This window comes from Vibrio sp. 10N.222.52.C3 (genome assembly GCF_041474195.1).
GTDB classification, from domain to species: Bacteria; Pseudomonadota; Gammaproteobacteria; order Enterobacterales; family Vibrionaceae; genus Vibrio; species Vibrio crassostreae_C.
Map to the genome: position 1 here is coordinate 1 of NZ_JBFRTQ010000006.1, position 41415 is coordinate 41415.

Below are 41415 nucleotides of genomic sequence, written 5' to 3' on the forward strand. Positions count from 1 at the left end.
TTTACTTTAATTGGTATAACTTCCTTTTTAAATGGTCCCGAATGAAACTGAAGTACTGCAGTTTTAGGCTGGTGAAGTACTTTGATACAATGGAATGATTAACTCATTTATGTTGATGCAGGGCCTGAACTGCTTGATTGTTTTCGTTGGCAACCGCTGCTTAAGGCGTACCGCCATACTCGATTGCGTTTGGCAACTGCGTCCTCGGTTTGATGCTCCTAGCTATGCCGAGCGATTAGAAAGCTTTGAATGGTGGCATTGGGATGATGAAACACTAGCAGAAATATTGCCACCATTCCAAAAAGATTGCGGTGAGTTTTTGGCTTACTTTGAGCAAGTCTAACCCCAATATATTTTAAGTCTGAAACTAAAAAAGCAGCCTAAGTGGCTGCTTTTTCGTTTAATAACTTTATAGCGGTTTAGCTGGCAAGCCGTTTAGTTCGCTAACTGATTAATTAGAAAGCTTAGCCTCGACTTGCCCAAGCGCTCGCTGGTACATAAACCATGCGCAAGTGCCGGCAAGTACATTACCTACCATGGCTCCCCAGAATAGACCTTCAATGCCAGCAAACTGCGAGCCAACCCATAGGCAAGGTAAGAAGAAAGCGAACAGGCGCAGTGCTGATATCGTTAAGGCAGTATAAGACTTACCAAGCGCATTCGAGATAGAAACCATCAGCATACAGATACCCAACGGCCCTAAACTGATAGGAACGATAAGTAAGTGGTAGTTCAAAATGGTCGAGACTTCGTCTTCGCTGGTCATGAGATTTGCCAACCCGCCAGAGAACACCCAAGTTACCAGTGCGATCACCAATTGGAATCCTAATACAAACATCACGGCAATCTTCACAAGACTACGTATGTTCCCTAGGTTCTTTTCTCCCAACATTCGGCCAATCATAGGTGGCATCGACATAGTCAGAGCAAGCACTGCAACAATCGAAAAGAACTCAAAACGTGAACCTAGCGCCCAAGCTGCAACGGCTGCTGTGCCGTAGCCTGCAAGCAGTTTGGTGGCGAGCATCGAAGAGACTGGTGGCAGTAGCTGACTGATCATCGCAGGCCCCATGATGTTTCCTATAGAACGAATACTCTTGCCGATATCAAGATCGTGCCAGTCGAATGTCATCCAATGCTTCTTAGTTACCTTAGGAGCAACGATAAAGATACCCGCACCGAACGCCAAGATGGTCGCAATCGCGGCTCCGTTGATGCCCATGTCGAGCGTGAATATGAAAATCGGGTCCAATATCAAGTTGATGATGCTGGTCGCGATCATCATCGAACCGGGCAGCATGGTATTACCATTGGCACGACACACACTGTAGAAAAAGTAGAGCAGTGCGCCTGTCCAAGAGCTTACCAGCCAATAGATCCAGTAATAATCAATGATCGGCAGTACCGTCGGTGGTGCATCGAGGAGTTGTAAAATAGGACCACGCAACAGATAGATGATGACCGAGAACAGCGCGACACTCACACTGCCCATCGCAACGACTAATCCGCCGAGCTGTTTGGCATAGCGTATCTCGTTAGCCCCAATAGCTCTCGCGATCACAGCCGTTGTCGCGATGCCTAGTCCGACTTGAATCCCGATAATGATCATCTGAATTGGTAGCGTGAAGCCTTGAACCGCGAGCGGCAGTACGCCTAACTGGCCAATAAAAGCACTGTCTACAAGTTGGAAGCTCATCAGGGAGAGCACCCCAAACAGCATTGGCCATGTCATTGTATAGAGTTGTCGGCCAAGAGAAGGCGAGGGAGTTGCGGTCGTAGAATTCATAACACTCTTATCAGTCTTGAAGGTAGGTTTGTCGTAGTGACAATCCACTCAATGAAGAATTGCGTAAAGGATAACGTAACGTTAGCTCGATACCAATAAATGTCATTAAATCTATCGATATTACCTTTGCACAGTTTCATCGGTATGTGAGCATTGTGCAATGCAACTTTATGCGTTCGCTTATTGAAATTTAAGGTGTCGTATCTTGTTTCTGAGTTTTATATTAGCGGATTGGGTCTAAAGGTTTTCCATTCGACTATTTCTAATGTTTCGCTTTATCCCGATAACTTGGTGGCGTGACTCCAACCCAACCTTTGAATGCACGATTGAAATTACTCAAGTCGCTGTAACCCACTTGCCAACTGATGTCTTGAACAGAAAGGTTGGTCTCTTCAAGTAGCTGTTTTGCTTTAGCTTCCCGAACTTGTTCTTTGGCTTGTTTAAAGAGAATGTTTTTGCTCTTCAGGTTTCTCTGCAGCGTTCGTTTTGTCATGCCGAGCATGGTCGCAAACCACTCAATATTGAACCAAGGTAGAGTCGCATAGGTGTCTATTAATATCTCGACAGCGTGATGCCAATCTTGGGTACTATTTCGTTCTGAAATGGCACGATAATCATCGGGCAGCGGAATCGAGAACGCACCGTATTGCTCTTCAAACTGAATATCAGAATCAAAGAAATGCTTAGGTAATTTACGTGCGCTGTTGTTCTTAGAGACCAACTTGGCGTGTGATGGTTGCCAGCGACTGTCAATGAACTTACGGCATAGGCTAATCACGGTCAGGGCGCGAAACCATTCTGCTTGTTCAAAACCTGAGGTCGATGGGTGATAGCAACTTCGATGACACAGCCACCACAATCCATCGCTTTTTTCCGTCCATATGGTGACGTGATTACTTAAGGTCGATATTTCAGTAATCAAGCAGCGTACCGCTTGCTCGAGAGAAGTGCATTGTTCAATTTTTCGGTCTAGCTCAGGTGACAATTGCTCTAGAGAGGCCTTACGTCCAACCTCAATCCCTATCGAATAGCCAAACTTACGCTCAAGGCCATGAATGAAGCGAATCACGTCTTGTGTAGGAAGCCATTGATTGGATTGTGTCAGTTCAATGGGTAGACCGCACGCAACGGCGACGGTGCGCCAATCCAGTCTATGTTTGTCACAATACTGAATATATGGAGCAATGTTACTGGTCGAAGTGAGCAGTATGCTGGTGGTGTTCGATGATGCTTTCATTGTTTTGTGCCTACCATTAAATGTCATCAAGTGACCTAATTAAGTGTAGCGCATCTCCCTATACTTTTCCTAACCCAAACAGGAGAACAATTATGAAACTTAAACACATTGCCGTTCTAGTATCGTTAGCGACCCCATCATCATTTGCTCTTGCAGCAAACCCAGTTGAAGAAGCTCTGAAAGTTGAAGGTGCTCAAGTTACCTTGACCGTGAAAGAGGCGAGCACAGCATTTACCCCAAGTTTTACTGACTCAGCTCGTGAGTTATTCAATAACTTTCATTGGCAGATGGGCGGCGACCACAGCGTTTACTACAACATGCACATGAGTGAGTTTCTACCAACGGCACTGGCGGCTCCAAACGAAGAGTACAAGCCTTTAGTCAAAAATATCGACCCACGACTCGCTGCACTGAAAGTTGATACTGAAAGCAAAGGTCAGTTGACAATGGATGAGTACTTGGCGGATGAACAGTTCCGTACCCAAGGCTTTATGTTGATTCACAAAGGGGAGATCGTTTACGAAGCTTACCCAGGTATGAAGCCGACAGATACGCACGTTTGGGCATCTACAGCAAAAACGACGGTTGGCACAGTGATCGCAATGTTAGTGGAAGAGGGCAAAGTCGACCCTGAAAAAGAGATCGCTGAGTATGTTTCTGAATTGAAAGGAACGAACTGGGATGGCATCACAGTACACCAAGTTCTGAACATGTCGACCGCGCTAGACAATGAAGAGACATTAGAGTCTATCTTGAACCCAGACTCTGATGTGGTGCGTTTCTTTGCGGCATCGTTTAACTCACCTCGTGCAAAAACGGGTGAAATGGAAACTTGGATGGAAGTGGCTCAAGGTGCACAGAAACTGGAAGGTGAAAAAGCCGGTGACCATTTCCGTTACGCATCTATCAACACCATGGTGCTGACTAAGTTAGTTGAAAACGTTGAGAACAAAACTTGGACTCAAGTATTCGAAGATCGTGTTTGGTCAAAAGTGCACGCACGTCAACCAATGCAATTCAACTTGACGCCAGATGGCATGGCGATCGCGGTTGGCTTGGTTTCATCAACGGTAGAAGACATGGCTCGCTGGGGAACACTATTTACACCTAGCTGGAAAGCGGTGGCTGATGAGCCAGTGGTGTCACAAGCTGTGATTGATCGTATCCGCAACGGCGGTGATCCAAAAGCATTCGTAGGTACTAGCAAAGAGAGCAGTTCACTGCACGCATACAACGAAAAAGCAGACTACAACGCATACCAATTTGATTTCATTTTCAATGACGGTGCGATGTCGAAAAGCGGCAACCTAGGCCAATTTATTTACATCGATCCTGCACGTGACTTTGTGGGTGTGATGTTCTCAACCAACCCATACCACTCAGGTTTTGGTGAGAATAAAGGCCCTGCACTAATGCGTTCGGCAGCAAAACTACTTGCTGACAAGTAATCTATTTATTACCTAACAGGATGTTCCAGGCTTCAAGGAGGAAGCAAACGACTTTCGAGAGATATAATGAAAAAGTTTGCTCTATTAATCCCGTTGAGTTTAGGTCTAGCCCTTCCTGCACATGCCGATTCAGATTCCGAACGTGTTATCGATCCTGCTGATGTCACTAAAGTTTATACTCAAGCTGCATTGATGCTGAATGGTAGTTCAGATATCCAATTTCAAGGGCAAGTTTCTGGCGGTTTAGAAAACGGTCAGCAGTTTGCCCTACTGGCCGAAGGGACGTTTGTCGATGAAAGCAACACAGCGCTTCGCGATCCAGACAAATTCGGTACAGAGTACAGCAACTCTAGAATTCAGTACTTCCACGTCTTTGAAACGGGGACGAAAGCTACGCCTAAAGTGGGTCTTTCATTAGATTATATTAATACGCGCAACAGTATTAAAAATGACTTATTGTCGGTTGGCGGTGTTGTTGCGATTAATCCAGCTTATACCGGTGGATTCCTGGTATTTCCAAGAGCAGGACTGATGACTGGTAGTATGGAGATCCCTGGCGTCACTTCATCTAAAGATGATTTAACGGGATACTCGCTTGGTTTGATTACCGCGAAGCATCTCGGTGACTCTGGCGCTTATGTGTCTTTGGTTCCTGAGTGGCAAGATCTTTCTGGTGATGATATCGACATGCAAAACTTCTCATTTAAAACATCGTTAAATGTGCCGATGAACACTGCAAGAACTTGGTGGTTGAATACGCGCTATGACATTACCAAAGCGGATGTTGATGTGAAAGGTGTGCCAATGCCGAATGGTTGGCAAACCGAAGCTTGGGTTGGTGTGAGATACTACTTCTAGCGCTCTAGCCAGCTAATTTGGAAAGAACCTAAAAAAGCCAGTCAACGTGACTGGCTTTTGTCGTTAAGGTACCGCGTGAAGCGTTACTTATTTACTTATTTACTTATTTACTTATTTATTAGCAACGTTACCTAGCTTCAACCACGTATCGATAACCGTATCCGGGTTTAGTGAAACAGAGCTGATGCCTTGCTCCATTAACCACTCTGCTAGGTCGTCATGGTCAGATGGGCCTTGGCCACAAATACCCACGTATTTACCCGCTTTGGTTGCCGCATCGATCGCCATTTTCAGCATTGCTTTCACGGCTGGGTTACGCTCATCGAAGAGGTGTGCCACATCGCCTGAATCTCGGTCGAGGCCAAGTGTCAGTTGCGTCATGTCGTTTGAGCCGATAGAGAAGCCATCGAAGTACTTCAAGAACTCATCAGCCAAGATTGCGTTCGATGGTAGTTCACACATCATGATCACTTTCAGACCTTGGTCGCCACGGCGAAGGTCGAATTTAGCCAGAATGTCGATAACCGATGCCGCTTCGCTTGGAGTACGAACGAATGGGATCATGATTTCAACGTTCTTAAGGCCCATTTCGTTGCGAACGCGTTTGATCGCTTGAGTTTCTAGCTCGAAACAGTCTTCGAATACTGGTGAGATGTAACGAGATGCACCACGGAAGCCCAGCATTGGGTTCTCTTCATGCGGTTCAAACGTTTTACCGCCGACTAGGTTGCTGTACTCGTTCGACTTAAAGTCAGACATACGTACGATCACACGCTTAGGCCAGAATGCAGAAGCGATAGTCGCGATGCCTTCTGTTAATTTGCTTACGTAGAAATCGATAGGATCTTTGTAGCCACGAATACGTTCGTTGATTTCCGCTTTTAGCTCATCCGTTTGTGCATCGAAGTTAAGCAGCGCTTTAGGGTGAATACCGATCATCTTGTTGATGATGAATTCTAGACGAGCAAGGCCAACACCTTCGTTCGGGATTTGTGCAAAGTCGAAGGCACGATCTGGGTTACCCACGTTCATCATTACTTTGGTTGGTAGCATTGGTAGCTCATCAACCTCAGAACGTTTGATTTCAAAATCGAGTTCGCCGTTGTAAACGTAGCCTGTTTCGCCTTCTGAACATGACACTGTCACGGTATCGCCATCGTTTAGGCTGCTTGTTGCTGTACCACAACCAACAATCGCTGGGATACCAAGCTCGCGAGCAATGATCGCAGCGTGACAAGTACGGCCACCACGGTTAGTCACAATCGCAGACGCTTTCTTCATCACAGGTTCCCAGTCTGGGTCTGTCATGTCAGTTACCAGCACGTCGCCTTCTTGAACCAGTGACATTTGGTCTAGAGAATCAACCAAGCGAACAGGGCCAGAGCCGATACGCTGACCGATAGCGCGGCCTTCAACCAAGACATCCGCCTTATTGTTTAGCTCGTAACGCTCGATAACGTTTTGATCGCTTTGAGAACATACGGTTTCTGGGCGAGCCTGAACGATGTAAAGCTTGCCGTCGATGCCATCTTTCGCCCACTCAATGTCCATTGGACGTTGGTAGTGCTTCTCGATGATCATCGCTTGTTTTGCTAGCTCTTTGATCTCTTCATCGTTGAGTGAGAACTCGTTACGCTCTTGAGTGTCGGTGTCGATGATATCGACTTGCTTGCCGATTTCTTGATTGGTCGAGTAGATCATCTTGATCAACTTAGAACCAAACGTCTTTTTAACGATTGGGTAGTGACCCGCTTCTAACATTGGCTTGTGAACGTAGAACTCGTCTGGGTTCACTGCGCCCTGTACAACCATTTCACCCAAGCCCCAAGAAGAGGTGATGAATACCACTTGGTCGAAGCCAGACTCAGTATCAAGCGTGAACATCACACCTGAAGAGGCTTTGTCTGAGCGAACCATGCGCTGGATACCCGCAGACAATGAAATGCCACGGTGGTCAAAGCCTTGGTGTACACGGTAAGAGATAGCGCGGTCGTTAAACAGTGACGCGTAAACGTGCTTGGTTGCTTCGAGTACCGCGTCGATGCCTTTCACGTTAAGGAAGGTTTCTTGCTGGCCTGCGAATGAAGCATCTGGAAGGTCTTCTGCGGTTGCAGATGAACGCACAGCTACAGACAATTCTTCGTTGTCTTCGATTAGCTCGCGGTAGTTATCACGGATGTCTTGCTCTAGTGATTCTGGGAAGGGTGCATCTAGAACCCATTGTCGAATCGTTGCACCTGTCTTACGCAGGGCGTCAACGTCTTCAACATCAAGTTCATCAAGTAGTTGGTGAATGCGCTCATCAAGACCTTTGTAATCAAGAAAGTCGTTAAACGCATAAGAGGTGGTAGCAAAACCATTAGGTACAGAAACACCAGCATTGGACAGGTTAGAAACCATCTCGCCCAGTGAGGCGTTCTTACCGCCGACTTTGTCGACATCTTCCATGGATAGGCCATTGAACCATAGGGTATTATTTTGCATTTATTTCTCCAGAAACATAGCAAGCATTGTAGGGATTTAAAGGCAAACGATTACGTATCAGTTTAAAAAAATGTAAATTATTTTCTAAAGCTGTGGGGGACGTAATAGTCAGCAGGGTTTTATTATCTATATTATGGTTACCATCCTACTCAAAATAATTTTAAACATTAAATAAAAAATGCAAATTGATATTCAAAGTCGTGATGTATTCTATGTTTCTGATGGAACGGCCATAACATGTGAGACTTTAGGGCATGTTGTTCTAGGTCAATTCCCTTTTAAAGCCAATGAAAAAACCTTTCCGTTTGTGGAAAGTGAGGACAAACTTTCTGATTTATTAAAAGAGATTGAAATTTCGTATCGTGATACCGGATTAGAACCGCTAGTGTTCTTTTCGATTGTGATACCTGATATCAAAACCAAATTGCTAGAAGCGCCCGCGCACTGTTATGACGTGTTAGAGAGCATCGTGCAGAAAGTACAGGATGACATTCAGATGGCGCCTGTTCCTAAGTTGCAGCGCTCACGCAGTGTAAACAAGGACTCGGTGAAGTATTTCGACCGTATTGCTGCGATTGAGTACACGCTCGCGCATGATGATGGCATCACGCTAAAAGGGCTGGAAGAAGCCGACATCATCTTGTTGGGTGTTTCTCGAAGTGGCAAAACACCAACAAGTTTGTATATGGCGATGCAGTTTGGCTTACGCGTAGCAAACTACCCATTTATCCACGATGACTTGGCACGCTTAAAGCTGTTGCCAGAGTTTGAGATTTACCGACATAAGCTGTTTGGTTTGACCATTGATGCAGAAAGGCTCACTGAAATTCGTGAGAACCGCTTAGCAGGCAGCGAATACGCCAGTGACTCACAATGTTTGTATGAATTGCAAACGGTAGAGGCGATGTTCCGTCGAGAAGCGATACCTTACATCAACACCTCTTCACTATCGGTTGAAGAAATTTCGACACGAATCTTGGAGCGAACAGGTTTGAGAAGGCGTCTGCTGTAAGACAAAGCCTTAGAGAAATAGAATGGCCAGATAAAAGAAAATCGAAGCTCGCAGTTTACACCTGAGAGCTTCGATTTTTTGTTTGTGCTCGTTGTAGTCGCTTACGAGTCAGAGCTTGTTTTCTTAATCAGAGCTTGCTTTCTTAATCGAGATAGCTTTCTAGCGAAGTAAAGACAGCTTTAGCGTTTCACTTTTCTTTTCTAACCAGCGTTCAAGTGCTGGTGGCCATGTGATGCTTGGTTCTACGCAAAAGCCACGAAGCATCGAGAAATACACCGCTTGATCGACTAGAGGCAGTGATGACTCACCATTCTCTAGATCCAGTAAGAGTTCGGCATCTTTCAGTAATGGGTTAATCAGTTGAACGAACTGAGGCGTCTTTTCTAACAGTTCTTCAAAGTTAAAACCTTCGGTCTCTTTACTGGCACGCCAAGCTTCTTTGGCTCCAGCAGAGCGATATTCAGCCAAGTCGAGGTTCCACCAACGTGGGCGTCCAATCTGTTGAGTAAGAGGGAATGCGCGAGTTTGGAACACAGTCACTTGCTCAGATGGCACACGCTGCTCATCGCTTGATTTCAAGTCCATGAAGTACGCGATGATATCTAGGCTCTCTGCCATGATAGAGCCATCGTCTTTTTGTAAGACGGGTACCATCTTTTTACCGATCAGATCGATAAGGGTTTGGGCATCATCATAATCGACAGAAACAAGCTCAATGTTCAAGCCTAGCGATTGAGCAATGTAGGAGACTCTTGCACAGAAAGGGCAGTGATCGTAAATGTAAAGCTTCATAGCTTCCCTCATTCGGGTCTTTCTTACTATAAGATGATGCTAATGTACCAGAAACTTTCGCAGACAATAAGCCTTTGTTAACAAGAACTATTCACTGCGATTAAGTGCACGGGAATATCAAGAGAACGATGAGAATAAGCACCTAGTGTAGAAACTCGTTGCCTAATTCTATTGTCAGTTGAGTGCGGTTTTATTGTAACGAGTAAGCTAATGAGAAAGCTGGTGGGTAAATGACGGGCATAAAAAAGGCTCTGGCTGCTTACTCTAATGCAGAAGAGTGAAGTCAGCCAAAGCCTCAATTTTGTTACCTTTAGTAGAGTGACTACTAAAAGGGCAGAGTGGTTAAACTATGCTTTTTTAAGATCTTGCGCTGGGTAAGTAAGCGTCATTGCGCCTTCTACCGTTGTAACGTGAACGTAGCCGCCACCAGCACTTAGGCCAGTTACTACCATTTCACCTAGTTCAACACCTTTTGTTGCTACAACGCGATCATCAACTGAAAACACTTTACACACCTTCAATAAATTAAATAAATACGATAGATATCGAACGCGGATTTAAACAGATGGGACCTCAATCAACTAATCCGGTTATTTGTCGTAAAGATTAAATTCAGTTATGTATAAATAATTATGTATTAAAAATCAGTTTGTTAACTTACGCTGTGACGTTATTTATCCGCTGGATACACTACACCAACTTGTTGGCGCATCTCTGTAATTAACTTCGCAACCGTTAAAGCGCGCAGTTGGGCCTGCGCTTGTGTTGCGTTGTCGCCAGCAATGCAGCTAGCAAAGGCCTGCGCTTCGTAACTCATGGAGTTTTCGCTTTGTGCTTGAGTAAGGTTTTCTACCGTGCCATCGCGGTAGCGGATCTTAACGTCAGTACATTCAGCGATGTGATCGATGATGATCGCCCCTAATTCACCTTGGATCTCGCTTGGCGCATAAGAGTCGCTGACTTTGGAGTGCGCAAGGGTCACATCAAACTCAGGGTATTGGAAGATCGCACAGCCATGAGCATCGACACCTGAATCAAGTAGCTTTGCAGAAGCCTGTGCGTTTTCAGGTTTGCCAAATAGCGCGACTGTCGCGGCAACACAGTAAAAGCCAATATCGACCAATGAGCCGTTAGAAAAAGCTGGGTTGAAGGTATTTGGGTTCTCGCCGTTTAGGTATTTTTGGTAGCGCGATGAATACTGGCAGTAGTTGATGTGTGCTTTATGTACCTTGCCAATCTTTTCTAACCCAAGTTGAACTTGCTTAAAGTTCGGTAGGAATTGAGATTTATACGCCTCAAACAGCACCACACCGTTTTTCTCAGCGACTTCGAACATGCGTGTTGCTTCATCAATATTTGATGCAACCGGCTTTTCACAGATAACATGCTTGCCGTGTTCCATCATGAAGATAGATTGCTCGCAATGCAGTGAGTTAGGGGAAGCGATGTACACGGCTTCTACAGTGTTGTCATTGGCCAATGCGTCGAGTGAGTCATACGTGGTTTCAACGTCAAATTCTTGGGCGAACTGTGCCGCGCTGTCTAGATTTCGAGAGTAAACCGCAGCAAGTTGCATCGATTGAGATTCGTGCGCAGCTTGAACAAACTTTTGTGTAATCCAATTGGTTCCAATTACAGCAAACTTAATCATATAGGTATCCAGTCGTTAGTCGTCGTTAGTATATTGATTCTGCAGAGATAGTAGCACTCAACGGCTGGTAATGTGCCTGAGATTTACGGAACAATTTCCCTAAACATAGTGCCTAATATTAATGTTCAGCCTTCACAGAGCGTCTGAGTTGACCAGTGTAACGGTGCACAACTAAGCCATTTTTGCTAAGGTGTTATTGAATTCAAACAAGGTGATGATATGCAAATCCGGACGGCCAAGGTAACTGATATTAACGCGATCTTAGCGCTCTCTAAGCAGATAAACCGTCAACATCATCTTGGTGCGCCTATGGTATTTGCACCAGCGTCACAAGGCTTGGCCGACAGTGAAGAGTATTGGTTAGGTTTGATGCTTGACCCACTTGGCGCTTTCTTGGTTGCAGTAGACGACAAGCAAGTCGTTGGCTTTTTAGCGGGTAAGGTAACGCAGAACAAAGGCGTCAGTTTTATTCAGCCGCACAAGGTGGCAAGGGTCAATACGATTGTGGTGAACGATCAGGTTCAGAGCAAAGGTGCTGGTCGAGCGTTAATGAAGTCTTTTAATCAATGGGCGCAGGCGAGAGGAGCGATAGAACTTAGGTTGGAGGTAATGGAGTTTAACCAACAAGCTCAGGGTTTCTATGAGTCGTTAGGAATGGAAACTCAGTCACGAACCATGTCCATGCGTTTTGAGGAGATCTAAAGGTGCGTCTGTTTCTGCCTTTATCACTGTGTTTACTGTTTGTGGCTTCGAACGCGAATGCTGAGCAAGTCGTGGTCGAGAAAATAGTCTCTGACGCGACCGCTATCGAAACCATCGTATTCGAGTCTGCACCGGCTCATTCTCAACGTGTCTCAACGTCTTCATCTAACTCAACCTCTTCCACGAGCTCAAACTCCGAGCATGTGATTATTGTGGATGATGTTCTTAACAGTAGCCCTGATGAAAAGGTAGCTCAGTTTTCTCAAGGGTCATCGAAACGTCCACCTCAAAGTTCCTCTCGACAGTTTTACAACGTACCGGATAGCGCATCTGAGATAGATTCGCTGTCGCAAGTGGTTACGTTAGTTAAAGTCGATAAATCGAAACGTAGGATGTATCTGCTAAAAGGTGAAGAGGTGATTCAGGAGTTTCGTATTGCGCTAGGCAAACAACCGAAAGGGCATAAACGCTTTGAAGGGGACAACCGAACGCCGGAAGGGGAATACCAGCTCGATTATGTGATGGAAGAGTCGGACTTTTATCGCTCAGTACATATTAACTATCCGCAACCTTCGGATATGCAATGGGCAGAGCAAAATGATGTAGATCCTGGAGGAAACATCAAAATCCATGGCATCAAAAACGGCGAGCGTCGTTCGCCGAGCTTTATTCAAAGTTTTGATTGGACGGATGGCTGTATCGCGTTAACCAATCAAGATATGGATGAGTTTCTCCAACTTGTAAAAATGGGTACCCCTATCCATATCGAATGGTAGTCATTGGTACCCAGTTTTCTTAATCACTTTCCGCAGTCAATTAGCGCAGTCAATTAGCGCAATCAATTCGCGAAACCAATTCGTAAAAGCAACGTCCAAAATTAAACGCTAAAGCCGTTACAGTAAGACTCGACCTGCACTGAATATTGCAATCACAATCAGCAATGCAATGGTGACTGGCTTAAACTTCGCTCCACCAAATCTTTCGAACAGTTTAGAACCCACATAACCGCCAAACATGCTGCTTGGTAGAAGCGCGAGAGTCAGCCAAACTACATCGCGGTCGACTAACCCAGCGATAGATGCCGAAACAAACGCAGTGGAATCAGCCAATACAAAGAAGGCTATCAGGCCTGCTCTGGCAATGTGCGGACCGACTGGGCTTGCTAATGCATGAGTGCCAATTGGAGGCCCTGACATCGAAGCCGCGCCGTTCATTACACCCGCAAGGCTTCCTAGAATATAGGGAGTAAATCTAGGTTCGCTTTTGTACTGGAAACCTTTGTAGATCATAAGTGCAGACGCAAAAATGAAGGCACTGATGATCAAGATGATCGTGTCTTGGCTAACGGATTTAAGCAGAAGTAAGCCGACTGGTGTGAAGGCAAAACAAGGGATAAATACCTTTAAAACCCAGCGCCAGTTAACGTGTTTTCGAACTTTAGGCAGTAATTGAACATTGCCTAGGAGATCGATCAACATGAAGACAGGAACCAGTTCGATAACAGGCACGAATAACGCACTTAATGGCAATGCCACTAAGGTGAAACCGAAACCTGAGAAGCCACGAACAATAGCGGCGAAAATGAAGATTGCACCCAAAATTGGGAAGGTTGGACTAAAAATGAGATCCATAAATTAAGTAACCAATGAAGCTGTCTAAATAGAGCGAGCTAATGAAACCAAGTGAGTAGCGGAATGTACTCCTACTCACTTGTGTTTGCTACCTAATTTTAAGGTTTCCCGAGAGTTAATTTTAAAGTATCTCGGGGTTGTTTTTGCAGTATTCGCTTGGTCAATCTATAGAGGTGAATTGATTCGGAAAATCAGTAAATACAGCATCTACTTTTGAGATGAATTTGAAGTGAGACGGATCGTTTACTGTGTAGCACCATGTTTGAATCTTTGCTTCGGCAAGCGTATCAAGATCATCCTGATTGACGTTTTCGTAATTCATATGACAACTGAACGCTTTCACCTGATCAATAAGCAAAAGATCGTCTTGAGAGAGCTGCTCTGTGATCACGCCAACGCGGTATCTTGGTAAGTGGTGAGCCATTTCTGCAACAACTTCATGGCTGAAACTTGAAAGCAGCACTCTGTCCGTGTCTATGTTTGAGCGGATCAGCTCACTGTGTAGAAGATCAACCACATGAGGGGCTTGGTGTCGGCTATCGACTTTTATCTCTAGGTTAACGCTGAGGTTATGTTCTTCAACAAGTTCAAGTAACTCGCTAAGTGTGAGTATTCTTTCTCCTTCGAACTGTTCTGACTTCCAGCTACCAAAATCAAGCTGACGCAGCTCTGCCAATGTGTGTTCATCAACACGGCCCTTGCCATCACTACAGCGCTCGAGAGTGTGGTCGTGGCAAACGACAAGCTCATCATCCTGAGTTTGCTGAATATCGACTTCAATCCATTTCAAGCCAAGTTTAGCGGCTTGTTCAATACTTGCTTTGGTGTTTTCTGGGTGAGTACCCGCTACACCACGGTGACCTACGATGATAGATGACATAATTAATCCTTCTTAAAGACGCACCGTAAAAACGCATTAAATATCAGTGTACTCGATTAAGCGAGGGCCGTCGTTATGCTTGTCGTCTCTTCGCGTGACTCTTGTGAAGTAAAGTTATTCGGCTGAATACGCTTCCCACGACTGTCAAAAATATGCAGGTTGGATTTATTAATGCTTACTCCGAGCGGCAGTACTTGGCATAGTGTCGTTTCTGGCGTGACGGCGATAAAGGGTTGGTCGTTCACCAGGCCATGAACCAATTGATTTGGCCCTAAAGGCTCAACCACGCTGATGCGTAATTCAAGCGGCAGCGCGTTCATGACTAAATCGGCACAAACCTCAGAGTGTTCTGGCCGAATACCAAGTGTGATGGATGTGTTTTTTACGTGGGCGTATTCGGGCAAGTACATTTGCTGGTCGCCAATTTCAAGGTAGCCGTCGTCGAGTGTTGCTGGTAAGAAATTCATCGCGGGGCTGCCAATAAAGCTTGCCACAAAGGTGCTGGCAGGCTGGTGGTAGACTTCTCTTGGTGTGCCGACTTGTTCTATTTGGCCTTTGTTGAGAACCACAATTCTATCTGCCAGTGTCATGGCTTCGACTTGGTCATGAGTCACGTAAATACTGGTTACGCCTAGCTCGCGTTGTAGCTTTTTGATTTCTAACCTCATGTGAGCGCGCAATGAGGCATCTAGGTTAGACAAAGGCTCGTCAAACAGGAACAGTTGAGGGTCGCGTACAATCGCTCGTCCCATAGCAACGCGCTGGCGCTGACCACCCGAAAGCTTGGCTGGCTTGCGGTCTAGGTACTCTTCGATCTTTAGTGTCTTGGCGACTTTCTCAATCTTCTCTTCAATTACGTGTTGGCTGACACCTCGGTTCTTTAAACCATAAGCGAGGTTTTTGTATACCGTCATGTGAGGGTAGAGTGCGTAATTTTGAAAGACCATTGCGATATCTCGTTGAGCTGGCTTTTCGTTATCAACACGGCGGCCACCTAAGTGAATCTCTCCGCCAGAGATGCTTTCCAACCCCGCAATTGAACGTAGGATAGAAGACTTGCCGCAGCCCGATGGGCCAACCAATACAAGAAATTCACCCTTTTCGATCTCAAGCGAGACATCTTTCACTGCACGATGACCATTCTCATAAGTCTTTACCAAGTTTTTGATGCCTAACATGGTAGGTGCTTTGTGCGTATGGTTGTGAGTGGCTTGGGTGTGCCCTAACGTTTGTTTTAACTTTGGCATCGGGGTGTCCTCTGTATTTTTGTGGATGGCTTGGTGAGAAGGCAGGTGAGATATCTTGTACTCAGCGAGTGATTGAATGCGGTTATCGTTCATTTGAGTTGTGTCGTTATTATTTTTCACTTTCTACTAGCCCTTTTACAAACCAACGCTGAAATACAACCACTACTAAAACGGGTGGCAACATAGCTAAAATCACCATGGCAAAAACATAGTCGTAGCGCGGTAAACTGGTTTCATTGATGTTGTTGAGTACTTGTTTGATGCCCATCACGATGGTGTTGTAGCCTTCGTCCGTGGTCATCATGATTGGCCACAGATATTGGTTCCAACCCACCACAAACATGATGATGAAGATTGCGGCAATCATGGTTTTAGACAGTGGCAATAAGATGTCGACAAAGAATCGAAACGGACCTGCGTTATCTAGCTGAGCGGCTTCTAACAATTCATCGGGGATGGTTTTGAAGAACTGCCTAAAAAAGAACGTCGCGGTGGCTGAGGCGATCAAAGGCAGAATTAAACCTGTGTAGCTATTAAGCAGCCCAAGCCTTGCGACAACTTCATAGGAAGGGATAATGCGCACTTCTAATGGCAGCAAAAGCGTCACGAAGATCAACCAGAACCAAGCTGTAGCATAAGGCAGTCTGAAGTAGACCAAAGCATACGCGGCCATCATCGAAATGATGATCTTACCGATCGCAAAACCTAGCCCCATGATCATCGAGTTGGCGATCATTTTGCTGGCGGTGACTTCGCCACTGAAGCCCATGCTTTTGTTCCAAGCTTCGCTATAAATGGCCGTAAAGTTATCGCCTGGCAGCCATTGCAGGCCCTCGCTGACAATGGTGTTCGGGTTATGCGTCGAGCTGGCGAAGATTAGCCAGATAGGGACCAACATAAACAGCATCCCAGTAATTAAAATTAGGTGGTCAGAGACCTTATTACTTTTCATAAATAACTCCTGTCGCGTTAAAACCTAACTGTGATGGGCTAGTAGTGAACACGCTTTTCAACAACGCGAAACTGGATAAATGTAAGAGTGAGGACCAGCAGTAACAGCACAACAGATTGTGCGGAGCTGCCGCCTAAATCTGCGCCAACAAACCCGTCTCGATACACCTTGTACACCAACGACGTTGTGCCGCCACCCGGGCCGCCATTGGTCATGGTGTCGATCACGCCAAAGGTTTCAAAGAACGAGTAGGTGAGGTTGATGACCAGTAGGAAAAATCCGGTTGGCGCGAGTAGCGGAAAAGTAATGGTCCAGAAACGTTTCGAGTCGCTGACACAATCGAGCATCGCCGCTTCTTTTACGGCGTAAGAGATCGATTGAAGCCCAGCCAGAAAGTAGATGAAATTCACCGAAACCTGTTTCCAAACCGAAACCAAAATCAGAGCAAACGTGGCATCCAAAGGGTCGGTCTGGAAGCTAAAGTCCCAACCTATAACCGCAAATATCTCGGCAAACACGCCAATATGTGGGTTAAACAAGAAAGCACCGATTACGCCTGCAATCGCAGGGGCAACCGCGTAAACCCAAGTGAGAGTGACCTTGTAAGCGCCTTGTCCGTGAATGATGTTGTCGGCTTTAACCGCGAGCAGTAGCGCTAAGGCAAGCGATAAGAAAGAGACCACGATTGCGAACATTAATGTGAAGCCAATCGAGTTCAGATACTCGCTCGATTCGAATAGCATCTGATAGTTTTCGAACCATACGAATATCGATGAGGTGCCCCAAGGGTCTTCTAGCATGAAGGACAGGTAAACTGCCTTTGCCGCAGGGTAGATAAAGAAAACCGCAATGATGAGTATCTGAGGCGCCAAAAATAGGTAAGGCAGCGGAGAGTGAAAGAATTGCTGACGTCGTTCCACAGGGTAATCCCCAAAAATTAGTGACTGTTATCACTGTTAGTTACGGTGAGCTCTAGCGCTATAGCAAAGGAATGCATCCAGTTGAGTTGTAGTTTTTGGAGCAAGAAATGGCGCTAGTGAAGAATCTCCTCACTCCTTGCCATTACGTTTTTAATGACGCAGTGACAAGTGGTGAGGAGCAATGAACGGCTTTGGTTTGTTAAGCCTTTAGCTCAGTAATCTGCTTTGGTTAAAAAGCCAAATTAGTTCATCGTACGAGCGAAGCGTTTCAGCAGTTTGCTGCTCTCATCTTCGACTTTATCTAGGCTATTCTCGACGCTAGAGCGGTCAGCGAAGATATTGTCGAACTCACGATGCATCACTTCACGAATTTGAGGGTAGTAACCTAAGCGGTAGCCCTTAGTCCATTCGCCCGATTTTAGGCTTAGCTGCTTAACGCCCACTTCTGCATCTGGTTGTTCGTTGTAGTAGCCAGACTCTTTCGCTAGCTCATAGGCAGCCGTTGTTACAGGTACATAACCAGTGGTTTTGTGCCAGTAGACTTGAGTTTCAGGCTTAGTCAGGTAATCAAAGAACGCTGCGACACCTTTGTCTTGTTGTTGGTCATGGCCATTGAGTGCAAACAGAGCTGCGCCGCCAATGAAGGTTAAGCCTGCGTCTGGGTTAACCGATTTCCAGTATGGAAGGTATGTGGTGCCGAGTTCGAAAGGTACGCGGTTACGTAAGCCACCGAATGAGCCTGAAGAACCCATCCACATCGCCACTTCTTGGCGCTCGAAAGGGGTTTGGTTTGCATCCCAGTCGCTGCCGTAATACTTGTAGTAACCTAGATCTGACCACTCTTTCATCTTGCTAACGTGCATCATCATGTCTTTGGTGTTGAACATGATCTTAGTGGACAAGCCATCGTAGCCGTTGTTTTGATCTGCGACTGGCAGGTTGTGGCGAGACTTTAAGTTCTCGAACATGATCCACGGCGTCAGAGATTGAGAAAACGCGATGTGTCCTTCAGCCTTCAGTTTCTTAGCGACCACTTCTAGTTCTTCATAAGTTTTAGGCGCGTCTGCACCCACTTCCGCGAGAAGATCTTTGTTGTAGTAAAGAACCGGTGTCGAACTGTTGAAAGGCATACCAACCATCTTGCCTTGGTTGTCGGCATAGAAGTTACGAACGCCCGCTAGGTAGTCGTTTGAATTAAAGTTGTAACCCGACTCAACCAGAATATCCTGTACCGGTTTCGCGACGTCTTTCGCGTTCATGATGGTTGCTGCGCCTGCATCGAAGACTTGCAGAATATTGGGTGCTTCACCTGCTCGGTATGCCGCGATACCGGCTGTTAAGGTCTCTGTGTATGAACCTTTGTAGATTGGCGTGATCTCGTAATCATCTTGTGACGCATTAAAGTCGGTCGCAATTTTGTTTACTGTTTCTCCAAGCTGGCCGCCCATTGCGTGCCACCAAGTGACTTGAGTCGTTGCGAACGCTGGCATTGCCGCTGTCGCAGAAAGAACGCCTGCCAAAATTAGCTTATTCATCTTCGTTTCCTTTTGGATGAAATCGATGTCGAGGTATTGGATTAGAGTGTTAACGAGACGGTAGGGGTGTCGTTTGAAGCTATCTTGAACAGGGCGTATTTCACTTAAGTGGCTAAACCGTTTCACTGATATGAAAGATTCATTTCGATTTCATTTAAGAGAAAGTTATTGATGGTTTTAATATTTATTGCGTGCGGTTTTTAAGAGGTATGTTGTTCAATACTCGCTCAATATTTGTTCCATAAAAAAGCCTCTCGAAGGAGAGGCTTTGAATAAGCTAGAGCTTGTTATAATCGGCTTTGTTCTAGTGTGCGATATCGAGTTGGTTGTCTTTCACGCCGTTAATACGGAACCAACCTGCAATACTGAATCGCTCTGTGTTTGTCGGCAGTACCTCGTGTGGGAACTGTTCAGATAAGAACACAAATAAGCGGCCTGACTTTGGTGGAATGGTCGCGATGTGGTTGTCTTTTAGGTCGTAAACCACAAGTTCACCAGCGTCTTCTTCTGTCCACTCATCATTCATATAGAACACAGTGGTCAGGCGGCGGTTTTCATTGCCCTTGAAACAGTCTAAGTGCTTCTGGTAGAAGTCGCCTTTTTCGTATTTAGCAAAGTGCGCTTCGTACTCGAACAGACCCAAAAAGAACGCTTGGTTTGCCGCTAAACGAATTTGTTCCATTTTGTCTAGGAACAGAGATGCTGGCTGACCCATATCGCGGCGCACCCATTGAATCTTGTCACTACGAATGGTCGACTCTCGCGTTACTTCATCGTTACGGCCAATCCTAGCCTTTTTCCAGTTCTCTGGAATGCAATCCCTCAATGCCACCACTTCTTCTTGAGTTAAGAAGTCATCCCAAACGAAATAACCTTGGGTAGAAAGAGCATCGATTAATTGGTTCATGTATAGCACTCAGACAATAAATTAGAGGCGCATATATAGTCCTAATAACTCAGGCCAACAAATCACATGTTTTGTCGTCACGATAAAACATGTGGAGGCTAGAGTAGCAAGGCCTATAGAGTAAGGTTTACGGCAATGCGGGCATTCGATAATGCTGAAAAATATCGGATGAAATTGATGGCAATCTTTGGAATCTGTTCCCGTTGCATTGAGTTGAATTGGCTTTGAGTAACATTGAATTTGAGTGATTTAGTGGATTCCAATAGAAATCTTGATTCGAGTTCTCTATCCGTTTTTAGATTGTTGCTTTTAACAAAATGATCACAATTTAAGTCGAATTTGCTATTGTGTAGGTCTGACCAGTTGTTTTATCACAAGGAGCGGTTTTGCAACTCCATACCATCAAAGGTTATATCCAAGACATGTATCTCGTAGAGTACCCAGACAGGTTGCTGTTACTTGATGGCGCGTGCCGTGCGGATATACCCCATCTTAAAGCTTTCATTGAAGATGAGCTTGGCCGTGAATTTAGCGACCTACACACTGTAGTTGTGACGCACATGCATCCCGATCATGCAGGCGCTGCGCATACGCTCAGAAAGCTGACGAACTGTAACTTGGTGGCAGCAAACAGAGACAAGGATTGGTATCACGGCATCGATGGCATTTTGATGCACCTGACCGACTTAGCGCTTGCTAGGTGGATGGCGAACCGCTTAGGCAAGCCTAAAGCAAACCTATGGTATTCAAGAAAGTTAAAGCCGGATTACAAGCTGTCTGATGGGGATAGCATTCCGGGATTTGATGATTGGTTGGTTCTAGAAACCCCGGGCCATACCGACCGTGATCTTTCTGTCTATTGCCCATCACACAGCGTGGCTTATGTAGCCGATTTAATGGTCGAGGTTAAGAAGAAGCTGATTCCGCCATTTCCTATCTTTCACCCTAATAAGTATCGAGCGTCTGTATCGCGTATTTACGACATGCAGCTTGATACCTTGCTGGTGGCACATGGCGGGCGAGTCGATTTCAGTCAGAAGGCTTTTGAACATCTGCTGATGAGTGCCCCAAGAAGGCCTGTTACACATTGGCGAGTGACGAAAATCAAAACCAAGAAATTACTGTTATCGATTGGGCGATTTGGTTTTCAATCTCATGGTAAATCGAAGAAATAGATCAGAAGTCTGAATGCAAAGTCGTGTATTCAGAGCTGAAAGTAGAAATAGAAAAATAGATAGCAATAAGGCCAGTCATGAGACTGGCCTTATATCGTTGTGAGTAGCTTTAGTTATAACCTGTGGAGCGGTTACGATGACTCGGATTAGTGAGTCAGCAGGAATTCACCCGCAGGGTCAACAATCACTTTGTCACTCATGCCTTGACGTCCAAGCAACATCATGTAAGTCATGTCTTGACGGTTGCTTAGCGTGATATCGATCGGCCATTGTTGGCCACCGATTCTTAGCATGGTTTCAATCACGCAACGGTGTTCAACTTCGCCGTTAGATGATTTAATTTTCTTACTTGTTTTCAGTTTCGCCTTGCAGCGCACCGTCTCTTCTAGGTGATAAACGTCTGGGTGAAGGTCGAACTCTACGAATTTCTCACCATTTGATTTAACACATAGTAGATTGTCTACGTGTAGAGAAGAGGTTTTAGCCCCTGTATCAACACGTGTATGTAGTCCAGTTATCCCTAACTCTGGTAAGCAAAGTGCTTCGGTATTCCCTATGATCATTTTATTGTTCATTTTCTTTCCAATCATGAGTTATCGGTATTCAATCAGCCCTTGCCACGAGTACGGTTAGCGTTTGGTTTTGCATTCTTCTCGATGAATTCGAAAATCATGTCTGCTACATCTTTACCCGTTGCTTTCTCGATGCCTTCTAGGCCTGGAGAAGAGTTTACTTCCATTACTACTGGGCCGTTCTTAGATTGTAGGATATCTACACCACATAGGTTTAATCCCATGATTTTCGCTGCATTGATTGCTGTTGCGCGCTCTTCTTTGGTTAGTTTAACCAGCTGAGCAGTGCCGCCACGGTGCAGGTTAGAGCGGAATTCACCTTCACCAGCTTGACGCTTCATTGCAGCAATTACTTTGTTGCCAACAACAAAACAACGGATGTCTGCGCCATTTGCTTCTTCAATGAACTCTTGAACCAAGATGTTCGCTTTTAGGCCCATGAACGCTTCGATAACGCTTTCTGCTGCTTTGTTTGTTTCTGCTAGTACAACGCCGATACCTTGAGTGCCTTCAAGAAGCTTGATCACAAGTGGCGCGCCGCCTACGTTTTTGATCAGGTCTTGAATCTTGTCTGGGCGGCTAGCGAAACCTGTTTTTGGTAAGCCAATACCTTTACGAGACAACAGTTGTAGTGAGCGCAGTTTGTCGCGAGAGCGACTGATTGCTACTGACTCATTGATACAAAAAGTGCCCATCATTTCAAATTGGCGAACAACCGCAGTTCCGTAAAAGGTAATGGAAGCGCCAATACGTGGAATAACAGCATCGTATTGAGGTAGCTCTTCACCCATGTAGCGAATCTTCGGATTGTTACTCGCGATATCTATATCACAGTGCAACGTGTCGATAACATCGACCTGATGACCACGTGCTTCTCCAGCCTGCTTTAGACGAGCGGTAGAGTATAGATTTTCGTTGCGAGAAAGAATTGCGATACGCATGGCGTTTCCTTAGTTAATACCTGATTGGTAACTGCAAATAAATTAGTTGTTAGCTGAGCTTTCAGTTTTTTCTGAGGCTCCTTGCTTGCTTCGGGGCGAACCTTAAGGCTTTTCGTTCAACTAAGAAAACGAATTAAATTTGTCGAGTCGACAACGGAAATTTATCGATTGTGTGAGCTATTGGTACAGCAGGCTTGAGAGGGGAATTGGAATGGAAAAGCGAGTTGAGACCTAACTCATATTGGGGGTAGGAGCATATTAGGTTGTACCCAACTCGCGTTTACTCGGTGCTAAAAAGTGTACTAATAACGCCAGTTACATAGATCTAAAAGTGTTCGTAGTGCTTCTCTTTCGAGCTTACTGCAGGTGCTTTTTAGCTTGTTAAGATAGTATTTTCTCATGGTCATTACTCTCTCTGGTTAGGCTTTATTTACAACCTATGGTTTGTTGCTGACCCGTTCATTATGGATAATTAAGAGGAACTAAAAAACAGATGTTATTTTTATTGGTTGTTCCTGTTTTGGTCGCATTACACTACTTTTTGATGAATGTGTTTTATAATGGGCTTAATTAGGAAGAGCTATCTTTAAAAGGTTCATTATTTGTCTGATCTAAACATGATGCGTTACTACACGCGGCTAGAGTCGTTCGAGCCAAACATTTCTCATTCAGTCACCCTAGCCGAAGTAGCGGATATGCTGTTTACAAGCTTGCGTCACGCTCGAACCTTACTTGGTAAGATGCATCAAGCTGAATGGGTGGTGTGGGAGCCAAAAGTTGGCAGGAATCAACGCTCTAACTTAACACTGCGTTTTAGCAATTCAGAGTTGGCGCAGCATGTTGCAAGTAAACTGATAGAGCAGGGCAAGTACGAAAAAGCACTTTCCATATTGGATAATGACCGCGCTGTGTTTGGTTCTTTACTGCAAGAAACTTCCGGCGCGACCATGCGTGAAGGGCTTCTGCACGTTCAATTAACCTATAAGCGTAAGTTTGAGGATTTGTTTCCGCACCATATACACCGCAGTAGCGAACGATTTTTGATCAGACAGGTTTTTAGCTGCCTAGTGACGTGTAATGGTAAAGGTGAGTTAAAGCCTGAATTAGCTCACCATTGGGAATATAACACTGAGCAACTGGTTTGGACTTTCTATCTGCGCCCGGGACTTACTTTCCATGACGGGCAACCTGTGGATGCTAAGCAATTAGTTTCGATGTTTTCTGCGTTGCAAACCTTACCTTTCTATCAGACAGAGCTAGCCCATGTCGCTTCAGTTTACAGTGAGCAGCCATTGAGGATCAGCTTTCAACTCACCAAAGCAGATACCGGCTTTGCTGGTTTACTTGCTGGCGTTAAATATTCGATTCAACCCGCAGCGCAAGTCACCCGTGAACCGTCGCCATTAAGTACCGTGTCCCATGCTGTTATTGGAACCGGCCCATTTAAAGTGGTTGATGCCAACAACGAACGAATCAAGCTCGCCGCATTTGAGCATTATTATGGTTGTCGCTCGTTAACCGATGAGGTGACCATCTGGCAGTTTGAGGAATCAATGACGGGCACTGCTCGTTTCGATGATAGCCAAATGCACGTATCGCCTTATGAAGATTCTTCTTGCTTCCATCAATTAGGGAAAAGCGATGCGGACCTTGTTTCAGCAGACACAGACGGCCTTCGTAGCCGAGTCGAGGATGGATGCTTGTTTATCCTGTTCAATCAGAACTCAGCGGCTAGCCCACTAAATAATGAGCAGCGCAAATACCTTTCACAACTGACCAACCCACAAGCGATTTTGTCTCAGCTGGAACACAACAAGGGTTTGTTTAGTGTCTCTTTAGCTCAAAATATACTGCCAAGTTGGCAGAAATTGTATCGAACGCCTTCGAAAGAGGCACAAATGCCGGAAAAGATGAGTATTGCGGTTTACGACTATTATGCGTTGTATCGATGTGCGATTTGCGTATCCGATATACTCAAACGATATGGTGTGGAAGTTGAGGTGAACACCTACAGTTTTCGAGAGTTGGCGCAGCTCTCTCAGAGTGGCGAGTTAAAGGAGGACTTGGTGCTGTGTAACTTGAACCTCGATGACAATGCCCCGTCTTCGCTGTTCTCGTGGATGATGAACGACCCTGTATTGCATTCCGCGCTCGGAGAGATGAACAGTGATTGGCTTAAACAGCGCTTAGATCATCACAAAGCCTCAGTTGAACTGCCGAATTACTTGGCAGAGTTGGAGCCTGTTGCATCGACGTTGATTTCTGATTATTGGCTAGTGCCTATGTTCCATCACCTACAAACCGTGCGTTTTCAAGGCATTTTGAAAAACGTGGCCATTACCAACTGGGGATGGCCAGATTTCAAGAATGTATGGTCTGCTGATTAACCTTTCTGACTAGCTAAATAACTAAGTTAACTCGTTGCCAAAGTTGGTTTTTCCAAAATCGACTTTGACACGCTTACGTCTAGATAAATTAAAAATTACACTCTGTGGTTTACTTTTTGGTTTTGGTATGTAAACTAGTCAGTGTAGTTTTTGAGTTGGGTCTTTCCCAACGGTTGAAGAGATACCAATGAAAAAATATCTATTACCGATTTTAGGAGTACTTGCCGTGGTCGCTATCGTAAGCACAGGTTCACAATCAAATGACAATCTAGATAAGCTTCCAAAGAAGTTTGCTAACAGTGAGTTAGAGTACAAATCGGGCATGTCTGATATTTTTTCAATCTTGAAAGCGTATGTAACCGTGGAAAGAAATGAGCCAGTGCCACGTGCTGCATTGCCTTTGATTCCGATGACAGCCGAGCAATTGATCGAAGAGACAGAAGACGTTGCGTACCGCTTAGGTCACTCAAGTGTGATGATGAAGCTAGATGGCAAGCTAGTGATGACTGACCCTGTGTTCAGTGATCGAGCATCACCAGTGCAATGGATGGGGCCAAAGCGCTTTCACCCAACCCCAATCTCACTGCAAGATCTACCTGACATCGATGTGGTAGTGATCAGCCATGATCACTACGACCATTTAGACAAAGGTGCCGTGAAGGTATTAGCCGACAAAGTAGGGACGTTCTTAGTGCCATTAAGAGTGGGCGCACTGTTGGAAAAGTGGGGCGTGGATAAAGAGAAGATCATCGAATTGAACTGGTGGGAATCGGCAACGGCCTCAGACATTGAGTTCACGTTGACACCGACACAGCATTTCTCTGGTCGTGGCTTGCTTGATCGTGACCAAACACTGTGGGGCAGTTGGGTTATTAACGCTTCAGACAAGAAAGTCTTCTTTAGCGGTGATTCTGGTTACTTCAATGGCTTTAAAGAGATTGGCGACCGTTTTGGGCCGTTTGATTTAACCATGGTTGAAACGGGTGCGTATAATTCACTTTGGGCGGATATTCATATGTTCCCAGAACAGAGTGTTCAGGCACACATTGATCTGCAAGGTAAGGTGATGATGCCAATCCACAACAGTACCTTCGACCTTTCTATGCATGATTGGCAAGACCCAATGGAACAAGCACTGGCGATAAGCAAAGAGCGAGATGTACAAATGGTAAGCCCGGTGATGGGTGAACGTTTGGTGATCTCAGAGCCTGTACCTGTTCAGGCATGGTGGAAACTAGCATCGAATTAGAGCTGTCATCCAAATAGACATAGCTAAACCACTAAGCTGTACAACCCAACTTATACACGAAACGCCACCGATCTTACGATTCGGTGGCGTTTTTTAGTTTTATTTTTAAGATCAGCTTTCTAAGTTCTGCGCCATTTTCTTCGCAATTTTTCTGAATTGTTCTAACTCGTCTTCGGCCATGCCTTTGGTCATTCTCTTCAGCATGTCTCGATCGATATCCGAGACCTTACTCATGATCTCTTGACCCTTATCAGTCAGAACCAATAACTGGCTGCGCTTGTCTTCCGGGTTCGGAGACTTCTTCACAAGTTCCTGATTGATCAAGGCATTAATGAGCCGAGTGACCTGTGCTTTATCACGATCTAGGAAGTGTGCGATATCGATAGCGGTACATGGAGACTTCTTAGTAATGATCTTCATGACACGAATGTTCATAGGTGCGATCTCTGAGTCTAAGCTCTCAATCTGTTCGCTCATTTGACGTTTCAAAGAGTGCACTAGACGAAAGATTGATTCTAGCGATGTGTTATCAGACATAAACTATCCTTAGAAATGTAGTTGACATTATCAACTACTGTATTTATAGTTGACATTATCAACTTAATTGTTCATAAATTCAAGACAGGAAATAGATATGACGATTCAAGTAACTCTAACGCCAACTCTTCCTGAGCAAAAAGGCACACCGGTTTTATACAAAGTTTTGGTCATGATGAGCTTAATGCTGACGATTGGCGGCAGTTTAACGGCTGTGATGACTTACATGAATGTCGGATTCGGCGAGGAATTTATTGGCAACTGGCTTTCTTCGTTAGCCCTTGTTGTCGTGATCATGATACCAATGGGCACGGTGATGATGGCTTTAGTCACCAAAGCCGTTGCTAGAGTGTTCACAACTTATAGCGAGGAAGTTCGCAACCTGATCGTAGGACTGATCATGGCATTCATAATGGAGTCCATGATGGCATTTGTAACAGCGGCAAATAACATTGGATTTTCGGATACATCGGAGTTTACCAGTGGATGGTTTAATGGATTTATTGCCGCACTTCCCATTGGCCTTGCGATCATGGTCGTGATGTCGATGACGGTTAAACCTAAGCTCGAACGATTCATGAAGAGCTAGCCAAAACATTTCACAGCATTGTAGGAGATCCACATGAAAGCATTTACAGGCAAACACAATAACTACCGCATCACTATTGAAGAAGTGAGCGTTAAAGAAGACCGCGAACTTCAAACCATGCAGTTTGAAATTGAAGACAGAGAAAACATGTTCGCGGTTGTTGAGAAGATCAAACAAGACAGCGGCTTAGATGAGCAATCAGCAGCACGACTGGGTGTGGGTATCCGCTTACTTGGTCCATTGATGATGCAAGATAGAAAACATCCTCTGTTTGTTAATTTTATGCCTCACTTCAGAGACTTCATGCAAAACCTTAAGAAGACCTTGAAAGGGCAGTAAAGCCTAATCATCAGTAACACATCGAAAAGCCAGTAACGAACTTACTGGCTTTTGTTGTCTTTAAATCAAAATAATTTCAGTTGTTTGCGTCTAGAATATGCGAAAATTTATAGCTGAATTCTCGGTGTAGCACCGTTGTTGAATTGTCTATTCAAGCTTTAAAAAATCCGATATTATACTGGTCATAAAACTAAAGGTGGTATTATATGACAAATGTATTTAAACAAGCAGCTGAAGAACTGTTGAGTCGTCGCGTTGCTGGCACCAAAGCACCAAGATTGGACGAGCAGTACCGTCCGAATAACTTGGAAGATGCGCTAAAGATCCAATCTTCAATGATCGATTTGAAAAACGATAAAGTCGGCGGTTGGAAGTGCTTACTTCCTCTGGCTGAAAACAAGTTTGTTGTTGCGCCAATCTTCTCGGGCAGCGTTCAACAAGGCGAAGTTTGTGAACTGTTTGCAGACAACGATGTAGTACGCGTTGAGCCTGAAATCGCATTTACGCTTGCTAAGAGCCTGCCTGCAAGCCAAGAAGGCTACAGCGAAGAGCAAATCAACGAAGCGATTGGTTCTTGCCACATGGCACTTGAGTTAATGCAGTCTCGTTTTGCGGATGACAGCGGCGCTGAGTTCTATGAAAAGCTGGCCGATGGCCTAGTAAACCAAGGTCTATTTATTGGCTCTGAGATTGATCGCGAAAAAGCGTTCACTTCTGCAGAGATCAGTATTGAAGTGACTCAAGGCGAGCAAGTTCAAGCATTCGACGGTAAGCACCCGAATACACTGCCACCAAGCCCAATTTACTGGCTGATTAACTACATGACACGTCGTGGTGTTGATTTCCAAGCGGGTGAAGCCATTATCACGGGCTCTTACTGCGGTATCGTGGAAATGGAATTCGATAAACCAACGACCTTCCACTACGAAGGCATTGGTGAATACCAAGTAACGTTCAAGCAGAAACGCTAACTTCTAGCGGCGCACTATCTGTTATCGAAAGGCTGTTTACTGATGAGTAAATAGCCTTTTTTATTACGTGATGCTCAATAGGGTTCTTATTACTTTGCATTAAATTAGGCGTTTAGACGTCTAGACGTTGACAAGTTCTAAGTGTGACATTAGTCTGCTCACCTTCCTGTTCTATTGTGTTGTCGTTCCATGTCCAATTCAAAAAATTCTAACGCGGTAATTGCCCCTTCTGCAGTGGCGCTTATCCCTCTGATCGTTTTCCTTGCGCTGTTTATTGGCGTGGGTACATACCTGTCGCTACAAGGCGTCGATTTTGCTTTCTATCAACTTCCAGCTCCGATTGCGGCTCTGCCTGCTGTGATGTTAGCGTTGCTATTGAGCAAAGATAAATTGAACCGTGCGATTGAGCAGTTCTTAGGTGGCGTGGGTCACAAAGACATTATCGCAATGTGTATGATCTACCTATTGGCGGGTGCTTTTGCTGCTGTGGCTAAAGCTTCTGGTGGCGTGGACGCGACGGTAAACCTTGGTCTATCGGCTATCCCAACGAGCATGATCCTACCGGGCATCTTCCTTATTTCGGCGTTCATTGCGACAGCAATGGGCACCTCTATGGGTACTATCGCTGCGGTTGCTCCTGTTGCACTAGGCATTGCTGACTCAGCTGGTATGAGTATTCCTCTAACCGCTGGCGTAGTGCTAAGTGGCGCTATGTTTGGTGACAACCTTTCTATCATCTCTGATACCACGATTGCCGCGACACGCTCGCAAGGCTGTGAGATGAGAGACAAGTTTAAAGAGAACATCCGTATCGCACTTCCTGCTGCACTAATCGCGATTGTTATCTTTGCTTTCAACAGCACAGCAACTCAAGTTCCTGAAACAGGCCCAATTGAATGGCTGAAAGTCCTTCCGTACATCACTATCCTAATCCTTGCGGTATCGGGCATGAATGTGTTCGTTGTGTTGACGATTGGTATCTTGCTAGCGGGTGGAGTGAGCCTAGGTTCTATTGAGAACTACGGTATGACGGATTACGCTCAAGATATCTACGCAGGCTTTGGCAACATGCAAGAGATCTTCTTACTGTCGATGCTGATTGGTGGTTTGAGTGAGCTGATGCGTCGCCAAGGTGGATTAGCATTTCTGACTAACTTAGTGAGCGGTTTGATTCGTGCATTTGGTTCTTCTCACTCTAAGCAAGCGAATGGCCGCGCAAGTGAGCTAGGCATTGCAGGCTTGGTATCAATGGTGAACCTATGTACGGCAAACAACACCGTAGCAATCATTGTTTCTGGTAGTGTGGCTCGCCAATTAGCTGAAGAGAACGATGTATCTCCACGCCGCTCTGCAAGCTTATTGGATATTTTCTCGTGTGTGATTCAAGGCGTATTGCCTTACGGTGCTCAGGTATTGCTGTTAGGTTCGGTATTTAACCTATCGCCTTTGGATATTGTAGCTAACTCTTACTACTGTTTTGCTCTTGCAATCGTGGCTGTGGTTGCTGTGTTTATTAAACACCCAGCACGTCAAGTGGCTCAAGCTTAGTAATAATTGACCAAACTGAGTGCTCACTGGCTCTGATAAGAAGGCTCCTTAATAGGAGCTTTTTTGTGCGTGAAACTCATGGCTTGAAAATTCAATGTACGTCTTCAAATACAAGAAAACCGCCTATGTAGACGGTTTCTAATTTCGTTATAGCGGTTTTCAAGTTTATTGTAGTGTGAATGACAATTAGGCTTGAGAGCTTTAATTCAGCTTATTAGTCACGAACTCTTTGTTTCTGACCATTAGCCACATCAGGCCGCCTAGCGTACCGATGGATAATTGGATAAAGCCTAGGTTTTCAATCAGTGACTCTGGGCGGATTGAAACTAATACCATGCCAAGCGAGCCACAAATCATGCTGAAGAACTGTATCAGTGCGACGGCAGAGCCCGTGTCATGATCTTGTTGATTCAACATCAAGTTGGTCCCCGGTACTCGCATGATGATCGCCATTAATGTCGCTGGTGCAGCGATGAACATGAAGAACCAAGGGGACAGGTCGCCAATGGTTAGGGTGAAGATTCCCGCAAGCGCTAATAAAGCAAAACATCCTGAGATGACCTGTTGAACCGGCATTCGGTAGGACAACTTCATGTAAATTGTTGGACCAAATGAGGCGCACAATGCATTGAATGCGAATGCGTAACTAAACTGTTGTTCGGTCAATCCAAAGTGATCGATGTAGATATAAGAACCCGCCGCAAGAAAGCCCATCAACGCCATCGGTATGATAGAGAAAATGACCAGTAGCTTGAGGAACGAGCTGTTTTTCATGACCACGCCCATTCTTCCCCATGAGCGGAACATAGAACCTTGGTATTTGGTTTCGAGCGTTTCTCGATAGCAGCAAGCTAATACTGACGCAAATGCACCAAAAATGGCGAGCGTGACAAACATCATTCGCCAAGACGCAATTTTCAGTAGAAAGGCACCAAATACAGGCGCAACCATTGGCGCGATGATCACCAGTGACATGATAGTCGCCATGATCTTTTCACGTTCTCGGCCATCATAAAGATCTTTGACAATGGCGGTAGCGATAACGGTGATAGCACTACCAGCAAAGGCTTGGAATACACGAGCACCAATTAACTGTTCGATGCTATTGGTCATCGCGCACAATATGCTCGCGACCATATAACCCGCTAATCCAATTAATAGGATCGGCTTACGACCGAATTTTTCGCTGAGCGGCCCCCAGAACAAAAGACCGATGGCGTAAGTAACGAAGTAGCTGCTCAGGGTTAGGTTGACCATGGATCGGTTAGTATTAAACACCTCGACCATCTGCGGAAGCGCAGGTAGGTAAAGGTCGATGGTCAATGGAGGGAAAGCACTTATTATGACGAGAAAAAATAGCATACCGGTCTTTCCCAGTACTGGTTGTGGTCTCTTCAAGGTGGCTCTCCGTTGTCCAAAATAGGTTTTTAATTGGTGTGATATTGCTATACAGAAGGCTAAGGCACGTCAGACAAGAAGGATAGAGTCGTTCAAGAATATGGTGAAAGTAACGATGAACTTATCTCTAATGAGTTCGAATCTACGAAGTCGGTCTGTGCACTGAATTGTATTACAAAACATTATTGCTTTTATAGCTAACGAGTTCAATCAGTTAGTAGCAGTGTAGCTTGTAATCGCCAGCGACACATTGTAATGATTATCGACTTGGCTTGTTATCTTTTCTTTGGGCGTTTTTCGACTAAACCGTTACGCTCTAAACCACGTCGAACGCTGCTGCATAGTTTACCAAAGCGGCGCAGTTCTTCGAAGTTAGGGCCTTGGCCAATGGAAATACTGTGCTCCCAATACATTAACTCGCTGTCGACCATCTCAAGTAGTTTCTTAGAGCAACCCGAGCAATTTCCTTTTGGACCATAGATAAACGTCTCTGACTCGTAAAGTGGGAGTTCGTTTTTAACTTCTTCAATTAAGTTAAGCATTGCCGAGTTTAAGTCTGGCTTTTTGGATGTAATTGGCTTCAAGCTTGGTGCTTGAGCTGCAATTAATGGGGAAGTCAGTTTGTTAGGTTGTAAATTCAAAGCAGCTGATGACATATCAAAGGCCTCAAGGAGAGAAGAAGGTGGGCATGCTACTCTTCACAACAAAGTGAATCTTGATGTAGTGCAATAAGCGTGGAGATATACCCAAAAGAGGTAGGAGCCACAAGCGGTTGTGACTCCTTATCAAAGCTCGCTACTAATGAGAGATTTTAGAATTCAGCGTCGAACTGGAATTCCATCCACTCTTTGGTGACTGGGTGGTGCAGCGCAAGTCTTTCTGCGTGTAAGTGCAATCGGTCGGCTTTATTGCCATACAAGCCGTCACCGACGATAGGCATGTTAAGGCCTTCTTGGTGTGAACAGTGAACACGCAACTGGTGTGTACGCCCTGTTTTAGGATGCAGGTAAACCTTAGTGGTTTGCCCGTTTCGCTCAATCACTTCCCATTTGGTTTCTGCTGGCTTGCCGTGTTCGAAGCAGACAATTTGACGAGGGCGGTCATACAAATCACCACGCAATGGCAGTCGAACATAGCCTTCATTTTCTGTTAGAACGCCTTCAATCATTGCCACGTAACGCTTTTCGACTTCACGAGTAATGAACTGCTTCTGTAAGCTCTTGTTCGCACGTCGTGTGAGAGCGAAGATTAGAATGCCAGAGGTCGCCATATCCAAACGGTGGATAACAAATGGCCCTTCAACATCTTGGTGCATTTCTTGAACACGAGTGTAAGCTGAATCTTTGATGGTTTTACCCGGTACGGATAGAAAACCTGCTGGTTTGTGTACCACAACGATGTGATCGTCTTGGAACAGGATATCGAGGTCTTTGCCTTCAGCTGGGTTTTCTAGCAATGGGTTGGGATCGACTTCTAAGCCTTTCATCATGTGACCTAAAATCGGTACACACTTACTTTGGCAAGACGCGTAGTATTTCTTGTGTTTACGGATTTCCGATTTCGGTGATCGACCCCACCAAAATTCGGCTAGTGCCAATGGTGTGTAACCGTTTAAATACGCGTATTGCAAAAGCTTGGGTGCGGCACACTCGCCAGAACCTGCTGGTGGTATCTTGTTTGGCGTGTCTTCAAAGATTTGGTTCAGATCCTCAATGTTTCCTTCCGCATTCTGGAAAGCGTATTGTGAAAACAACTTGTGTTGAAGCTGATGAGAGATGTGCGCTCTTTGATCTTTTAGCTCAGCCAGTTGAGTGGTGAAAACATCCACTTTAGCCTGCAACACTTGCAGAGTCTGTTCCCAGTTGAGCTTTAGGTACTTCTGCTGGTTCTTGTCGGCAACACTGGCTTTGTTTAGCTCGTTATTTAGCTGTTCGAAAGCTTGCTCATCAAGGTTTACTTTACCTTGTTCACGTTTTTCTTTACGCGTTTTTCGGCCTTCAATAATCAATAGTCGTTGAGCTTCAATCTCTTGCTCAGCTTGCGCTTTTTGCTGTGCCAGTTGCTCGCACAATTCAAGGTATTCAGTATTTGCTTGCAGCGCTTTAAACTCAGCATTTACTGCCATCATGTCGGCTGTGTCTTGATGGAAAAAGCTGTCGCTGCTCAGCATGTCGAACACGGGCGGTACAAAGTGAGGTAATAGGTTTTGGTCGGCGATTTTCCCTGAAAAAGCAGAGAAGTAACCCAATTCACCTTCTGGGCTTTTCACCAGTAACACACCAAACATTTTGCCGCGACCAGCGTCAGAATCCAGTCCGAAGTCATGCTGCCAGTCGGTTTGTGTTTCTAGATATTGTTGAAGCTGATGAGAGGCTATTTCACACAGTGGGTGCGGTTCGTAGTAGAACGGGAATGTGAAACGCTCAGGCAACGAATATGACTCGATCGGCTGTTGAAAACGAGTGAAGCAATGCTCAGGAGTATGGCTGTTTTCTGAGTCGTGCGTTGGTTTTGATGAGTGCATAGTCGTATTAATACTTATATCGTGGTGATAAATGGTTGTGAGTCTACTGTGTATGTTTAAAGGCTTTAAACACAGTACAAGGCGGCGATTCTACTCTTTATCGAAATACGCCTCAAATAAGAAATGGTTCTATTACAGGATAGCTAAGCTAGATGGTTAACACTGAACCCATGAGTTATGGCTTGAACGCCATTAATTGATGAGTAACTTCTCGTTTTTAATCATAGAAGACAATCTAACAAACCAAGGGTGGTAGCCTTGCCGCCCTCTTATTAAAACTAAGGTAACGTTATGATTCCACTCAATACTTCGATTGTTTCCGGTGTCGCTATTTCAGAGAGCGACGGACAAATGAAAATGCTATTAATGAAGCGTGTTAAAGGTGAGTTTTGGTGTCACGTCGCAGGCTCGATTGAAGCGGGTGAAACAGGCTGGCAGGCTATCGTGCGCGAGTTTGAAGAAGAGACCCAAATTAAAGTGGAAGCTTTGTATAACGCGCAGTTTCTGGAGCAGTTTTATGAGGCGCACGTGAATGTGATTCAGCTAATCCCTGTGTTTGCGGTGCTATGCCCACCCAACCAAGCGATTGAACTGAATGACCAACACACCGAGTACCGCTGGTGTAATTTAGAAGAAGCAAAAGCGTTAGCGCCGTTCCCCAACCAACATGCCGTCTACGATCATATTTGGTCGTATTTTGTCGATAAGCCAGTCAATCCGCTTTATCGAGTGAAATTGAACTAATACTGGCTGTTTAAGATCTAGGACTTACCAAGGTAAGGGGCTAAAAAGGTGCTCACTTGCGCTTGGCATAACCCCACATCTACCTTCACACCGTGCGATTCAAGGATCGCAACACCACGACCATTATTGCGAGGGTCTGGGTCTAGCATCGCCACGACTACGTGTTTTACACCTGCTTTAACCAATGTATTGGCGCAAGCGGGAGTTCTGCCAACAAAAGAGCATGGCTCTAAAGTTACGTAAGCGGTAACCCCCTCCATTGTTCCGTCCGTTTTGTCGTTATAACTATTCAGTGCTTCAACCTCGGCGTGGTTTCCGCCGACTTTTTGCGTGTACCCAACAGACACCACCTTATCGTTCTTCACCAAAACGCAGCCTACTGGCGGGTTTGGTTGGCAATCGGGTAGGGCTTGGCGCGAAGCTTCAAGTGCTTGCAGCATATATTGTGGGTTCATGATCGTTACTCAGTATGACGAGGGCGCAGCAGTTGGTGAAGTGCGCGTTTGGTTTGAGAAGTGGGGCATGTTCGATCTGATTGGGTTTTTAGTCAATGGTTTTAGCGTTTGAATTCGACAGCTGGTTAACTGTGACTCATCGTTAACTTGGGCCACTGGGTTAGCCAACCTTTGGATTGCACTCTTTGATCAAAGATATCTCGGCTACGCTTTGGATTGGGTGTGATTTGCAAATCAAACAAACTCTCTAAGCCAAAGGCAGAAATACACTCGATGTTTCCATGGAGGCTTTGTTTCACGGCGACGGCGGTTTCTTTCTCTGGCCAATAACTCATCGCATCCAATGAGCCTTGGTAAGGTTCATCCCCATTTCTAGTGTGCATGTAGGCTTGATTGCGAACTTGCCAATTCAGTTCGGGTAACCGTTGTTTAAGCTGAGCCTCGTATCTAAGATCCGATTCGTAAGAGGTATCAATGGGATCAAAGTAGATCACATCAATATCATTGAATGGAGTCGGGGAGGCATAACCATGCTGGTGATCCCAAACGAGGTTTCTCACAAAGCCCGCAGCGACATAACACTGCGGCAAATCCAACTGAGCGACACAGTCTAAAACCTTCATTCGTAAGGGATCTTGTTTGATCAACGTGACGATGCGTTTGGCTAGCGGATGTATCATTATGATGTCGGAACATCAGTGACTTGGTAATGACGTGTCACGTTCTGGGAGATTTCACCCCATTCAGACGCTTTTACTCGCTGTTGGTGGGCTTCGAATGCTTCTCGGCTAGTGAATTCTTCATAAACTTCAAAGCGATTAGGTTGAAGGGTGCTTTGACTGACTCGAAAAACAATACAACCAGGTTCTTCCAGTGTCAGTTCTTTGTGTACAACCAAGGCTTGTGTGACGGCTTCTAGATCGTTGTCTGGCACTAGAATATGCCCTTGCAGAATTACTTTACTCATAATTACGTCCATTTAATTACGTCTATTTAATTTGGTCCATTACGGCTTTTTTCTATCAAAAGCTCTATCCGTTACAAACATAATCCCATTTTGATGTTGTGACGTATAGGCTAATGTGGCGATTATTTGCTCACATTGAATGCATTTTTAGTTACACCGTAACTTTAGGGGCGATGTAATCAATAAATGATAAGACACTGGAACTAAATCCGCGTTGGTCCGGTCTATTAAATTAGTATCATTGAACTGTATTGATACTGAAATGAATTTGTCATCTGAGAGAACTAACCTTAATTTTGAACAGCGGCTCATAGGATTGAATTGAGCCATAGTTGATATCTAGTTCATACTTTGATGTAAATGGTACTCAAAACTCTATATATTTTGTGATTTGTATCATTGATCTGGGCATCAAACACCGTTAGATTCGAATGGTTGGCAATAAAAATAGCTCATGAAGAGCAGTTAAAGAAAAGGAAATATCCCTTATGAAAAAAATGAGAAGAGCACAGCTTCATCGCGTTCGTATCCAATACTGGAAAGACACGTCAAAAGAAGCATCAAAGAAATAAGCTTTAAATCGTAAAGCTTTAAAAGCTGAAAAGCTGAAAAGCTGAAAAGCTTAATAAAATGTAAAATGCAACAAACTGATTTCATTAGCACTCTCAACGACCTTCATCTGGTCGGCGACTAACGAAATCATCCCCAAAGAGCTGGCAGGCATTAACAACAATGCAATTCAATGTCAGCTCATTAATACCCCCTCTAAGTTTACCTTCGTTTGTTAAACCTGTTACCCCAAACTAAAGCTTGTTCCTTGTTCCTTGTTCCTTGTTCCTTGCTCCTTGTTCCTTGTTATCGCATCCCTGTACTCGTTAACGTCTTGATAATAAAAAAGCTCCCGATTTCTCAGAAGCTTTGATTTAGATTTTGATATCTGATGTGACTGCCCGATAAAGGCTCGTGCTTAGGATAGACTCTAACGTTGGAACAGCGTCTTTAAGCTCACATCGTCCGTTCTATTTAGCTTTAGGCTCAGTAGATAGCCACCAACACCGATTAGTGCGTAAATACCTAAAGATAAAATCGGCGCTTCTGCAATCGCACTTAATGGGTTGCTTGCTATGAGTACATTCATTGGTAATGACGCGATGAGAGATAGGAAGTCATTGATGCCATAGAACCCAAACACTGCGACAGAGAGGAACTTAATCGCATAGCTTGAGATGAAAATGACAAGCAATGGAGAGTTTACCAGCTGCGAAATCGCTAGAGTGACGGTTGCCAGTGGCAATAAAACCAGTGCAACTAACATCATTCGTCCAAAAAACACGACCCAGTTGCTCAGCACATAAAACAGAGATTGATGTTCAACCAATAGCGCCAGTTGTTGTTCACTTGAGACGTTCAATATCCAGAATAGAAAATCTGCGAACAGTACTAACAATGCACAGATAGCCGGAATCACCACTAAACCGAAGCCGAGTTTCACACCGTGAGTCATTGCGTTAGATACCGGCATACTTCTCCAAAACATCGAACTGCCTTCTTGGCGCTCTTTACGCAGCGTTTTAGGGATGTAAAGCGTTGATAGGATCAGTGAAATAAAGCCCGCGCCAAAGTAGATCACTGAGTTGAGGTCTTGTGCGAACTCTCTGTGGATGTCGCTCACGTCACCGTTCACTTGCATTTCGAAGAAAAACTCATGCTGCGCTGCGCCATTGAAGAACAGACTAACGAACAGTAAGAAACCACATAACGCGACAAACAGAGGCAATCGAGTGTTAATTTTGTGCTCGATGAGTTCTTTTTCTAGCATGTAAAAACTTGGATGCATTATGCCTTCTCCGTCTGTGTTGCAAGGAATAGATCTGCGAGACCAACGTTATAGATGTTACCCAGTGATTCAACCTGCGCTTTGTATTGACCTTCCAATAACCACTTAGTGGTGCCCAGGCCTGATTGCGAGGTCAGTGGGTTGAGTTTCTGTATCTCGCTTGAATGGTTATTTGCGACTTCGATAATGAAATAGTCATTTTCGATGTCTTCCATGCTCTTTTGCAGCACACAATGGCCTTGTTTTAAAATCAGAACATCCGTTAATAAATGTTCAATCTCTGAAACCTCATGGCTTGCAATGATCATGGCGCGTTCGCCGTCGTGGAACCACTCAAGTAGATGGCGATAAAAAGTATCGCGGTACAGTAAATCTAGGCCAAGTGTAGGCTCATCTAAGATCAACACTTGGGTGTCAGTCGCGATGATGATCGCAAGGTGAAGTTGTACCTTCATTCCCTTAGAAAGCTGCTTGATAGTCGAAGAGAGCTTGATGTTGGTGCTGCTTAGCGTCTGTTCTGCTTTTTGCTTGTTGAAGCTAGGGTGTACACCTTGGGTGTATCTAAGCAGTTGCTTAACGGTCATCCACTCGGGTAACACGTTAACATCTGAGATGTACGACAAGTGCAGCATGAGTTCTGCATGCTGGTGGATAGGGTGGTAGCCATTAACCTCTATCTCACCTTGATAGCTGTGTCCACCAAGCAGTGATTTGATCAGTGTCGATTTCCCTGCGCCATTATGGCCCAGCAATCCAAGCACTTGCCCTGGTTTTAACTCAAAGCTGATGTTCTCGACACCCACTTGATTTGAATAGGTTTTGGTTACGTTTTTCACGGAAAGTAAAGTACTCATGACTTGTCCTTTATATGTTGTGCTAGCTGTTTCACGAGTTCTTCGACACTCATATCAATGATGCTTAGCGTCTCAGCGATGGCTGGGATCTGTGTGTTGATGAATGATTGGTGTGCAGACTCTTTCAATTTTTGAAGTGCCCCTTCGGCCACATACATGCCTTGGCCGCGTTTTTTCTCTACCAAGCCTTCATCCACCAGTAACTGGTAGCTTTTCATGACAGTAAGGTGGTTGATCTTGAGATCGGCAGCAACCGCACGCACAGAGGGTAATGCTTGTTGCTCTAACCAAACACCTTGAAGAATTTGGTCACTGATCTTTGAGGCAAGCTGCCTAAAAATCGGTTGGTCGTCTTTCCATTCGGTCATAATTAAAACTGCATGGTGATATACATGTGTATAACACTAACCTTTTTATTCGAATTGGCAAGGGTTTTATGAAAATGGATCGGATATTTTTATAGTTGGATAAAGCATGTTTGGCGGGGAGGGTACTTGAAGCCCACATCCTTGTGGGCTTTCAAGCAGCTGTATGAGCGATGATTATTTGAATAGGCAATGGTTGCTCGTCAAGGTTTCTATTAGGGGGGCCTATTGCTCCTCTGAGTCATTGGGCCGGCTATACAGATAGCCTTGATGTAAGTTGTAGCCTAGCTGACACAAGATATATTGCTGCCTGCGCGTCTCGACACCTTCATAAATCATCGTGATATTTGATAAGCGTCCAATCTCAGAGATATTAAGCAATACACCCTGATGGTGCTCTCCTGACTCGATATCCTTAACAAAGCAACGATCCAGTTTTAGATAGGCCGGAGAGATAACATTGATGATTTCGATGTTGTTATTGCCCGTACCAAAGTCATCCAGAGCGATAGTGATACCAAGCTTTTTGATATCCTTAATGTTATCGATAACCTCACATCCATAGCCAATGTTCGAATATTCAGTAATCTCGACGACAAATTCATTCGCTTCCATCGCGGCCAAATGCTCTCTGAGCCTTGCGAAGTTCGACCCCACCAAAGCGCTCGGACACACGTTGACACCATAGATCTCATGGCTGTTGTGTAATTTGGCTTTTCTGACCGTCTCGATGAGCAAGATAGTGTGAAAGGTGAGTAAATTGGTGCGTCTCATGGTGTTGATGAAGCTTAAAACGCCAACGTTACGCACACGAGATAACAACTCGTAGTAGAGAACGCAGTTGTCTTCGGTGTTGATGATCGGCTCTTCTTCAAAGGAGATGTGTTTCCAACGAAACAGGTAGATCACGAAACCCAGAATATAGGAGCGATAAAGCAGGGTGGCGAGTATCAGAGAAAGCGCAATCCATAGTGCAACAATGTCGTCACTGTAGAAGGTGATGGTTGCACCCGTTGGTAGGGAGGTTTGATAGATAGATTTACTCTCTTCGCCAAGGTTTAAGATGTGGTAACCATTCTTCTGGATGGAAATCGAATCGACTAATAGAGGCAATAGTGAGTTCTTGTATCGAGCTTCGATAGATCGTTTAGATATTCGAGCAACCATCTCAATGTCGTGCTCGGTATCCATGAAGCGTGAATAGGCAAAGTCAGCACTATCGTAGAAGTCGTCTAATTGATTGAGCTCTATCATCTTAGAACGTGTTTTAGAGATATAGCAGGAGTCATAAGGTGTGGTCATGACGACAGAGTCAAGGTTGAGCGAGTGCCTTAGCGAGTGCACAGCCCCGTGGCTATCGCAACCGTAGTCCATGACTTCTGCGGCAATGTGTTTGGTGTTCTCACTGTATTCATTCGCAATCTTCGTCGTATAAAGGATTTGGGAAAAGTAGACAACGAATAGGAAAAAGGAAGATATGGTGAACACGGCTATCAGAGCCTTAATCAGTTCTCTATGATAGGTATTGAACATCATTTTCAACATTTCTATCTGACTGGGCTTGAATTGATTGATGTCGTACTTTGGTGCGATGCAGTTTGTAGAGCTCTTATCGAGATCGATGAAGTAACCCACCTTATAAAGGTTAGAGATAAGTTCGCTATTATTATCTATCTTTGCTTTTTTACATAAGTTTCGATACTTCTTTCTTATTGAGGCGATGATGTTTTTTAGTGCATACAAACTAAACTCTTCATCAAAATGTAATTTAAAAGACTCTTCAACATCTCGTGCAGATTGAGGGTTAGATATTGATGAGTGCTCAATAAGATATTTGAATACAAAACTCTCTTTACTATTAAGACTTTCCTCTGATATCTTATTACTGTCTCTTTTTATGTATATTTTTTCTTCATTGTAG

Annotated in this window: 40 protein-coding genes; 14 read left to right on the forward strand and 26 right to left on the reverse strand. The window is 44.8% G+C overall.

Going from position 1 to position 41415, the window contains the following annotated elements; all coding sequences use genetic code 11:
• Positions 1-109 precede the first annotated feature (109 nt).
• Positions 110-343 carry a phosphonate metabolism protein gene (locus AB4517_RS00485; protein ID WP_010428389.1) on the forward strand — a complete coding sequence of 78 codons (234 nt, stop codon included), beginning with the start codon at positions 110-112 and terminating at the stop codon, positions 341-343.
• A gap of 108 nt (positions 344-451) precedes the next feature.
• Here the strand turns inward: AB4517_RS00485 and AB4517_RS00490 are convergent, their stop codons facing one another.
• Positions 452-1786 carry an MATE family efflux transporter gene (locus AB4517_RS00490; protein WP_029235266.1) on the reverse strand — a complete coding sequence of 445 codons (1335 nt, stop codon included), beginning with the start codon at positions 1784-1786 and terminating at the stop codon, positions 452-454.
• Positions 1787-2048: 262 nt separating this feature from the next.
• The gene (locus AB4517_RS00495; RefSeq protein WP_017071579.1) at positions 2049-3023 is read right to left on the reverse strand and encodes an AraC family transcriptional regulator; all 975 of its coding nucleotides are present in this window, start codon (positions 3021-3023) and stop codon (positions 2049-2051) included.
• 92 nt (positions 3024-3115) lie between these two features.
• Here AB4517_RS00495 and AB4517_RS00500 point away from each other — a divergent pair, with 92 nt between their 5' ends.
• Both AB4517_RS00500 and AB4517_RS00505 read left to right on the forward strand, forming a co-directional pair.
• Positions 3116-4471: a serine hydrolase gene (locus AB4517_RS00500; protein ID WP_017060556.1), complete on the forward strand. Its 1356-nt coding sequence runs from the start codon at positions 3116-3118 to the stop codon at positions 4469-4471.
• Positions 4472-4537: 66 nt separating this feature from the next.
• Complete coding sequence (locus AB4517_RS00505; protein ID WP_017060557.1) at positions 4538-5329, forward strand: hypothetical protein; 792 nt, start codon at positions 4538-4540, stop codon at positions 5327-5329.
• Positions 5330-5440: 111 nt separating this feature from the next.
• Here the strand turns inward: AB4517_RS00505 and ppsA are convergent, their stop codons facing one another.
• On the reverse strand, positions 5441-7813 hold the full coding sequence (gene ppsA / locus AB4517_RS00510) for a phosphoenolpyruvate synthase (RefSeq protein WP_050645846.1): 2373 nt from the start codon (positions 7811-7813) through the stop codon (positions 5441-5443).
• A gap of 178 nt (positions 7814-7991) precedes the next feature.
• Between ppsA and AB4517_RS00515 the strand changes: the two genes are divergently transcribed.
• Positions 7992-8825 (forward strand): pyruvate, water dikinase regulatory protein, encoded by an 834-nt coding sequence (locus AB4517_RS00515; protein WP_017060559.1) that lies wholly within the window; start codon positions 7992-7994, stop codon positions 8823-8825.
• A gap of 159 nt (positions 8826-8984) precedes the next feature.
• On the opposite strand, the gene grxB is transcribed toward AB4517_RS00515, so the two are convergent.
• From grxB to AB4517_RS00530, 3 genes are all read right to left on the reverse strand, one after another.
• Complete coding sequence (grxB, locus tag AB4517_RS00520) at positions 8985-9617, reverse strand: glutaredoxin 2 (protein ID WP_102394180.1); 633 nt, start codon at positions 9615-9617, stop codon at positions 8985-8987.
• Positions 9618-9964: 347 nt separating this feature from the next.
• Positions 9965-10123 (reverse strand): hypothetical protein, encoded by a 159-nt coding sequence (locus tag AB4517_RS00525; protein WP_004733064.1) that lies wholly within the window; start codon positions 10121-10123, stop codon positions 9965-9967.
• A gap of 164 nt (positions 10124-10287) precedes the next feature.
• On the reverse strand, positions 10288-11268 hold the full coding sequence (locus AB4517_RS00530) for a Gfo/Idh/MocA family protein (protein WP_017060561.1): 981 nt from the start codon (positions 11266-11268) through the stop codon (positions 10288-10290).
• Between the two features lie 219 nt (positions 11269-11487).
• Here AB4517_RS00530 and AB4517_RS00535 point away from each other — a divergent pair, with 219 nt between their 5' ends.
• On the forward strand, positions 11488-11970 hold the full coding sequence (locus tag AB4517_RS00535) for an N-acetyltransferase family protein (protein ID WP_372147684.1): 483 nt from the start codon (positions 11488-11490) through the stop codon (positions 11968-11970).
• A gap of 2 nt (positions 11971-11972) precedes the next feature.
• Complete coding sequence (locus AB4517_RS00540) at positions 11973-12746, forward strand: murein L,D-transpeptidase family protein (protein WP_017064906.1); 774 nt, start codon at positions 11973-11975, stop codon at positions 12744-12746.
• Between the two features lie 117 nt (positions 12747-12863).
• Here AB4517_RS00540 and AB4517_RS00545 read toward each other — a convergent pair whose 3' ends face one another.
• From AB4517_RS00545 to AB4517_RS00575, 7 genes are all read right to left on the reverse strand, one after another.
• The gene (locus AB4517_RS00545; protein ID WP_102321065.1) at positions 12864-13601 is read right to left on the reverse strand and encodes a sulfite exporter TauE/SafE family protein; all 738 of its coding nucleotides are present in this window, start codon (positions 13599-13601) and stop codon (positions 12864-12866) included.
• A gap of 160 nt (positions 13602-13761) precedes the next feature.
• Entirely contained in the window at positions 13762-14481 is a 720-nt protein-coding gene (locus AB4517_RS00550; RefSeq protein WP_372147685.1) for a glycerophosphodiester phosphodiesterase family protein, read from the reverse strand.
• 56 nt (positions 14482-14537) lie between these two features.
• Complete coding sequence (gene ugpC, locus AB4517_RS00555) at positions 14538-15848, reverse strand: sn-glycerol-3-phosphate ABC transporter ATP-binding protein UgpC (RefSeq protein ID WP_372147686.1); 1311 nt, start codon at positions 15846-15848, stop codon at positions 14538-14540.
• Complete coding sequence (gene ugpE / locus AB4517_RS00560; RefSeq protein WP_372147688.1) at positions 15838-16680, reverse strand: sn-glycerol-3-phosphate ABC transporter permease UgpE; 843 nt, start codon at positions 16678-16680, stop codon at positions 15838-15840. The genes ugpC and ugpE overlap by 11 nt, the downstream gene beginning before the upstream one ends.
• A 38-nt stretch (positions 16681-16718) precedes the next feature.
• Positions 16719-17600 carry an ABC transporter permease subunit gene (locus AB4517_RS00565; RefSeq protein ID WP_017060567.1) on the reverse strand — a complete coding sequence of 294 codons (882 nt, stop codon included), beginning with the start codon at positions 17598-17600 and terminating at the stop codon, positions 16719-16721.
• A 242-nt stretch (positions 17601-17842) separates the two neighbouring features.
• A complete protein-coding gene (locus tag AB4517_RS00570) occupies positions 17843-19135 on the reverse strand; it encodes an extracellular solute-binding protein (protein WP_372147690.1) in 1293 nt (430 codons plus the stop codon).
• A 304-nt stretch (positions 19136-19439) separates the two neighbouring features.
• Entirely contained in the window at positions 19440-20042 is a 603-nt protein-coding gene (locus AB4517_RS00575) for a 2OG-Fe(II) oxygenase (protein WP_017071587.1), read from the reverse strand.
• 386 nt (positions 20043-20428) lie between these two features.
• Here AB4517_RS00575 and AB4517_RS00580 point away from each other — a divergent pair, with 386 nt between their 5' ends.
• A complete protein-coding gene (locus AB4517_RS00580; RefSeq protein ID WP_372147691.1) occupies positions 20429-21217 on the forward strand; it encodes an MBL fold metallo-hydrolase in 789 nt (262 codons plus the stop codon).
• A 146-nt stretch (positions 21218-21363) separates the two neighbouring features.
• On the opposite strand, the gene AB4517_RS00585 is transcribed toward AB4517_RS00580, so the two are convergent.
• Together AB4517_RS00585 and rimK are read right to left on the reverse strand one after the other, a co-directional pair.
• Complete coding sequence (locus AB4517_RS00585) at positions 21364-21792, reverse strand: RimK/LysX family protein (protein WP_004740039.1); 429 nt, start codon at positions 21790-21792, stop codon at positions 21364-21366.
• A 32-nt stretch (positions 21793-21824) separates the two neighbouring features.
• Positions 21825-22730: a 30S ribosomal protein S6--L-glutamate ligase gene (gene rimK / locus AB4517_RS00590; protein ID WP_004740040.1), complete on the reverse strand. Its 906-nt coding sequence runs from the start codon at positions 22728-22730 to the stop codon at positions 21825-21827.
• Between the two features lie 602 nt (positions 22731-23332).
• Between rimK and AB4517_RS00595 the strand changes: the two genes are divergently transcribed.
• On the forward strand, positions 23333-25117 hold the full coding sequence (locus tag AB4517_RS00595) for an SgrR family transcriptional regulator (protein ID WP_372147692.1): 1785 nt from the start codon (positions 23333-23335) through the stop codon (positions 25115-25117).
• Positions 25118-25304: 187 nt separating this feature from the next.
• A complete protein-coding gene (locus AB4517_RS00600) occupies positions 25305-26366 on the forward strand; it encodes an MBL fold metallo-hydrolase (protein WP_029235615.1) in 1062 nt (353 codons plus the stop codon).
• 111 nt (positions 26367-26477) lie between these two features.
• Here AB4517_RS00600 and AB4517_RS00605 read toward each other — a convergent pair whose 3' ends face one another.
• Positions 26478-26903 (reverse strand): MarR family winged helix-turn-helix transcriptional regulator, encoded by a 426-nt coding sequence (locus AB4517_RS00605; protein ID WP_017060573.1) that lies wholly within the window; start codon positions 26901-26903, stop codon positions 26478-26480.
• A 97-nt stretch (positions 26904-27000) separates the two neighbouring features.
• Here AB4517_RS00605 and AB4517_RS00610 point away from each other — a divergent pair, with 97 nt between their 5' ends.
• The 4 genes from AB4517_RS00610 to AB4517_RS00625 all read left to right on the forward strand — a co-directional run bounded on the left by AB4517_RS00610 (position 27001) and on the right by AB4517_RS00625 (position 30350).
• Positions 27001-27492 carry a DUF2798 domain-containing protein gene (locus AB4517_RS00610; RefSeq protein ID WP_372147693.1) on the forward strand — a complete coding sequence of 164 codons (492 nt, stop codon included), beginning with the start codon at positions 27001-27003 and terminating at the stop codon, positions 27490-27492.
• A gap of 33 nt (positions 27493-27525) precedes the next feature.
• Positions 27526-27831 (forward strand): DUF3861 domain-containing protein, encoded by a 306-nt coding sequence (locus AB4517_RS00615; protein WP_371725550.1) that lies wholly within the window; start codon positions 27526-27528, stop codon positions 27829-27831.
• A gap of 206 nt (positions 27832-28037) precedes the next feature.
• A complete protein-coding gene (locus AB4517_RS00620; protein WP_372147695.1) occupies positions 28038-28802 on the forward strand; it encodes a hydratase in 765 nt (254 codons plus the stop codon).
• 189 nt (positions 28803-28991) lie between these two features.
• A complete protein-coding gene (locus tag AB4517_RS00625) occupies positions 28992-30350 on the forward strand; it encodes a Na+/H+ antiporter NhaC family protein (RefSeq protein ID WP_102398607.1) in 1359 nt (452 codons plus the stop codon).
• A 201-nt stretch (positions 30351-30551) separates the two neighbouring features.
• Here AB4517_RS00625 and AB4517_RS00630 read toward each other — a convergent pair whose 3' ends face one another.
• The 3 genes from AB4517_RS00630 to AB4517_RS00640 all read right to left on the reverse strand — a co-directional run bounded on the left by AB4517_RS00630 (position 30552) and on the right by AB4517_RS00640 (position 34272).
• Positions 30552-31712, reverse strand: a complete 1161-nt coding sequence (locus tag AB4517_RS00630) for a multidrug effflux MFS transporter (RefSeq protein ID WP_372147697.1) — start codon at positions 31710-31712, stop codon at positions 30552-30554.
• Between the two features lie 311 nt (positions 31713-32023).
• Complete coding sequence (locus AB4517_RS00635; RefSeq protein ID WP_372147698.1) at positions 32024-32404, reverse strand: hypothetical protein; 381 nt, start codon at positions 32402-32404, stop codon at positions 32024-32026.
• Positions 32405-32559: 155 nt separating this feature from the next.
• Positions 32560-34272: a pseudouridine synthase gene (locus tag AB4517_RS00640; RefSeq protein WP_372147699.1), complete on the reverse strand. Its 1713-nt coding sequence runs from the start codon at positions 34270-34272 to the stop codon at positions 32560-32562.
• A 291-nt stretch (positions 34273-34563) separates the two neighbouring features.
• Between AB4517_RS00640 and AB4517_RS00645 the strand changes: the two genes are divergently transcribed.
• Positions 34564-35016 (forward strand): NUDIX pyrophosphatase, encoded by a 453-nt coding sequence (locus AB4517_RS00645; RefSeq protein WP_372147701.1) that lies wholly within the window; start codon positions 34564-34566, stop codon positions 35014-35016.
• A gap of 17 nt (positions 35017-35033) precedes the next feature.
• On the opposite strand, the gene AB4517_RS00650 is transcribed toward AB4517_RS00645, so the two are convergent.
• From AB4517_RS00650 to AB4517_RS00680, 7 genes are all read right to left on the reverse strand, one after another.
• The gene (locus AB4517_RS00650) at positions 35034-35471 is read right to left on the reverse strand and encodes a bifunctional diaminohydroxyphosphoribosylaminopyrimidine deaminase/5-amino-6-(5-phosphoribosylamino)uracil reductase RibD (RefSeq protein WP_372132892.1); all 438 of its coding nucleotides are present in this window, start codon (positions 35469-35471) and stop codon (positions 35034-35036) included.
• Positions 35472-35596: 125 nt separating this feature from the next.
• A complete protein-coding gene (locus AB4517_RS00655) occupies positions 35597-36151 on the reverse strand; it encodes a nucleotidyltransferase family protein (protein ID WP_108207690.1) in 555 nt (184 codons plus the stop codon).
• Complete coding sequence (locus AB4517_RS00660; RefSeq protein ID WP_017088686.1) at positions 36151-36438, reverse strand: putative quinol monooxygenase; 288 nt, start codon at positions 36436-36438, stop codon at positions 36151-36153. The genes AB4517_RS00655 and AB4517_RS00660 overlap by 1 nt, the downstream gene beginning before the upstream one ends.
• Before the next feature lie 979 nt (positions 36439-37417).
• Complete coding sequence (locus AB4517_RS00665; RefSeq protein ID WP_372147703.1) at positions 37418-38275, reverse strand: hypothetical protein; 858 nt, start codon at positions 38273-38275, stop codon at positions 37418-37420.
• Positions 38275-39129 carry an ABC transporter ATP-binding protein gene (locus AB4517_RS00670; protein ID WP_017060586.1) on the reverse strand — a complete coding sequence of 285 codons (855 nt, stop codon included), beginning with the start codon at positions 39127-39129 and terminating at the stop codon, positions 38275-38277. The genes AB4517_RS00665 and AB4517_RS00670 overlap by 1 nt, the downstream gene beginning before the upstream one ends.
• On the reverse strand, positions 39126-39497 hold the full coding sequence (locus tag AB4517_RS00675) for a GntR family transcriptional regulator (RefSeq protein ID WP_372147704.1): 372 nt from the start codon (positions 39495-39497) through the stop codon (positions 39126-39128). Before AB4517_RS00675 ends, AB4517_RS00670 begins: the two co-directional genes overlap by 4 nt.
• A 222-nt stretch (positions 39498-39719) precedes the next feature.
• Positions 39720-41415: EAL domain-containing protein (locus AB4517_RS00680; RefSeq protein ID WP_372147705.1), on the reverse strand; the 1696-nt coding region annotated here is incomplete at its 5' end.

Coding starts and splice junctions, on each gene's coding strand:
- AB4517_RS00485 (WP_010428389.1), top strand. CDS start 110: ATGTTGATGCAGGGCCTGAACTGCTTGATTGTTTTCGTTGGCAACCGC.
- AB4517_RS00490 (WP_029235266.1), bottom strand. CDS start 1,786: ATGAATTCTACGACCGCAACTCCCTCGCCTTCTCTTGGCCGACAACTC.
- AB4517_RS00495 (WP_017071579.1), bottom strand. CDS start 3,023: ATGAAAGCATCATCGAACACCACCAGCATACTGCTCACTTCGACCAGT.
- AB4517_RS00500 (WP_017060556.1), top strand. CDS start 3,116: ATGAAACTTAAACACATTGCCGTTCTAGTATCGTTAGCGACCCCATCA.
- AB4517_RS00505 (WP_017060557.1), top strand. CDS start 4,538: ATGAAAAAGTTTGCTCTATTAATCCCGTTGAGTTTAGGTCTAGCCCTT.
- ppsA (WP_050645846.1), bottom strand. CDS start 7,813: ATGCAAAATAATACCCTATGGTTCAATGGCCTATCCATGGAAGATGTC.
- AB4517_RS00515 (WP_017060559.1), top strand. CDS start 7,992: ATGCAAATTGATATTCAAAGTCGTGATGTATTCTATGTTTCTGATGGA.
- grxB (WP_102394180.1), bottom strand. CDS start 9,617: ATGAAGCTTTACATTTACGATCACTGCCCTTTCTGTGCAAGAGTCTCC.
- AB4517_RS00530 (WP_017060561.1), bottom strand. CDS start 11,268: ATGATTAAGTTTGCTGTAATTGGAACCAATTGGATTACACAAAAGTTT.
- AB4517_RS00535 (WP_372147684.1), top strand. CDS start 11,488: ATGCAAATCCGGACGGCCAAGGTAACTGATATTAACGCGATCTTAGCG.
- AB4517_RS00545 (WP_102321065.1), bottom strand. CDS start 13,601: ATGGATCTCATTTTTAGTCCAACCTTCCCAATTTTGGGTGCAATCTTC.
- AB4517_RS00550 (WP_372147685.1), bottom strand. CDS start 14,481: ATGTCATCTATCATCGTAGGTCACCGTGGTGTAGCGGGTACTCACCCA.
- ugpE (WP_372147688.1), bottom strand. CDS start 16,680: ATGAAAAGTAATAAGGTCTCTGACCACCTAATTTTAATTACTGGGATG.
- AB4517_RS00570 (WP_372147690.1), bottom strand. CDS start 19,135: ATGAATAAGCTAATTTTGGCAGGCGTTCTTTCTGCGACAGCGGCAATG.
- AB4517_RS00575 (WP_017071587.1), bottom strand. CDS start 20,042: ATGAACCAATTAATCGATGCTCTTTCTACCCAAGGTTATTTCGTTTGG.
- AB4517_RS00585 (WP_004740039.1), bottom strand. CDS start 21,792: ATGAACAATAAAATGATCATAGGGAATACCGAAGCACTTTGCTTACCA.
- rimK (WP_004740040.1), bottom strand. CDS start 22,730: ATGCGTATCGCAATTCTTTCTCGCAACGAAAATCTATACTCTACCGCT.
- AB4517_RS00600 (WP_029235615.1), top strand. CDS start 25,305: ATGAAAAAATATCTATTACCGATTTTAGGAGTACTTGCCGTGGTCGCT.
- AB4517_RS00605 (WP_017060573.1), bottom strand. CDS start 26,903: ATGTCTGATAACACATCGCTAGAATCAATCTTTCGTCTAGTGCACTCT.
- AB4517_RS00610 (WP_372147693.1), top strand. CDS start 27,001: ATGACGATTCAAGTAACTCTAACGCCAACTCTTCCTGAGCAAAAAGGC.
- AB4517_RS00615 (WP_371725550.1), top strand. CDS start 27,526: ATGAAAGCATTTACAGGCAAACACAATAACTACCGCATCACTATTGAA.
- AB4517_RS00620 (WP_372147695.1), top strand. CDS start 28,038: ATGACAAATGTATTTAAACAAGCAGCTGAAGAACTGTTGAGTCGTCGC.
- AB4517_RS00625 (WP_102398607.1), top strand. CDS start 28,992: ATGTCCAATTCAAAAAATTCTAACGCGGTAATTGCCCCTTCTGCAGTG.
- AB4517_RS00630 (WP_372147697.1), bottom strand. CDS start 31,712: ATGCTATTTTTTCTCGTCATAATAAGTGCTTTCCCTCCATTGACCATC.
- AB4517_RS00635 (WP_372147698.1), bottom strand. CDS start 32,404: ATGTCATCAGCTGCTTTGAATTTACAACCTAACAAACTGACTTCCCCA.
- AB4517_RS00640 (WP_372147699.1), bottom strand. CDS start 34,272: ATGCACTCATCAAAACCAACGCACGACTCAGAAAACAGCCATACTCCT.
- AB4517_RS00645 (WP_372147701.1), top strand. CDS start 34,564: ATGATTCCACTCAATACTTCGATTGTTTCCGGTGTCGCTATTTCAGAG.
- AB4517_RS00650 (WP_372132892.1), bottom strand. CDS start 35,471: ATGAACCCACAATATATGCTGCAAGCACTTGAAGCTTCGCGCCAAGCC.
- AB4517_RS00655 (WP_108207690.1), bottom strand. CDS start 36,151: ATGATACATCCGCTAGCCAAACGCATCGTCACGTTGATCAAACAAGAT.
- AB4517_RS00660 (WP_017088686.1), bottom strand. CDS start 36,438: ATGAGTAAAGTAATTCTGCAAGGGCATATTCTAGTGCCAGACAACGAT.
- AB4517_RS00665 (WP_372147703.1), bottom strand. CDS start 38,275: ATGCATCCAAGTTTTTACATGCTAGAAAAAGAACTCATCGAGCACAAA.
- AB4517_RS00670 (WP_017060586.1), bottom strand. CDS start 39,129: ATGAGTACTTTACTTTCCGTGAAAAACGTAACCAAAACCTATTCAAAT.
- AB4517_RS00675 (WP_372147704.1), bottom strand. CDS start 39,497: ATGACCGAATGGAAAGACGACCAACCGATTTTTAGGCAGCTTGCCTCA.